Annotated in this window: 43 protein-coding genes; 21 read left to right on the top strand and 22 right to left on the bottom strand. The window is 74.5% G+C overall.

The window, feature by feature from the left end:
• A partial coding sequence (locus AR3_RS17185) for an SDR family NAD(P)-dependent oxidoreductase (RefSeq protein WP_083951621.1) occupies positions 1-954 on the top strand: 954 nt, incomplete at its 5' end.
• Positions 955-977: 23 nt separating this feature from the next.
• Positions 978-1,541, top strand: coding sequence for an inorganic diphosphatase (locus AR3_RS17180; RefSeq protein WP_106259339.1), 564 nt, complete (start codon positions 978-980; stop codon positions 1,539-1,541).
• Here AR3_RS17180 and AR3_RS17175 read toward each other — a convergent pair.
• The 6 genes from AR3_RS17175 to AR3_RS17150 all read right to left on the bottom strand — a co-directional run bounded on the left by AR3_RS17175 (position 1,525) and on the right by AR3_RS17150 (position 7,268).
• Positions 1,525-2,490 carry a PDR/VanB family oxidoreductase gene (locus tag AR3_RS17175; RefSeq protein WP_083951620.1) on the bottom strand — a complete coding sequence of 322 codons (966 nt, stop codon included), beginning with the start codon at positions 2,488-2,490 and terminating at the stop codon, positions 1,525-1,527. The genes AR3_RS17180 and AR3_RS17175 overlap by 17 nt on opposite strands.
• Positions 2,491-2,629: 139 nt before the next feature.
• Positions 2,630-3,217 (bottom strand): TIGR03086 family metal-binding protein, encoded by a 588-nt coding sequence (locus AR3_RS17170; protein ID WP_067915225.1) that lies wholly within the window; start codon positions 3,215-3,217, stop codon positions 2,630-2,632.
• Positions 3,218-3,316: 99 nt separating this feature from the next.
• Positions 3,317-4,558 (bottom strand): cation:proton antiporter, encoded by a 1,242-nt coding sequence (locus AR3_RS17165; protein ID WP_067915224.1) that lies wholly within the window; start codon positions 4,556-4,558, stop codon positions 3,317-3,319.
• 6 nt (positions 4,559-4,564) lie between these two features.
• Entirely contained in the window at positions 4,565-5,047 is a 483-nt protein-coding gene (locus AR3_RS17160; RefSeq protein WP_067915223.1) for a cation:proton antiporter regulatory subunit, read from the bottom strand.
• A gap of 256 nt (positions 5,048-5,303) precedes the next feature.
• Positions 5,304-6,626 carry a hypothetical protein gene (locus AR3_RS17155; RefSeq protein WP_083951619.1) on the bottom strand — a complete coding sequence of 441 codons (1,323 nt, stop codon included), beginning with the start codon at positions 6,624-6,626 and terminating at the stop codon, positions 5,304-5,306.
• Between the two features lie 96 nt (positions 6,627-6,722).
• Positions 6,723-7,268, bottom strand: a complete 546-nt coding sequence (locus AR3_RS17150; RefSeq protein ID WP_067915221.1) for a hypothetical protein — start codon at positions 7,266-7,268, stop codon at positions 6,723-6,725.
• Between the two features lie 144 nt (positions 7,269-7,412).
• On the opposite strand from AR3_RS17150, the gene AR3_RS17145 reads away from it, so the two are divergent.
• Complete coding sequence (locus AR3_RS17145; RefSeq protein ID WP_067915220.1) at positions 7,413-7,661, top strand: EF-hand domain-containing protein; 249 nt, start codon at positions 7,413-7,415, stop codon at positions 7,659-7,661.
• Between the two features lie 63 nt (positions 7,662-7,724).
• On the opposite strand, the gene pgi is transcribed toward AR3_RS17145, so the two are convergent.
• Positions 7,725-9,371 (bottom strand): glucose-6-phosphate isomerase, encoded by a 1,647-nt coding sequence (pgi, locus tag AR3_RS17140; protein WP_067915219.1) that lies wholly within the window; start codon positions 9,369-9,371, stop codon positions 7,725-7,727.
• Between the two features lie 720 nt (positions 9,372-10,091).
• Here pgi and AR3_RS17135 point away from each other — a divergent pair.
• From AR3_RS17135 to AR3_RS29790, 5 genes are all read left to right on the top strand, one after another.
• Entirely contained in the window at positions 10,092-10,469 is a 378-nt protein-coding gene (locus tag AR3_RS17135; protein ID WP_169803849.1) for a DUF11 domain-containing protein, read from the top strand.
• Between the two features lie 485 nt (positions 10,470-10,954).
• A complete protein-coding gene (locus AR3_RS17130; protein WP_067915217.1) occupies positions 10,955-12,367 on the top strand; it encodes an NADP-dependent succinic semialdehyde dehydrogenase in 1,413 nt (470 codons plus the stop codon).
• 22 nt (positions 12,368-12,389) lie between these two features.
• On the top strand, positions 12,390-13,418 hold the full coding sequence (locus AR3_RS17125) for a lactonase family protein (RefSeq protein WP_067915231.1): 1,029 nt from the start codon (positions 12,390-12,392) through the stop codon (positions 13,416-13,418).
• Between the two features lie 1,002 nt (positions 13,419-14,420).
• Complete coding sequence (locus AR3_RS17120) at positions 14,421-14,801, top strand: effector-associated constant component EACC1 (protein ID WP_067915216.1); 381 nt, start codon at positions 14,421-14,423, stop codon at positions 14,799-14,801.
• On the top strand, positions 14,788-16,638 hold the full coding sequence (locus AR3_RS29790; RefSeq protein WP_083951618.1) for a caspase, EACC1-associated type: 1,851 nt from the start codon (positions 14,788-14,790) through the stop codon (positions 16,636-16,638). Before AR3_RS17120 ends, AR3_RS29790 begins: the two co-directional genes overlap by 14 nt.
• Positions 16,639-16,691: 53 nt before the next feature.
• Here AR3_RS29790 and AR3_RS17110 read toward each other — a convergent pair whose 3' ends face one another.
• From AR3_RS17110 to AR3_RS17075, 8 genes are all read right to left on the bottom strand, one after another.
• Positions 16,692-18,116 carry an aldehyde dehydrogenase (NADP(+)) gene (locus tag AR3_RS17110; protein ID WP_067915215.1) on the bottom strand — a complete coding sequence of 475 codons (1,425 nt, stop codon included), beginning with the start codon at positions 18,114-18,116 and terminating at the stop codon, positions 16,692-16,694.
• Between the two features lie 14 nt (positions 18,117-18,130).
• Positions 18,131-19,597: an amino acid permease gene (locus tag AR3_RS17105; protein ID WP_083951617.1), complete on the bottom strand. Its 1,467-nt coding sequence runs from the start codon at positions 19,595-19,597 to the stop codon at positions 18,131-18,133.
• A 112-nt stretch (positions 19,598-19,709) separates the two neighbouring features.
• Positions 19,710-20,711 carry a proline racemase family protein gene (locus AR3_RS17100; RefSeq protein ID WP_067915214.1) on the bottom strand — a complete coding sequence of 334 codons (1,002 nt, stop codon included), beginning with the start codon at positions 20,709-20,711 and terminating at the stop codon, positions 19,710-19,712.
• Entirely contained in the window at positions 20,708-21,643 is a 936-nt protein-coding gene (locus AR3_RS17095) for a dihydrodipicolinate synthase family protein (RefSeq protein ID WP_067915213.1), read from the bottom strand. Before AR3_RS17095 ends, AR3_RS17100 begins: the two co-directional genes overlap by 4 nt.
• Positions 21,644-23,131, bottom strand: a complete 1,488-nt coding sequence (locus AR3_RS17090; RefSeq protein ID WP_067915212.1) for an FAD/NAD(P)-dependent oxidoreductase — start codon at positions 23,129-23,131, stop codon at positions 21,644-21,646.
• On the bottom strand, positions 23,128-23,439 hold the full coding sequence (locus tag AR3_RS17085) for a (2Fe-2S)-binding protein (protein ID WP_067915211.1): 312 nt from the start codon (positions 23,437-23,439) through the stop codon (positions 23,128-23,130). Before AR3_RS17085 ends, AR3_RS17090 begins: the two co-directional genes overlap by 4 nt.
• Positions 23,436-24,629 (bottom strand): NAD(P)/FAD-dependent oxidoreductase, encoded by a 1,194-nt coding sequence (locus tag AR3_RS17080; protein ID WP_067915210.1) that lies wholly within the window; start codon positions 24,627-24,629, stop codon positions 23,436-23,438. Before AR3_RS17080 ends, AR3_RS17085 begins: the two co-directional genes overlap by 4 nt.
• A 76-nt stretch (positions 24,630-24,705) precedes the next feature.
• On the bottom strand, positions 24,706-25,317 hold the full coding sequence (locus AR3_RS17075) for a helix-turn-helix domain-containing protein (RefSeq protein WP_067915209.1): 612 nt from the start codon (positions 25,315-25,317) through the stop codon (positions 24,706-24,708).
• A gap of 255 nt (positions 25,318-25,572) precedes the next feature.
• Here AR3_RS17075 and AR3_RS17070 point away from each other — a divergent pair, with 255 nt between their 5' ends.
• A complete protein-coding gene (locus AR3_RS17070) occupies positions 25,573-26,025 on the top strand; it encodes a YbhB/YbcL family Raf kinase inhibitor-like protein (protein ID WP_067915208.1) in 453 nt (150 codons plus the stop codon).
• A gap of 18 nt (positions 26,026-26,043) precedes the next feature.
• On the top strand, positions 26,044-26,295 hold the full coding sequence (locus tag AR3_RS17065) for a DUF6343 family protein (RefSeq protein WP_067915207.1): 252 nt from the start codon (positions 26,044-26,046) through the stop codon (positions 26,293-26,295).
• A gap of 55 nt (positions 26,296-26,350) precedes the next feature.
• Here the strand turns inward: AR3_RS17065 and AR3_RS17060 are convergent, their stop codons facing one another.
• Positions 26,351-28,192 (bottom strand): transketolase, encoded by a 1,842-nt coding sequence (locus tag AR3_RS17060; RefSeq protein WP_217998597.1) that lies wholly within the window; start codon positions 28,190-28,192, stop codon positions 26,351-26,353.
• Positions 28,193-28,268: 76 nt separating this feature from the next.
• On the bottom strand, positions 28,269-29,165 hold the full coding sequence (locus AR3_RS17055; RefSeq protein ID WP_067915206.1) for a helix-turn-helix transcriptional regulator: 897 nt from the start codon (positions 29,163-29,165) through the stop codon (positions 28,269-28,271).
• A gap of 117 nt (positions 29,166-29,282) precedes the next feature.
• Between AR3_RS17055 and AR3_RS17050 the strand changes: the two genes are divergently transcribed.
• A complete protein-coding gene (locus AR3_RS17050) occupies positions 29,283-30,731 on the top strand; it encodes an MFS transporter (protein ID WP_083951615.1) in 1,449 nt (482 codons plus the stop codon).
• Between the two features lie 25 nt (positions 30,732-30,756).
• Here AR3_RS17050 and AR3_RS17045 read toward each other — a convergent pair whose 3' ends face one another.
• From AR3_RS17045 to AR3_RS17035, 3 genes are all read right to left on the bottom strand, one after another.
• On the bottom strand, positions 30,757-31,947 hold the full coding sequence (locus AR3_RS17045) for a zinc-dependent alcohol dehydrogenase (RefSeq protein ID WP_067915205.1): 1,191 nt from the start codon (positions 31,945-31,947) through the stop codon (positions 30,757-30,759).
• Positions 31,948-32,142: 195 nt separating this feature from the next.
• Positions 32,143-32,970 (bottom strand): glycosyltransferase family 2 protein, encoded by an 828-nt coding sequence (locus AR3_RS17040; RefSeq protein WP_067915204.1) that lies wholly within the window; start codon positions 32,968-32,970, stop codon positions 32,143-32,145.
• A 28-nt stretch (positions 32,971-32,998) separates the two neighbouring features.
• A complete protein-coding gene (locus tag AR3_RS17035; protein WP_067915203.1) occupies positions 32,999-33,886 on the bottom strand; it encodes a glycosyltransferase family 2 protein in 888 nt (295 codons plus the stop codon).
• Positions 33,887-34,231: 345 nt separating this feature from the next.
• On the opposite strand from AR3_RS17035, the gene AR3_RS17030 reads away from it, so the two are divergent.
• From AR3_RS17030 to AR3_RS16985, 10 genes are read left to right on the top strand one after another with little or no spacing between them, the layout of a single operon-like run.
• Positions 34,232-35,872: a carbamoyltransferase family protein gene (locus tag AR3_RS17030; RefSeq protein WP_067915202.1), complete on the top strand. Its 1,641-nt coding sequence runs from the start codon at positions 34,232-34,234 to the stop codon at positions 35,870-35,872.
• The gene (locus AR3_RS17025) at positions 35,869-37,389 is read left to right on the top strand and encodes an HAD-IIIA family hydrolase (protein ID WP_067915201.1); all 1,521 of its coding nucleotides are present in this window, start codon (positions 35,869-35,871) and stop codon (positions 37,387-37,389) included. The genes AR3_RS17030 and AR3_RS17025 overlap by 4 nt, the downstream gene beginning before the upstream one ends.
• Positions 37,386-38,411, top strand: a complete 1,026-nt coding sequence (locus tag AR3_RS17020; RefSeq protein WP_067915200.1) for a glycosyltransferase family 9 protein — start codon at positions 37,386-37,388, stop codon at positions 38,409-38,411. The genes AR3_RS17025 and AR3_RS17020 overlap by 4 nt, the downstream gene beginning before the upstream one ends.
• On the top strand, positions 38,408-39,403 hold the full coding sequence (locus AR3_RS17015) for a glycosyltransferase (protein ID WP_067915199.1): 996 nt from the start codon (positions 38,408-38,410) through the stop codon (positions 39,401-39,403). Before AR3_RS17020 ends, AR3_RS17015 begins: the two co-directional genes overlap by 4 nt.
• The gene (locus tag AR3_RS17010; protein WP_067915198.1) at positions 39,400-40,617 is read left to right on the top strand and encodes a glycosyltransferase; all 1,218 of its coding nucleotides are present in this window, start codon (positions 39,400-39,402) and stop codon (positions 40,615-40,617) included. The genes AR3_RS17015 and AR3_RS17010 overlap by 4 nt, the downstream gene beginning before the upstream one ends.
• Complete coding sequence (locus AR3_RS17005; protein ID WP_067915197.1) at positions 40,614-41,210, top strand: D-sedoheptulose-7-phosphate isomerase; 597 nt, start codon at positions 40,614-40,616, stop codon at positions 41,208-41,210. Before AR3_RS17010 ends, AR3_RS17005 begins: the two co-directional genes overlap by 4 nt.
• A 43-nt stretch (positions 41,211-41,253) precedes the next feature.
• Positions 41,254-42,696 (top strand): D-glycero-beta-D-manno-heptose 1-phosphate adenylyltransferase, encoded by a 1,443-nt coding sequence (gene rfaE2 / locus AR3_RS17000; RefSeq protein ID WP_067915196.1) that lies wholly within the window; start codon positions 41,254-41,256, stop codon positions 42,694-42,696.
• Complete coding sequence (locus AR3_RS16995; protein ID WP_067915195.1) at positions 42,693-43,379, top strand: SDR family oxidoreductase; 687 nt, start codon at positions 42,693-42,695, stop codon at positions 43,377-43,379. Before rfaE2 ends, AR3_RS16995 begins: the two co-directional genes overlap by 4 nt.
• Positions 43,376-44,464 carry a glycosyltransferase family 9 protein gene (locus AR3_RS16990; RefSeq protein WP_217998593.1) on the top strand — a complete coding sequence of 363 codons (1,089 nt, stop codon included), beginning with the start codon at positions 43,376-43,378 and terminating at the stop codon, positions 44,462-44,464. Before AR3_RS16995 ends, AR3_RS16990 begins: the two co-directional genes overlap by 4 nt.
• The gene (locus AR3_RS16985; protein ID WP_067915194.1) at positions 44,364-45,320 is read left to right on the top strand and encodes an NAD-dependent epimerase/dehydratase family protein; all 957 of its coding nucleotides are present in this window, start codon (positions 44,364-44,366) and stop codon (positions 45,318-45,320) included. The genes AR3_RS16990 and AR3_RS16985 overlap by 101 nt, the downstream gene beginning before the upstream one ends.
• 237 nt (positions 45,321-45,557) lie before the next feature.
• Here AR3_RS16985 and AR3_RS16980 read toward each other — a convergent pair whose 3' ends face one another.
• Complete coding sequence (locus AR3_RS16980; protein ID WP_067915193.1) at positions 45,558-46,460, bottom strand: polysaccharide pyruvyl transferase family protein; 903 nt, start codon at positions 46,458-46,460, stop codon at positions 45,558-45,560.
• Positions 46,461-46,509: 49 nt separating this feature from the next.
• The gene (locus AR3_RS16975; protein WP_067915192.1) at positions 46,510-47,406 is read right to left on the bottom strand and encodes a S1 family peptidase; all 897 of its coding nucleotides are present in this window, start codon (positions 47,404-47,406) and stop codon (positions 46,510-46,512) included.
• Positions 47,407-47,662 lie beyond the last annotated feature (256 nt).

Here is a 47,662-nt window from a genome sequence, read left to right as displayed (position 1 = left end):
GCGTCGAGCGGCATCGGCCGCGCCACCGCACTGGCCTTCGCGGACAAGGGCGCCTCGGTGGTGCTCGCCGCGCGCCGTGCGCACGCGCTGGAGGAGGTCGCCGTCGAGTGCCGCGGACGGGGCGGGCGGGCGCTGGCCGTGCCGACGGACGTCACCGACCTGCACGCCGTCGAGGAGCTCGCGCGGCGGGCCGTGGACCGCTTCGGCCGCATCGACATGTGGGTGAACGCCGCGGCGGTGACGCTGTACGGGCCGTTCGAGGACGTGCCGCTGGAGGACTTCCGGCGCGTCCTGGACGTCAACGTGATGGGCTACGTGCACGGCGCGCGGGCCGCGCTGCCGCACCTGCGCCGGGCCCGGCGCGGCGTGCTGGTGAACGTGTCGTCGGTGGCGGCGATCGCGCCGCAGCCCTACAGCACCGCGTACTCGATGTCCAAGGCCGCCGTGTCGGCGTTGAGCGCCGGCCTCCGACAGGAGCTGCGGGTGCGGGGCGAGCGCACGGTGAAGGTCTGCACCGTGCTGCCCGCCACGATCGACACCCCGATCTTCCAGCACGCGGCCAACTACACCGGCCGCCGGGTGGTGGCGATGCCGCCGGTGTACGCGCCCGAGCGGGTGGCGCGGGCGATCGTCGCGCTGCTGCGCTCGCCGGTCCCCGAGGTCGTGGTCGGCCGCGCCGGCCGCCTGGTGCGCCTGCAGGCCCGGCTGAACCGGCGCATGCTGGAGCGCGGCATGGCCCGGCGCGTCGACCGCCACCACCTGTCGCGCAAGGACCGGGTCCCCGCCACGTCCGGCACCGTGCACGCCCCGACCGTCGACACCGGCTCGGTGCACGGCGGCTGGGACGGCGGCGGACGCCGCGCGCTGCGCCGCGCCGCCGCCGTGACCGCAGCCGGAGCCGCCGCCGTCGCCGCGGCGGGACGGCTCGGGCGGGAACGCGCGCGATCGCGGTAGAGCGGCGGATGCGAGGAGGCGGGGTGGAGTTCGACATCGTCGTCGAGATCCCCAGAGGGTCGCGGAACAAGTACGAGATGGACCACCGGCTGGGGCGCATCCGGCTGGACCGGCTGCTGTTCACCGCCACGCAGTACCCGGCCGACTACGGCTTCATCCCCGGCACGCGGGCCGAGGACGGCGACGCGCTGGACGCCCTGGCGCTGCTCGAGGAGCCGGCCTTCCCGGGGTGCCTGATCGCGGTCCGGCCGCTCGGGGTGTTCTGGATGCTGGACGAGCAGGGCCCGGACGCCAAGATCCTCACCGTTCCCGCCCGCGACCCCCGGTACGCGGATCTGCGGGACCTCTCCGACGTGCCCGCGCACATGCTGGCCGAGATCGGCCACTTCTTCGACATCTACAAGGAGCTGGAGCCCTGCAAGGAGGCCGACGTGCGGGGCTGGCAGGACCGGGCGGCGGCCGAACGCGAGGTCGCCGCGTCGTTCGACCGCGCCCGGGACGGGCTGCGCGGCCGCGCCGCGTCCGTTCCGCCGTCGCGGCCGGCGGGCGGCGCGGCGGCGGGCGGCGGCGTCACAGGTCGAGGATGAGGCGGGGCCCCAGGGAGCGCGAGACGCAGATCATCATGATCTCGTTGGAGGCCCGCTCGTCGTCGGTGAGCACCGTGTCGCGGTGGTCGGGCTCGCCGCCCAGCACCTCGGTCTCGCAGGTGCCGCACGTCCCCTCCCGGCAGGACGACAGCACGCTGATGCCCGCCTCCTCCACCACCCGCAGGATCGACTTGTCCGGTGGGACGGTCAGCGTCCTGCCCGAACGCGCCAGCTCCACCTCGAACGACGCGCGCGGGCCGGCGTCCTCCACGGGGGTGAAGCGCTCGACGTGCAGGGCGCCGCGCGGCCAGGCGCGGCAGCGCTCCTCCACGGCGGCCAGCAGCGGCTCGGGGCCGCAGCAGTAGATCTTCGTGCGGTCGTCGGGCGCGGCGAGCAGCGCGTCCAGGTCGAGCAGGCCCGTCTCGTCCTGCGGACGGACGCTGACGCGGCCGCCGTACGCCCCTTCCAGCTCGGGGAGGAAGGCCATCGCGGCGCGGGTGCGACCGCCGTAGACGAGCCTCCAGTCGGCGCCGGCCGCCTCGGCGGCGGCCAGCATCGGCACGATCGGCGTGATGCCGATGCCGCCCGCGATGAACAGGTAGCGTTCCGCCTCGACCAGCGGGAAGTGGTTGCGGGGGCCGCGGACGACCAGGTCGTCGCCCTCGGCCAGCCGTTCGTGCACATGCCGGGAGCCGCCGCGTCCGTCCCGCTCCCGCAGCACCGCGACCTGCAGCGCCGTCCGGTCGGACGGGTCGCCGCACAGGGAGTACTGCCGTACCAGGCCCGGCGCGAGCACCAGGTCCACGTGCGCGCCGGGCTCCCAGGACGGGAACGGCTCGCCGTCGGGGCGGCGCAGCGTCAGGCGCGCCACGTCCTCGGCGATCAGCTCCTTGCGTTCCACGACGACGTCCAGGCCCACCTCGGCACGGGGAAGATCCTGCACGGTCATGGCCTGCTCTCCTTCGGCGCCGCTCGGAACGCTCGGACGGTCATCCGGCAGCTTGGGGCACGGCCGCGAGGGCGCAGAAGACGCTTTTCCGGCGAATGGAAAAGCGGCGGGCGGGGCAGGGCGACGCGGTGCCCTCCGGTCAGGCGGGCGGGGGCGTCCAGGCGGGATCGCGCCCGGTGAGGGCGACGAGCCGGTCGAGCGGCGGGGCGTCGTCGGGCACGGCCACCGGCGGGCCGAACGGACTGGGGCCGCCCCGGGCTTGGACGCCCGCGACCAGGCCCAGGCAGGCGTCCACGTCGGCCTGCCCGGGCGTGTAGGGGCGGCCCATGGCGCGGGCGAGGTCCCACCCGTGCACGACCAGCTCGTTCAGCGCGAACAGGCCCGCCGCCCGTCCGGGAAGGTCGATCCCGCCGACCCGGGTCGCGCCCGTCCAGGCGGCCGGGTCGCGCCAGGCGTCGGCGAGCGCGGCCAGCCGCCGGGGGATGTCGGTGCGCCAGTCGTCGCCGAGCCGGGAGGCGTCTCCGGACGGGCCGCGGGCGGCGGTCTCCCCCGGGTCCTTCCTCGCCCCGGCGAGGAAGCCGAGGGCCAGCCCGCCGACGTGGTCGACGAGGTCGCCCAGCGTGTACGCGGCGCAGGGCGTGGGGGCGGCGAGCCGGTCGCCGGGGACGTCGGCGATCAGGGCGGCGACGCGGCCGGCCGCCGGTCCGAGGTCGGGTGCGTCGGTCATGGGATCGCTCCTTCGTCCGGTCTTCCGGTCGAGGGCCGCTCGGCGCGCGGCGGCCCTCAACCGGACAGACCGGGGGCGGTCCCGGAAATCATCGGCCGGTCAGCCCAGACTGCGGGCGGGGCTGGGATCGTCGTCGGGGTCGGACTGCTCGAGGACGGGCTCGTCGCGGGCGACGACCGGCTTGTCGTGCTTGGCTCGGCGCAGCCTGCGGCCCAGCGGCTCGGCGCAGCGCGCCAGCAGCGGCCCGGCGATCGCCAGGATGAGCACGTACGCGGCGGCCAGCGACCCGATCTGCGGGTTGATCCCGGCGGACACGGCCAGCCCGGCGATGACGATGTTGAACTCGCCGCGCGGCACCAGCGCGGCCCCGGCGCGCAGCCGCCCGGTGGGCGTGCCCGCGTCCCGGGCGGCCAGCCAGCCGGTGGCCAGCTTGGTCGCCACCCCGGCCACGGCGAGCAGCGCGGCCACGCCGAGCACGGGCGGCAGGTCGGACGGGTCGGTGTGCAGGCCGAAGAAGACGAAGAACACCGCGGAGAACAGGTCCCGCAGCGGCGTGAGCACCTCGCGGGCCGAATGCGCCAGCGGGCCCGACAGCGCGATGCCGACCAGGAACGCGCCGACGGCCGCCGACACCTGCAGCTGCTGGGCCAGCCCGGCCACCAGCACCGTCAGCCCGAGCACCTTCAGCAGCAGCACCTCGTCGGTGGGGCTCTCGACGAACCGCTCCACCAGCCGTCCCCAGCGCAGCGCCACGATCAGGATCACGGTGATGGTCGCGGCGGCGATCGCGAGGGTGGTGGCGCCGGCCACGAGCCCGGCCCCCGCCAGCAGCGTGGTGACGATCGGCAGGTAGGCGGCCATCGCCAGGTCCTCGAACACCAGGACCGACAGCACCCTCGGGGTCTCCCGGTTGCCCAGCCAGCCCAGGTCCCCCATGACCTTGGCGGTGATGCCGGACGAGGTGACGTAGGTGACCCCGCCCATCACCACGGCGGCGACGGGGCCCCAGCCCAGCAGCAGCGCCGCCACCACCCCGGGCGCGGAGTTCAAGACCAGGTCGGCCAGCCCCACCGGCGCCGAGGTGCGCAGGGTGCCGACCAGCTCGTCGGCCGTGTACTCCAAGCCGAGGGTGAACAGCAGCAGGATCACCCCGACCTCGGCGCCGATCGCGACGAACTCCTCGCTGGTGGTCAGGGGGAGCACGCCGCCGGTTCCGAACGCCAGGCCGGCCACCAGGTACAGCGGGATCGCCGAGATCGAGAACCGTACGGCCACCGCGCCGAGCACGCCCAGGGCCAGGATGATCGCGCCGAGTTCGATCAGTTGGAGAGCCGAGTGCATCCGCCCTCACCCGCTCGCCAGGATCTCGGCGACGGCATGAGTGCCCTCGGCGGTGCCGACCACGACGACGGTGTCCCCCTCGTGGAACACGAAGTCGGGGCGAGGGCTGGCGTGCACGCGGCCCGCGCGCACCACGGCCACGATGGAGGCGCCGGTGCGGGTGCGCACCCGGGCGTCGCCGAGCGGCCGCCCGTCATAGGGTGAATCCGCTGTTATCGGGACCTGTTCCGTGACCAGCCCCTCCACCTCGCGCTGCAGTTCGGCCAGGCGCTCCACGACCCGGCCCGAGCCCAGCAGCTCGGCGAGGGCGTTGGCCTCCTCGCCGGTCAGCGCGACCGAGACCACGCAGGAGTCGGGGTCCTCCTTGTCGTAGATGACCAGGTCGCGGCGGTCGGTGCGGTGCGTCACGACCCCGATCTGGCGGCCGCGGCTGGTGGTGAAGACGTGCCGCAGTCCGATCCCCGGCAGTGCCGTCCGTTCGACGTCCATGGCTTTCTCCCTCTGCGCCCGGCCACGTGTCCCCCGGCGGGCGGAATCAACACGACTTCTCCGCGGGGCGGCCCGGCCGAGGCCCGGTCCTGAGGGACGCCGTCGGCCTTGCGGACCTGCGGACTTGCGTCCGCAAAATGATCTTTTGCCCCAGCGTAGCCTAGTGCACGTCCGGCACCGTCTGTTACGGTCCGGCGCCCTCAGAGGATCCCGCGCACCTTCTGCCCGGAATGTCGGACGACGGGGGTGCGCGGCGTCACCGGGGCACGTAGAGGCGGATGTCGTCGACCCGGGCGCCGCCCTCGTAGAAGTTCATGTGCGGGTCGCCGATGATGAAGTGGTCGGGGTAGGCCGATCCGGCGGGCCAGGTGTCGCGGTCGACGAGGGTGCCGCCCGGCCCCGACCAGGTCCACTCGCCGTCGAAGCGGCCGTCGTACTCCTCCGGCCGCTGGTTGAAGTGCCAGATCGGCTCGCCGTCCTGCACGAATGCGCGAGTGTAGCGGAAGGTGGCCCGGCCGACGTGCGCGAACACGCCCGACATCTCCATGGTGTACGCGCCGTCGCGGCGTTCGATCGCGAAGCGGTAGCTCTCGTCCGGCAGCAGCTCGGGCCGCAGGTCCACCTGGGAGACGATGGCGCCGCCTTTGGCGACCCCGCACTCGCTGTGCATGAGGTACTCGGTTCCGGGCTGGTTGGCGTAGCGGCGGTCGTCGGTCATGAAGATGGCGTTGACGCCGTTGCCCGTGCCCGCCGAGTACGGCTCGTACTGCCGCGTGGCGGGGTTGCAGTACCGCAGCCCTGTCCCCGTGTACTTGTAGCGGTTGTAGGAGTCCATCGCGACTTTGCGGTGGACGTGGATGAAGACGTTGTTGTGCGGCGCCGGACGGTCGTAGTCCATGATGCCCAGGTAGTAGAAGCCGTTGGCGTCGCTGCGCACGTCCAGCCAGGAGCATTCGGGCCTGCTGAAATCGCCGCCCGACGCCCATGGGAAGTTGGTCTTGCAGCCGTCGGGCGAGTACCCGTTGACGCGTCCGTCCGGGTAGTCCCACGATCCTCCGCGCTGTCCCCCGAAGTCGATGCCGCGCAGCGTCATCTCCACCCGGTACTCGGCGGGCAGGGGGCGGGAGGAGCGGATGAGGACACCGCCCCGGTGGCTGGGTTCGTCGAGGTGCGCCACGCCGTCGCGCGCGGTGAGCGTGGGGGCGCCGTCGGGCCGCCCGTCGCCGTCGTCGTCGCGGGCGGCGAGTTCTGCGGTGAGCCAGCCGCGCTTACCGAAGGAGAACGACTTGCGGTAGGTGCGCACCTTCGCGAGCTGTTCGCGGAAGGCCGGTCCGCCCACGGCGTCGAAGAACGCGCCGTCGTTGTCGTACTCGTCGACGTCGTAGGGGCTGCCCGGGCCGTCGTCGTCCCGGAACCAGGGCGCGCGCCGGTCGTCGAGCGGACGGTCGAACGACTCCGCCGCCACCAGCCGCCAGCCGTCCCGCGCCGCCGGCCCCTCGGCCGCCGCGGGCTGCGTCATCGCCGCAGTCACCACGACGGGCAGCGTCACCGCCGCCGCCCTCCGCAGGACCGTTCGCATCGCCGCCCCCTCCCGCCTGTCCGCTCGGGACGCGCATCGCCAGGACGTGACGCTAGACCGGCATTCCGCGGGAGGCAACGGCAAGCGTCGCCGTCGTCACGGAACGGTTCCGCCGGGCAGTCCGACCCGGTCGGGGACGGCGCGGGGAAGGCCGCGCAGCCACCCGGCCGTGTCCTCCGGCCACCAGCGTCCGGCGGCCAGCCGGCCGAGCGCGTCGGCGACCCGGGCGGCGGACGACGGCGCGGGCACCACGCGGCTGGGCGCGGCGCCGGCGAGCACGCCCAGCCACCAGTGGCGGCGCGTGGCGGGCATCTCCTCGGGGTCGAGGACGATGTAGTAGTCGGGCAGTTCGAGCCGTCCGGCGCGCAGCGCGCCCACGGCCTCCTCGACGGCGACCTCCAGCCGCCCGGCGGGCGAGGACTCCTCGAAGAAGTCGACCCACGCGTCGGCGACGTCGGCCAGCGGGTCGTCGTCGTGCACGATGTAGGTCATGCCGCCCCGCCGCACCAGCTCGGCGAACTCTTCCGGGGTGCGGTCCTGCCGGGTGACGGCCCGCACGTTGTGCAGTCCGTCCAATCCGGACACCACCCGCCCGGCCTGCTCGCCCGCGACCACGACCACCGTGCTGCTCGAGCGCCGCATATCCCCCATCGTAGGCGGCGGCCCGTCGCAGCGGACCCCGCGCGGCCGCGGGAACCGGCGGCGGCCCGGCGGCGTTTCCTTCCGTGATACCGCCGCGCCCTGTGAGATCATGCGGGGCACATCAGACCGACGACGAGGAGCGAGATGACCGCCAAGCCGACCGAGGACGACCTTCAGGCCGTGTTCACGCGGGCGGACCTCGGCGGTGACGACAAGCTCGACCTGATGGAGTTCACCATGGGCCTCGACAGCCTCGGGCTGTCGTGGACGCGGGCCGAGGTCCAGGACAGGTTCGAGAGGGCCGACACCAACCGCGACGGCTTCATCTCCTACCCGGAGTTCCGCGGGCTGCTGGAGACGTGGGGCTGGATCGTGCGGAGGTCGCAGAACTGAACCGCCGAGTGCCGGGCCGCGCGGGCGGACCCCCGCGGCGCCCGGCACCCGCGGCGGCACGCGTCAGACGGCGCGGCCCCGCATGCGGCGGTACAGGCGGACCAGCTCGGCGGTGGACGCGTCCGGAGCGGTCTGCGGAGGCTCGGCGGAGGTCAGCGCGGGCGTCAGCTCGTTGGCCATCACCTTGCCCAGCTCCACGCCCCACTGGTCGAAGGAGTCGATCCCCCAGATCGTCCCCTCGACGAACACGATGTGCTCGTAGAGCGCGACGAGCTGGCCGAGCGTGGACGGGGTGAGCCGGGGCGCCAGGATCGTGTTGGTGGGCCGGTTGCCCGGCATGACCTTGTGCGGGACGATCGCGGCGGGCGTGCCCTCGGCGGCGATCTCCTCGGCGGTCCGGCCGAACGCCAGCGCCGAGGTCTGCGCCAGCATGTTGGCCACGAGCAGGTCGTGCATGCCCACGCCGTCCTCGGCCGGGACGTCCTCGTGCGGCTCGGCGAACCCGATGAAGTCGGCCGGGACGAGCCGGGTGCCCTGGTGCAGCAGCTGGTAGAAGGCGTGCTGCCCGTTGGTGCCGGGCTCCCCCCAGAAGATCTCGCCGGTCTGCGCCACCACCGGGGCGCCGTCGGCGCGCACCGACTTGCCGTTGGACTCCATGGTCAGCTGCTGCAGGTACGCGGGGAAGCGGGCCAGCCGCTGGCTGTAGGGCAGCACGGCCCGGGTCTGCGCGCCGAAGAAGTCGGTGTACCACACGCCCAGCAGACCCATGATCACCGGCATGTTGGCCTCGAACGGCGCGGTGCGGAAGTGCTCGTCGATGGCGTGGAACCCGGCGAGCATCTCCCGGAACCGGTCCGGCCCGATGGCGATCATCAAGGACAGGCCGATCGCCGAGTCCATCGAGTAGCGGCCGCCGACCCAGTCCCAGAACTCGAACATGTTGGCGGTGTCGATGCCGAACTCGGCGACCCGCTCGGCGTTGGTCGAGACCGCGACGAAGTGCCGCGCCACCGCCTCCTCGCCGCCGAGGCGCTCCACCAGCCAGCGCCGGGCGGCGCGGGCGTTGGTCAGCGTCTCCAGCGTGCCGAACGTCTTGGAGCTGACCACGAACAGGGTCCGCTCGGGGTCCAGGTCGGCCAGCGTCCCGGCGACGTCGGCCGGGTCCACGTTGGAGACGAACCGGCACGCGATGCCGGCGTCGGCGAAGTCGCGCAGGGCCTCGTAGGCCATGGCGGGCCCGAGGTCGGAACCGCCGATGCCGATGTTGACGACGTGCGTGATCGACTTGCCGGTGTGGCCGGTCCACTTGCCGGAGCGGACCCGCTCGGCGAAGTCGGCCATGCGGTCGAGCACGGCGTGCACGTCGGCCACCACGTCCTGCCCGTCGACGGTCAGGCGCGCGTCGCGCGGCAGGCGCAGCGCGGTGTGCAGGACGGCGCGGTCCTCGCTGACGTTGATGTGCTCGCCGGAGAACATCGCCTCGATCCGCTCGCGCAGCCCGGCCCGTTCGGCGAGCGCGACCAGCAGGCGGATCGTCTCGTCGGTGGCGCGGTGCTTGGAGTAGTCCAGGTGGAGGTCCCCCGCGGTCACCGTCATGCGGGTCGCGCGGTCCGGATCCTGCGCGAACAGCTCCCGCAGATGCCGTCCGGCGAGCGCGGTGTAGTGCTCGGTCAGCTCCCGCCACTCGGCCGTCTCGGTGATATCAGCCATCGTTCTCACTCATCTCCTCGGCAAATGCCGGGCGGGCGCCGGCGAACGCCCCGGACGCCGCTCCGCCCGACATGGCGATCATAGGTTGGGCCGTCGTCCCTCCACCGGAGTACGTCTGTACCCGCCGCGCCCGGCCCTACCTATCCACCGGCGGGGAAACCGCGGTCGTCGCCGTCTCGGCCGCCCGCTCCCGGCTCCCCCGATCCCCGTTCTCAATGATCAGTCCACGGTTCCAGTCGTATGAGAAGTTCGACGGCACGTATTGTCAGTCGCCCGTGACAGCATGGGAGGTTTACCTTGTCGACCGACGTACGAATTGCGCATCCGCAATCGACCGAGTGCGTCCGCGTAACGCGAGACCCGTTCAAGAGGACCGAGACCAGCGACATGGGCGCCCGCGCGACGACCACACCGCAGGACGGGCAGTTTCTCGGTGGTGTTCCGGCTCTCGACGCGAGACCACCGAGACACATTCCGCGACGGAAAGACACGAGAGCGTCTCCCTGTCCACTCATGGCCACTGCTCATTCACATCGGTCCAGAAGAAATATGTCGCCCCATATGCGCCCTCTGTTATGATCATTCGTCCGCAGTTTTCGAGAGGAACTCTTGATGAAACGAGTTGCGGTCGTCGCCGGCGTCGTCTCGGCGGCATCGGTCTTCTCCCCCGTCTCACCCGCGACGGCGCGGACCGCGGACGGTCCCGTCGCGGATCTCAGCGTGAGCGTCACCGGGCCGGCGGAGGTCACGCCGGGCGAGAGGGCCACCTACCAGCTGACGATTCGCAATGCCGGCCCGGACACCGTCAACGCATGGATGTCCGCGACGTGGTCGCGCACGTTGGCGGTCGGCAGCTATGACCTGACCGGGGTCGCAGGATTCTGCGCCTGGACCCTCGGTTCTCCCGGAATCGACTGCAACCTGGCCGGGGGTCCGATCGCTCCCGGCGACAGCAGGATCGTCACCGTCACCGGCACCGTCGACGCGCAGGCCGCCGGCTCGATCGACTTCACGGGCGAGGTGAAGTCGAGGTCCGCCGACCCGGCCACGGACGACAACACCGACACGACGACTTCCGTCGTTCGCCCGTCCGCATAAGGCGGCGACCGTTGTCAAGGACTCTCGGCACGCGCCGGCAGCGGAACGAGAACCGTCCCGTCGAGCGGCGTGATCGACGAGAGCCCGCCACCCGAGGGCGCAAGGGCGGGCTGACCTGAGCCGTGAGTTCGGTCAGCCCGCCGTCACATCAAGGTCACGAATCCAGCCGTCACTGGTGCGCTGGATCAGCCGAGTTCCTTGAGCCGCTCGCCGCACCGGAGGCGCCCGGCGTCGAGCATCGCCTCACCGAAGGCGGCGGCGCCCTATCCAATGGGCGCCCTATCCAATGGCGCCCTATCCGATGTGGTCGCGATCAACCGCTGACTGTGTCGTCCGCGGACACCGGCGGCGGCCTGCGCGGCCTCGTCTTGAACCCCGTAGGCGGGGCACCGCCGCCGCTGGCCTCCACTGGTTTTCCCCTTACACCGTCGGGCACGACGGGACGGTGGACCGCACGACGGCCGCCGGAGCAGGGGGCGACGCACATGACGATCGCGACGACCAACCCGGCGACCGGCGAGGTGGAGCGGACGTTCGACCCGCTGCCGGAGCCGGAGATCGACCGGCGCGTCGGACGCGCGGCGGACGCCTTCCGCTCGTACCGCCGGACGGGCATGGACGAACGCGCCCGCTGGATGAACGCGGCCGCCGACATCCTGGACGCCGAACGCGACCGGGCGGCGGCCCTGCTGACCCGCGAGATGGGCAAGACGATCACGGCGGCGCGCGCCGAGGCGGCCAAGTGCGCGGCGGCCTGCCGGTACTACGCCGAGCATGCCGCCGGGTTCCTGGCCGACCGGCCCGCCGACGCGGAGGCCGTCGGGGCTGCGCGCGCCTATGTGCGATACCAGCCGCTCGGTCCGGTGCTGGCGGTCATGCCGTGGAACTTCCCGCTGTGGCAGGTGATCCGGTTCGCCGCGCCCGGACTGATGGCCGGGAACGCGGGGCTGCTCAAGCATGCGTCCAACGTCCCGCAGACGGCGCTGTTCCTGGAGGAGCTGTTCCGCCGGGCCGGATTCCCCGAGGGCGTGTTCCAGACGCTGCTCATCGGGTCCGGGCAGGTGGAGCGGGTGCTGCGGGACCCGCGGGTGCGGGCGGTCACGCTCACCGGCGGCGAACCGGCCGGGCGGTCGGTGGCGTCGGTCGCGGCGGACGAGCTCAAGCCGAGCGTGCTCGAGCTGGGCGGCAGCGACCCGTTCGTGGTGACCGCCTCGGCCGACGTTCCGCGCGCCGCCGAGGCCGCGGCCACGTCGCGGTGCCTGAACAACGGGCAGAGCTGCATCTCCGCCAAGCGGTTCATCGTCGTCGAGGACGTGGCCGACGAGTTCGAGCAGGCGTTCGTGGAGCGGATGCGGGCGTTGACGGTGGGCGACCCCATGGACGAGTCCACCGACGTCGGGCCGCTGGTCAGCGAACAAGGGCGGTCCGACGTGGAGGACCTGGTGGCCGACGCCGTGAAGCAGGGCGCGACCGTGCTGTGCGGCGGGGCGCGGCCGCCCGGCAAGGGCTGGTACTACCCGCCGACCGTGGTCGCCGGGGTGACACCCGACATGCGGATGTACCACGAGGAGGTGTTCGGTCCGGTCGCGTCGCTGTTCCGCGTCCGCGACCTCGATGAGGCGATCGACCTGGCCAACGCCATCGGCTTCGGTCTCGGCTCCAACGCTTGGACGGACGACCCCCGCGAGCGCGAACGGCTCGTCGACGACATGGAGGCCGGGCAGGTGTTCATCAACGGCACGACGACCTCCTACCCGCAGCTTCCGTTCGGCGGCGTCAAACGGTCCGGCTACGGGCGCGAACTGTCGCGGGAGGGCGCCCGCGCGTTCTGCAACGTCAAGACGGTGTGGATCGGGCACGGGGCGGAGTCCGCCGAGTCGGACGCGCCGACCGAGTGATCATGCGGGTAGCGTGCGGACCGTGAGCGATCGACTGTTCTGGGTGGGGACGTACACCGGCGACCAGGGCTCGGGGCGCGGCGTCCACCGGGCGCTGCGCGCGTCCGGCAGCGGCGCGTTCGAGCGGATCGAATGCGCGGCCGAGATGGCCGATCCCTCGTACCTGGCGACGCATCCGCGGCTGCCGGTGCTGTACGCGGTCAGCGAGCTGGACGAGGGGGCGTCCGTCGCCGCGTTCGCGGTCGGCGCCGGCGGGGCGCTGCGTCCCCTCGGGTCGCGGCCGGTGCCCGCCGGCCCATGCCACGTCGCCGTCGCTCCGGGAGGCGACTGCCTGGCGGTCAGCTGCTATGTGGCCGGGGCGTTCGCCGTCGCGCCTCTCGCGGCGGACGGGTCGTTCGACGGCGACCCGTCGGTGCTGCCCGGTCAGGGAAGCGGCCCGCGCAAAAACCGGCAGGAGGGGCCGCACGCGCACTCCGCGGCGTTCGCCCCGGACGGCACGATCCTCGGCACGGACCTCGGCGCCGACCTGCTGCGCGCGTTCCGCGTGGAGGCGGGCGCGGCGCGGCTGGTCGCCGAGCTGCCGATGCCGTCCGGGTGCGGGCCCCGCCACCTGGCGGTCCACCCGTCCGGCACCGTGTTCGTGATCACCGAGCTGGCGAACACCGTCGTCGCGCTGAGCCCCCGCGACGGCTACGCGGACCTGGTCGTCACCGGGGAGTCGCCCGCCACGGCGGACCCGGCGCCCGGCGACGCGACGAGCGCGGCGATCAAGCTCTCTCCCGACGGCCGCCGCGCCTACACGTCCACCCGCGGCGCCGACGTGATCACCGTGCACGAGGTGGTCGGCGACGGCACGGGGCTGCGTCCCGTCGCCGACGTGCCCTGCGGCGGGCAGGGGCCGCGGGACCTGCACGTGGACGCGCAGTGGCTGCACACGGCCAACCAGTACTCCGGCGACATCTCCACGTTCAGCGTGACGGACGGGATACCGAAGCCGCAGGGGCGACCCCAACCCGCCCCGACACCCGTGTGCCTGATCCCGGCCGACTGATCGCAGCCTCCGGCGCGCGGAGGCGAACAGTGTGATCCCTCGCGCGCTGCCTTGGCGGCGACGACCGGCTCGGTGGCACCGGCCTCACGACGGGCGAATACGGCACGCGCCAGGGGTCGTCGCCGCCCACGTCAAACTCGCGCACGCCCGTCAGCCCTCGACGTTCGAGACCGCTCCGTAGGCAGACATGTGGGCGGTCGCGGCGACTCGCTTGCGACGGCGTCCTCAGGGCGGCGGTGACGCTCATCAGTACCGTGACCACGCCACGCGAGGATGGGCGGACCGCCTCCTCGACGGCGCAGACGACCACATGGTCGATCCTCTACTGCGTGTTGGTCCTAGTGGTGACACTCCCGTCGGCGAGCTGTCCGTCGCCCTGCAACCCCTGCCGCCCTATGGCCGGTCGCACGGGCTCGGCACCGGGCACGTGCATTCCCCCCACCGCCGTCAGCGTCTCGCTCCAATACGCACGTCCTCGCCGCTCGCATAGCGCGAGCCGGCGGTGGCCATGGAGGAGATCGCGGCAGTTGCCCGAAGGCTGCTGCGTGCCTCCCGCGCTGTCGTCGCCTGCGGGCGCCGCGTCGGGGAGGCGGGCACGACAGCCGGCAGACGGCTGATGAAACTGCAGCGGTCGCTGCCAGAGACTGCGAGAACACCAACACGTCCCGGCTACCCGACCTGTCTGCTGCGTCTCGCTCACCGAGTTCCACGGGCACCGCAGGACGAACGCACTCTGCGGTCCGATCACGGCCCTGCCCAATCTGACACCGAGCCGCCCGGCACGCGATCATCATTGCGGTCCTCAGCGGCCAGCGCGCCCGTTTCGCTTCCCCACACCATCTCACCGAGCCGATTCCGGGGACGGCGCCCCCATAGATCACCTAATTACGGTGGTACCGGAAATCAGATTATCGCTAAACCGTTCTCGAACGGTCCCGGAGCCGTGACAATATGCTAATTTTCATCTCTACCGTGGCGACATCGAAGCGACGGGGGGCAGGCATGCTTGACATTCGCATCAGCCTGGATGGTGACGAACAGACGCCAGACGCGGCGGCCTTGTACCAGTGGCTTTATGAGGACTTGGACGGCAGGCGTCCGGCACGACTGGCGCTCCGGCAGACGCCGCCGAAGCCCGGGCACATGGGAGCCGAGCAGTTCGTCCAAATCCTTCTGGACCATCCCGAGCTCATCGAGGTCGTGACGTCATCACTGATCAGGTGGTACGCGACACTGCGCCGCCGTCCCACCCTCCGACTGGAGCGCGCCGGGGACATCTACGTCATCGAGAACCTGACAGAAGCGGAATTGCGGAGAATACTCGGAACCGGCAAGGAGGGATCAGACCAGCAAGAAAAGGACGGTCCGAATGACGACCGGTGAGTCCCGCCTCGCCGACCCGGCGAAATCGCGCGCCGTTCTCATCGGCGCGCACCACTTCGACCAAGCCGACCAGCTGCCCGCGCTGCCTGCCGTCAACGCCAATCTCTCCGCACTGCAGCGCTACCTGACCGACCCCGCCGTATGGGGGCTCCCGCCGGAGAACTGCGTCGTCCTGCCGCAGCCGCGCTACCCGGCGGAGGTGGTGGATGCCGTTGAGCAGGCAGGGGCGCAGGCAGAGGAGGCGCTTCTGGTGTACTACGCCGGTCATGGCTTCCACGGCACCAAGCCGGGTGAACTGCTGCTGTCGCTGAAGACGACCCGGAAGGATCCGCACGGCACCGTCCGGAAAGCCACCACCCTCCCCTACGAGTGGCTGGCCGAGGAGATACGCCTCGCCCAGAGCGCCTGCAAGGTCGTGATCCTGGATTGCTGCTACAGCGGACGGGCCCTGTACACGCCCATGGGCCAGAACGACCTGGCCGGACAGACACTGATCAACGGCGCCTTCGTCATGGTGTCGTCGGCGGCCGACGCGGAGTCCCTCGCGGCCGGTCGTGACGGATATACCGCGTTCACCGGTGAACTGCTGCACGTGCTGAAAAACGGCATTCCCGACGCTCCGGCCGAGCTGACGATGTGGCGTGTCTTCCAGCAGGTCCACCAGGCGCTCAGCGCCGAGAAGACGGCGCCGGTGCCGACGCAGAGCAGCAAGGCGCTGGGCGCTGAGATCACCCTGTTCCGCAACCGCGCGCACAGGGACACGAGCCTGCCGCAGGCCGACATCGTTCCGGCCCCGCGGCGCCCGGCGACGGCACCCCGGGCCGCACCGGACCCGTACGAGGGCTGGCGGGTCAAGGACCCGACGGAGGGCTGGGCCTGGCGTGAAGACGCGTTCCGCTGGGGGCCGTTTCGCACACCGCTGGTCATTGTGGAGGGCGACGGCACCAACGTCATCACCGAGGACTCCGTCCGGATCATCGTCGACCACCAGGAGGTCGTGCTTCCCGAGGAGATCCGCGAGTGGAAGCGGGAGATCGAACGGGAGCAGGAGGACCGGCGACGGCGCGGCGACAACCACTTCTGGAACGGCAGCCAATACGCGATCGAGCAGGTCACCATCAGTCGCAAGGCCGACACGGAGGCTCCGATCATCTTTCTGCGGCTGCAACAGGCGGACTACTACACCTTCCTTGCCACGCAGCAGCTGGACCGGCCGTTCGCTGATGGGTCGACACCGCGCAGCCGCTACCTGGACGGCAACGACCCGTTCAGCGTGCCAGCGTTCATGTCCTGCAGCCTCGGCACCAACATCGCAGTGATCACCGCGGACAAGCAGCTGATCTTCTCCAGGCGCAGCCGCGCGGTGGGGTCGCACCCGGGCTTTTGGAACTCGTCAGCGAACGAGGCGCTGTCTCGCGACATCGACTCGGCGGGACGTAACGCACCGAATCTGTACAACGTCGCCAGGCGCGGCCTCCGGGAGGAGCTCGCCCTGGAGGAGAACGAGTACCGGCTGGACATGCTGGGCCTCTCGGTGGACCGCAAGAACCAGTGGGGCGTTCTGTTCGTGGCGCGACTCGACTCGTTGACCGGAGAGGAGTTCCTGGCTCGGCGCAGCCGCGGTGTGGCGGACAAGTTCGAGCACGCCAGCCACCACCTGGAGCCTTGCGAGACCTACGAAGTGGTCCGCTTCATGTTCGCCAGGGAGCGCCGTGACTGGTGGGCGCCGACCGCGCCCGCGTTGTTCTATCTCGCCTTGGTCTCCGAGTTCGGGCGCACCTCCGTCGAACTCGAGAGCAGGGAGGCGTTCTTCAGCCTCCGCCGGGAAGAGGAATGAGCCCCCGCGGGATGCTCGGCCGTGCCGTTCCGGCCGAGCATCCCGCACAGGATTCAGTTGATCCGCTGGGGGACGCCCCAGGGGTTGTCGTCGCGCAGCGGCGGGGGGAGGAGGTCCTGCGGCCACTGCTGGTAGGTGACGGGCCGCAGGAAGCGCTCGATCGCGGCCGTCCCGACCGACGTGGTCGACGGCGCGGTGGTGGCGGGGAACGGGCCGCCGTGCTGCATGGCGTGGGTGACGGCCACGCCCGTCGGCCACTGGTTCCACAGCACCCGGCCGCTGCGGTCGGCCAGCACCCGGGCCAGCTCCGCGAGCTCGCCGGCCTCGGCGTCCTCGGCGTGCAGGGACGCGGTGAGCTGGCCGGGCAGCGCGGCCACGGCGCCGGCGACGTCCGCCAGCCGCTCGTAGACGACCACCAGGCCGAGCGGGCCGAAGCACTCCTCGGCGGCGCCGGGGTCGGCGGCGAACGCGGCCAGGTCCATCGTGATCAGCCGGGGCGCGGCCGAGGAGTCGTCGGACGGCCACACCAGGCGCCGCACGCCCGGGCGTCCGGCCAGTGCGCGGGCCGTGTCCAGGAACCCGCCGCGGATCCTGTCGTTGAGCATCGGCGCCTCGCCGACCTCCCCGAGCTTCGCGGTGATCCTGTCGAGGAGGTCGCCGCCCGCCGGGACGAACATGAGGCCCGGGTTGGTGCAGAACTGGCCGGCGCCCAAGGTCAGCGACCCCACGTACCCCTGGGCGATCTCGTCGGCGCGCGCGGCCGCGGCCGCGGGCGTCACCACGACCGGGTTGACGCTGCCCAGCTCGCCGTAGAACGGGATGGGCACGGGGCGCTCGGCGGCGATGCGCGCCAGCGCGAGGCCGCCGCGCTGCGAACCGGTGAACGCGGCCGCCGCGATCCCCGGATGCCGCAGCGCCCGCACGCCCTCCTCCTCGCCCTCGATGAGCCCGAACACCCCGTCGGGCGCCCCCGCGCCGGCCAGCGCCGCCGCGACGATCTCGCCGGTGCGGCGCGACAGCCGCGGATGCCCCGGATGCGCCTTGACGACGACCGGGCAGCCCGCCGCCCACGCCGAGGCGGTGTCGCCGCCCGCGACGCTGAACGCGAAGGGGAAGTTGCTCGCCGCGAACACCAGCACCGGGCCCACCGCCGTGCGGTAACGGCGCAGATCGGGGCGCGGCCCCGGGGGCCAGTCGGGATCGGGGCGGTCGATGCGCACGTCGAAGTACTCCCCCGCCTGCGCCACCTCCGCGAACAGCCCGAGCTGGAAGGTAGTACGGGTCAGCTCGCCGTTGAGGCGGGCCGGGCCGAGGCGGGTCTCCTCGTCGGCGAGCGCCACCAGCTCCTCGCGCGCCGCTTCCAGGGCGTCGGCGACGGCGGTGAGCGCCGCGGCCCGCTCCTTGGGCGGTGCAGCGGCCCACGGCCCCGCGGCGGTCTGCGCTCTCGCCACGGCCTCATCGGGCGTCAACACGCTCATGCTCGCTCCAATCCTCAGCCTCGCGACTCTGCGTCGCCGGCGCGTTCGGCCGAATGACGGTACCCATAGCACCCGTACACCACCAGACCGAGCAGCATCCACCCCGCGAACCGCGCCCAGGTCACCCAGTCGAGGTTGGAGATCAGCCAGACCGAGAACCCGATGCCGAGCAGAGGCACGACCGGCACCCACGGGGTGCGGAACGAGCGGGGCAGGTCGGGACGGGTGCGGCGCATCACCATGACGGCGGCGGCGACCACGATGAACGCCATGAGGATGCCGATGTTGGTCAGGTCGGCCGCCTCCCGGATGGGCAGGAACCCCGCGATGAACGCCGAGCCGACGCCCACGAGCCAGATGACGCGGGTGGGCACGTGCCGCCGCGGGTGGTTGCGGGCGAACCAGGACGGCAGCAGTCCGTCGCGGCTCATCGCGAACCACACCCGGGTCACCGCGAGCATGTTGGCCAGCGCGGAGGTGGCGATGCCGAGCACCGCTCCGACGGCCACGACCGTGCCCAGCCAGGCCAGGCCCACCGCTGACAGCGCGCTGGAGAACGGGCTCTTGACGTCGATGTCGCGGTAGTCCTGCATGCCCAGCATCACCAGGCACACCAGCAGGTAGACGACGGCGGCGACGGCGAGGGAGATGACGATGGCCTTGGGCAGCACCCGTTTGGCCTCGGCGCTCTCCTCGGCCGCGGCGCTCATCGCGTCGTACCCGTAGACGGCGAAGAACACGGTGGCCGCGCCGGTGAAGGCGCCGCCGATCCCGTACGGGAGGAAGGGCGAGTAGTTGCCGGCGGAGACGTGGAACGCGCCCGCGACGATCACCAGCGCGACGATGCCGATCTTGAGGGCGACCAGGACCGTCTCGAACCGCGCCGACTCCTTGGTGCCGCGGGCGAGGACGAACGCCAGCAGCAGGCACAGCAGCGCGGCGAACAGGTCGATCTTGTGCCCGGGTCCGGTGCCGGGCGCGCCGAGGGCCCAGTCCGGCAGCTGCAGCCCGATCCGGTCGGTCAGGTAGGACAGGTAGCCGGAGATCGCGATCGCCACCACCGCGACGATCGCGGTGTACTCCAGCAGCAGGTCCCAGCCGATGGCCCAGCCGGCCAGCTCGCCGAGCGTGGCGTAGGCGTAGGTGTAGGCGGAGCCGGCCTTGGGGATCATGCCGGCGAACTCGGCGTAGCACAGCGCCGCGGCGCCGCTGGCCACGATGGCGATCAGGAACGAGATCATCACGCCGGGTCCGGCGTCCTCGTGGGCGACGACGCCGGCCAGGGAGAACACGCCCGCGCCGACGAGACCGCCCAGGCTGAGCGCGACCAGCTGCCACAGGCCCATGGTGCGGCGCAGCCCGCCGGCGGTCTCCTCCTCGGAGGAGTCGACGGGTTTGAGGCGGAAGACGCCCGCTCTGGTGAACAGCCCCGTCCCGGTGACGGCGGCTTGTGATCGGGTTCCTGGCGTGGCTTGGGACATGAGGGTCCCTCCCGACTGGATGCAGGGGTGATCGACGAGGGGCGCCGACGCGTCGTCGGCGGTGAAAGGCGCGCCGCGGAAGGGCGCGTCGAGAGCGGCCGGGGCCGTGCGGCTAGAGGACGAAGCCGTGCGGGAAGGGGTCGGCCGGATCGAGCATGTACGTGGCGGTCCCGGTGATCCAGGCCCGGCCGGAGAACTCGGGGACGACGGCGGGCACGCCGCCGACCTCCGCGGTGCCGACGAGCCGGCCGACGAACCGGGTGCCGATGAAGGACTCGTTGACGAAGTCGGTGTGCAGGTCCAGCTCGCCGCGCGCGTGCAGCTGGGCCATGCGCGCGCAGGTGCCGGTGCCGCACGGCGACCGGTCGAACCAGCCGGGGTGGATGGCCATCGCGTTGCGCGAGTGCCGGGCGTTCGAGCCGGGCGCCAGGAACTGCACGTGCTTGCAGCCGCCGATCAGCGGGTCGGCGGGGTGCCGGGGCGGGTTCCGCTCGTTGATCGCCGACATGATCGCCAGCCCGGCGCGCAGGATCTCGTCCTTGCGGGACCGGTCGAACGGCAGGCCGAGCGGCTCCAGCTCGGTGATCGCGTAGAAGTTGCCGCCGTAGGCCATGTCGTAGCGGACCTCGCCGAGCCCCGGGACGTCGACGACGGCGTCCCGCTCGAGGGCGAACGCGGGCACGTTGCGCAGGGTGACCCGCTCGGCCGCGCCGTCGCGCACCGCCACGCGGGCCTCGACCAGCCCGGCGGGGGTGTCGAGCCGCACGATCGTCTCCGGCTCGGTCACCTCGACCATGCCGGTCTCCACGAGCACGGTCGCCACCCCGATGGTGCCGTGGCCGCACATCGGCAGGAACCCGCTGACCTCGATGTAGAGCACGCCCCAGTCGGCGTCGGGGCGGGTGGGCGGCTGCAGGATCGCGCCGCTCATCGCCGAGTGGCCGCGCGGCTCGTCCATCAGGAAGCGGCGCAGCCCGTCGAGGTGCTCGATGGCGTGGCGGCGGCGTTCGGCCATGGTGGCGCCGGGGATGGGCGCCACGCCGCCGGTGACGACGCGCGTGGGCATCCCCTCGGTGTGCGAGTCGACGGCGGCGATGCTGCGCACCGACCTCATGCGGCGGACCTCCTCTCCCGCAGGGCCGTGATCGCCCGTTCCATGTCGGCGGCGGCCTGGGCGCGGTGCTCGTCGGTGAGCGGGCCGCGCGGCGGGCGGCAGGGGCCGCCGTACCTGCCGACCATGTCCATGCCGAGCTTGATGGCCTGGACGAACTCGGTGCGCGAGTCCCAGCGGAACGCCGCGACCAGCGGCTCGTACAGCGCCCGCGCCTCCCGCAGCCTGCCCTCCGTCGCGAGCGCGAACAGCTCGGCCGACTCGGCGGGGAACACGTTGGGGAACCCGGCGAACCAGCCCGTGGCGCCCATCAGCAGCGCCTCCAGGGTGCAGTCGTCGGCGCCGGCGACCACCTCCAGGCCGGGGGCCTTCTCGCGGATCTCCAGGACGCGCCGCACGTCCCCGGAGAACTCCTTGACCGCGACGACGTTGTCGATCTGCGCGATCTCGGCGAGCAGGTCGGGGGTCAGGTCGACCTTGGTGTCGATCGGGTTGTTGTAGACCATCACGGGCAGGCCGACGGACGCGACGGCTTCGAAGTGGGCGATGACCTCGCCGCGGTTCGCCCGGTACATGGTGGGCGGCAGGCACAGCACGCCGTCGGCGCCGTCCTCGGCGGCCAGCTCGGCCCAGTGCCTGGCCTGGTGGGAGCCGGGGCCGTGCACGCCGACGACCACCACGCCGTCGCCGCCGACGGCCTCCACGGCGGTGCGGGCGACGCGGCGGCGCTCGTCGTCGGTGAGCGAGGAGTACTCGCCCAGCGAGCCGTTGGGGCCCACGCCGCGGCAGCCGTTGTCGACCAGCCAGCGGCAGTGCTCGGCGTACCGGTCGTAGTCGACCGCCAGTCCGGCGGGCGCGGACGCGTCCTCCCGGTAGGGCAGCGCGGTCGCGACGATCACGCCGCCGAGTCCGTCGACCTTGGTGCCGGTGCTCATTCAGTGCTCTCTTTCCTGCTCGGTGTGGGGGCGGCGGGCCAGCTCGCCGAGCCGGACGGGCTGGGCGAGCGGCCGGTGGTGCGGGGTGGCGGAGGGCAGCCCTTCGGCCGCGGCCGCCTCGGGCGTTCCGCCCGCGGCGAGGAGCCGCGCGACCGTCGGGCCGCAGACGCGGGCCTGGCAGGGGCCGAGGCCGGCGCGGGTGGTCAGTTTGACGGCGCGGGCGGACGATCCGGCGGGCTCGCCGGCCGCCCGGCGCAGCGCGCCGTAGGCGGTCCCCTCGCAGCGGCAGACCACGGTGTCGGGGCGCAGCCATCCGTGCCAGGCGGCGCCGACGGGGTGCGCGGCGGCGAGGCGTTCGGCGAACGCGCGGTCCCGGTCGCGGCGGCGGCGCAGCGGGACCAGTTCCGGCGCGTCGGGCGCCCCTCCCCCGGCGGCCCATCCGGCGATGAGCCCTTCGGTGCGGGCCGCGGGGGCGCCGGCGATCCCGGTGATCTCGCCCGCGGCGTAGACGCCGGGGCTGGTGGTGCGCTGGTCGCCGTCGACCTCGACGAACGCCTCGGCCGGGGAGGCGGGGTCGGGACGGCGCAGCGCGCAGCCCGCCGCGACGGGCAGTTCCAGCTGGGGCGTGAAGCCGTGCGAGACGCACACGGCGTCGACGGGGACGGTGCGTTCGCTGCCGGGCACGACCGACCAGTCGGGACGCAGCCGGGCGGTGACGACCTCTTCCACCCGGCCGTCGCCGCGCGCCTCGACGACCGCGCGGCCGCAGCGGTAGGGGACGCGGTGCCGCGCCAGCAGCGCGGCGTACTCGGCCAGTTCGGCGAGCTTGCCCGTGTACGAGGCGAGCTCCCAGGGGCGGCGTCCCCAGCCGCGGAGCACGGTGCCCGCCGGGTTGGCCTCCAGTACCTCCACGACGCGCGACCCGGCCTCCAGGAGGGACTCCGCCACCGGAAGGAGGAACGGTCCGGAACCGGCGATCACGACCTGGTCGCCGACGACGAGGCGTTCGCCCTTGGCCAGCGCCTGCGCGGCTCCGGCGGTGTACACGCCCGGCAGGTCCCAGCCGGGGAACGGCAGCACGCGGTCGTGGGCGCCGGGCGCGAGGACGAGCGCGTCCGGGTCCAGGACGTGGCGGCGGCGTCCGGCGCCGTCGGCCGGTCCGCGCACGACGTGCACGCGCGGGGGGCGCTCCTCGCCGGGATCGGGTCGTTCCAGCGCCCATACGGCGCTCTCCGGCCACCAGGCGCAGCGCGGATGCGTCAGGACATGCCGCCGCACGCGGTCGAAGGTCCGCCATCCGCGGTGCAGCCGCTCGGGGTGCGCCGCGGCGAACTCCTCGGGCGGCGTCCGGTGGTACTGGCCGCCGGGGCGTTCCGCCGCGTCGAGGAGCGTGACCCGAGCCCCGGCCCGCAGCGCGGCGGACGCGGCCGCCAGCCCCGCCGGCCCGGCCCCGACCACGACGACGTGCCGTCGCGCGTCCGCGCTCATCGGCCCGCCTCCCGGGACTGGGTGGCGACGACGTCGCCGTCGCGGGCACGGCGGCGACAGGCGCGCACGTCGCGTTCGCCGTTCACCGTCACCACGCAGTCGAAGCACACGCCGATGCCGCAGAACACCCCGCGCGGCGCGCCGGACGGGCCGCGGCGCCACGCGCGGCGCCCGGCGGCCAGCAGCACTCCCGCGATCGTCTGGCCCGCCACGCCGGTGAGAGGCTCGCCGTCCACGGTGATGCGCAGCGGCGCGGCGCGGCGGCGGCCGATCGGGTCGTCCTCGGCGGGGACGAGTCTGGGGCTCATGCGGCACCTCCTGTCGGCGACGGGTCGCCCAGGGCGGCCGGGCGGTCGGCGCGGAACGGGGCCGGGTCCAGCGGCGGGGTGCGGCCCAGCAGCAGATCGGCCAGCAGGCGGGCGGTGCCGGGGGCCAGGCCGATGCCCGCGCCCTCGTGGCCGGTGGCGTGCCACAGGCCGGGCAGCCGCGGGTCCGGGCCGATGATCGGCAGATGGTCGGGCACGTACGGGCGGAAGCCGCCGTAGGCGCGCATCACCGGCACGCCGTCCAGGCACGGGAACAGCCGCAGCGCCTTGGCGGCGATCACCGACAGCACCTCGGGGCGCAGCCGGTCGTCGAAGCCGACGCGGCGCCGCGACGAGCCGATCAGCACCGTCCCGGCGCGGGTGGCCTCCACGACCGCCGACGCCCGCAGGTCCTCGGCGTCGCTGCCGACCGCGCCGACGTAGTCGGCGTCGTAGACCTTGTGGAAGACGGTCGGCGGCAGCGGCGCGGTCACCAGGACCTCGCCGCGCCGCGGCCGCACGTCCACGGGGGCGCCCAGCCGCGCCGCCAGGCCGCCCGACCAGGGACCCGCCGCGTTGACGAAGGCGTCGGCCTCCACCGTGCCCTGCGAGGTGCGGACGGCGGCCAGGCGGCCGCTCCTGGTGACGGGGCCGAGCACCTCGCAGCGCGTCCGCAGCTCGGCGCCCGCGTCGAGGGCGTCGGCGAGCAGGGCGGCGGCCGCGGCGGCGGGCTGCACCTGGGCGTCCTGGGGGTAGTGGACGGCGGCGGCGACGTCGCGGGTGAGATGGGGTTCGGCGTCGGCCAGGCCGGACGCGTCCAGCGGCTCGGCGGTGACGCCCGCGGCGCGCTGCCCGGCGGCGAAGCGCTCCAGCTCGCGGGCGCCTTCGTCGGTGGCGGCCACGACGATGCCGCCCTTGGGGTCCCACTCGACGGCCCGCGCCGTCTCGGGACGCCGCTCGGCGATCTCGTCCAGGATCCGCGGCCACAGCGCCAGCGACAGCCGCGCCAGGGCCAGCTCGGGGCCCGGGCCCTTGTCGGAGACGAGCACGTTGCCCTCGCCGTGCGCGGTGGTCGCCGCGGCGGGGCCGCCCCGCTCCAGGACGGTCACCGGAAGCCCGGCGCGGGCCAGCTCGCGGGCGCACGCCGCGCCGACGATCCCGGCGCCCAGCACCGCGACCCGCGGTCCCCGCATCGCACCCTCCCGGCCGTTCGGTAAATCGAACGCTGCTGAGGCTAAGCCCGTCGTTCGGGCGCTGTCAACGCCCCGTTCAGCCGTTGCCGCCCGGGCCGGGCGCGTGCGGGTCGGCGTGGCGGAGCCGCTGGTCGGAGCCGTACTGCAGGAGGAGCACCGACCGCACCGGACCGTCCAGCGCGACGTAGCCGTGCGGGCGCAGGGCGTCGAACCCGATGTAGTCGCCGGGCCCTAGCTCGACCTCCTGGTCGCCGACCCGGACGCCGAGCCGCCCCGCCTGGACGACGGTGTGCTCGATCCCGACGTGGCCGAGCGAGTCCTGCCGCGCGCCCGGCCGCACCCGCTGGTCGTAGACCTCGACGATCGCGCCGTCGACCTCGATGCCGTGCAGCGGCCGCAGGTCGACGGCGGCCCCGCGCAGCACCTCCACCTCGGCGCCGCGCACCACGGTCGGACCGAACGGCAGCTGGCGGTCCAGCAGGTCGGAGATGGGCACCTCCAGCGCCCGCGACAGGCTGAACACCGTCTCGATCGTGGGGTTGCCCGCGCCCGCCTCCAGCTGCGACAGCGTGGCCTTGCCGATCTTCGAGCGGCGCGACAGCTCCGACAGCGACAGCCCCCGCTCGATCCGGGCGCGCCGCAGGTTGGCCGCCAGCACGTCCCGTACCGACTCCCCCGGACCGCCCACGCGCGTCTCACCTCACCCTTTCCTCGCCCGACCCGGTCCTCGCCCGACCCGATCCTCGCCCGGAACCGGGCCCAGCGTACCGTCCGTTCGGTCTATCGAACGCCACGGCGGACATCGGCGGGCCGCGACCGGCCGCAGGCGGAGTCGTCGGGCCGCCGCCGCGGGTTCCGACGTCCTCCGAAACGCCGGGCCGCGCCTCGACCGGCGACGCCGATCCGGCGGAATCGGACCGGACGGAACGGGCAGGAGCCCGATATGGACTACATCACACTGCGCAGCCCCGCCTTCAGCGATCACACCCCGATCCCGGCGGAGTACGCGCACGCCCAAGGCGACGTGTCGCCGCCGCTGGTCTGGTCGCCCCCTCCCGGCGCAGTGGCCGAGCTCGCGCTGATCTGCGAGGACCCGGACGCGCCCGCCGGTACGTTCGTCCACTGGCTGCTGGCGGGCATCGACCCGGACGCCGGCGGCGTGGAGGCGGGCGGCGTCCCTGAGGGGGCGGCCGTGGGACGCAACGACTTCGGCTTCCGGGGCTACGGCGGCCCGCACCCTCCCGTGGGCGATGATCCGCACCGTTACGTCTTCCGGTTGTACGGGCTGTCGGGGGCGACCGGTCTCAAGGACGGGTTCACCGCCGACGACTTCCGCACGGCGGTCGAGGGGAAGACCGTGGCCTCCGGCGCCCTCGTGGGGACCTACGGACGGTAGACCTGCAGGCGGTGGACCATGGACGACCCGCGCCCTCCGCACCGGCAGCCGCCGGGCGATGAGCCCTCGACGGCGCGCAGCCCGCTGCGGCTGCGCGCCGTCCTGTCCGGCGTCGCGCTGGTCGCGGGAGCCGCCGCCGCGGTGCTGTTCGCCCTGTCGGGCGCCCGCGGGCGCGATCCCGGCCCGTGGGTCGCCGCCGCGATCTGCGCCGCCGTCGCGGTGATCGCGGCGATCGACCTGGTGGCCATCGCGCGCCGCGCCCGCACCTGACGCCCGCGCCGTGACGCCCGCGCCCGGTCCGCGGGGCGGCCCGACGCGGCGCGGCTCAGGCCACCAGGTCCCGCGCGGCGGCGACGATCGCGTCGGCGTCGATGCCGGCGACGCGCAGCTGCTCGGCGGGGGCGGCGGACGCGGGCATGGTCCGCACCGCGAGCCGCACCAGGCGCGGCACGGGACCGCCGTCGGCGAACGCCGCGGCCACCGCGTCGCCGATCCCGCCCTCCGGCCAGTGGTCCTCGACGGTGATCAGGCGGCCGGTCCGCTCGGCGGCGGCGCGCAGGGTGACGGCGTCCACCGGCTTGACCGAGTACAGGTCGATCACCCGCGCCGCGATCCCGTCGGCGGCCAGGCGGTCGGCGGCCGCGAGGGCCTCGTGCACCGTCACCCCGGCGGCCACGATGGCGACGCGGTCGTCGGCGGAGGACCGCAGCACCTTGCTGCCGCCGATCGGGAACTCCTCGTCCGGCGGGTAGATCACCGGGGTGGCGCCGCGCGTGGTGCGCAGGTAGCGGATGCCCGCGGCGTCGGCCATGGCCGCGACGAGCCGCGCGGTCTGGTTGGCGTCGCACGGGTACAGGACGGTGCTGCGGTGCACGGCCCGGAACGCCGCCAGATCCTCCAGCCCCATCTGCGACGGCCCGTCCTGCCCGATGGCGACGCCCGCGTGCGAGCCCACCAGGTTGATATTGGCGCGGCTCACGGCGGCCATGCGCACGAAGTCGTAGGCGCGGGTGAGGAACGCGGCGAAGGTCGAGGCGAACGGCACCCAGCCGCGCGTCTGCATGCCCACGGCGGCCGCCACCATCTGCTGCTCGGCGATGTAGCACTCGAAGAAGCGCTCCGGATGCGCCTTGGCGAAGAACTCCGACCGGGTGGAGTCGCTGACCTCGCCGTCCAGGGCGACCACGTCGCCCCGCGCGGTGCCCAGGGCGCTGAGCGCCTGCCCGTAGGCGTCGCGGGTGGCGACCTCGTCGCCCACGTCGAACCGGGGCAGTTCGACCGGCGCGTGATCCAGAGGCCGCGCCGACCGGACGCACTCGGGGTGGCGCGGCTCGACGCGGATGTGGCGGCGGCCGCCCAGTTCGACGATGGCGTCCTCGGCGTCCGGGAGCGGCTTGCCGTGGAGGCCCTCGCGGTCCTCGACGGCGCTCACGCCCTTGCCCTTCAGCGTCCGGGCGATGACGGCGGTGGGTCGGCCGGTGGTGCGCGCGGCCTCCACGTACGCGGCGTCGATCGCGGCGACGTCATGGCCGTCGATCTCGACGGTGTGCCAGCCGAACGCCCGCAGCCGCCGGGCGTAGGCGCCGGTGTCCCACTCGTGCCGGGTGGGTCCGCGCTGGCCCAGCCGGTTCACGTCGATGACGGCGGTCAGATTGTCCAGCTTCTCGTGGGAGGCGTGCTCGGCCGCCTCCCACACCGAGCCCTCGGCCATCTCGCTGTCGCCGCACAGCACCCACACCCGGGAGGGGACATGGTCGAGCCGCTTGGCGGCCAGCGCCGCCCCCACCCCGTACGGCAGGCCCTGGCCGAGCGAGCCGGTGGCCAGCCTCACCCACGGCAGCCGGGGGGTGGGGTGGCCCTCCAGCCTGCCGCCGAGCCTGCGGAACCTGAGCAGCTCCTCGTCCGGCACCGCGTCGGCGGCCGCGAACATCGCGTACAGCAGCGGCGACGCGTGCCCCTTGGAGAAGATGAACTGGTCGTTGCAGGGATTGGACGGCGCGTCGAAGTCGTACCGCAGGTGCCGCGCCAGCAGCACCGCCATCAGGTCGGCCGCCGACATCGACGAGGTGGGGTGGCCCGACCCCGCCGCGTCGGCCGCCCGCACCGCGTCCACCCTCAGCTGCTGGCCCAGCTCGCGCACCCGCTCCAGGTCCATGTCCTCGCGCATAGCTCTCCCTCCGGGCGTCGGCACAGGCACGGACCGTCCCTGCCTACCCGGACGAAAGGGAGGAATGCGGACTTGCTCAGTGCCGGTGGTCGGGCAGCGCGGCCGCCGCCTCCTCCGAACGGTCCAGCAGACGGGCGATCCGGTCGGCGGACTCCCGGTCGAGCGGGTTGTAGACGACCATCCGCAGCTCGGGCGCCGTCGTCACGTCGAGGCTCGTGGAGCGCATGGCGATCTCTCCGACCGCCGGGTGCCGGAACACCTTGTCGCAGGGGCGCGGCGGGGCCACGTCCTGCGTGGCCCACAGCCGCGCGAACTCGGGGCTGGCCGCGCACAGCCGCCGCACCAGTTCCTTCCAGCCCGGGTCGCCCATGTGCCGGCTGTAGCGGTAGCGGAAGACCGCGACGACCTCGTGGGCCTGCTCGGTGAAGTTGACGACGGGGTTGCAGCACCCCGGCAGCGTGAACAGCAGCCACATGGTGTTGCGCTCGCTCGGCGGGATCCGCTCCAGGCACCACATGACCGCCGCGTAGGCCCGGTTGCAGGCGACGATGTCCCCCCGCGCGGAGATCACCGCGGCGGGCATCGGGGCCAGGCGGTCCAGGATCGCGGGGATGTCCTCGGGCAGCCCTCCCGCGAGGTCGGCGGGAACGGGAGGCGGCATCCCGGCCAGCGCGTACAGATGCTCGCGTTCGGCGGGGTCGAGCCGCAGCGTGCGCGCCACCGCGTCCAGCACCTGCGGGCTGGCGTTGATGGGACGCCCCTGTTCCAGCCACGTGTACCAGGTGACCCCGACGCCCGCGAGCTGGGCGACCTCCTCGCGCCGCAGCCCTGGGGTGCGGCGACGCGGCCCGGGCGGCAGGCCCACGTCCTCGGGCCCGATGCGCTCGCGGCGGGAGCGCAGGAACGCGGCGAGCTCCGTGCGTCGCGCGCCGCGCCCAGGGGCGCGACCGCCCTGGTCGGGGGACGTCCTCATCTGTGTCATCGTCACGTTTCCAGCCTGCCCGGCGCCCGCCGCGCGTGCCAGGTAGCGCCAATACCAGTATCAGGCGGCTCTCGTTACTGGTATCGGCTCGCCAGCACGCTGATGCCCATGACGCAAACGACTCATCTGTCCGGGGTCGCTCCCGGGCCGGGGACCTTCCGGAAGAGGGCCGAACAGGGCGGTGCCGGCGGCTCGGCGTTGGCGCTGCTGCTGCTCGGGCAGTTCATGGCCATCCTGGACGTCAACATCGTCAACGTGGCCCTGCCCACCCTGCGGGCCGACTTGGGCGCGTCCGGGGCCGGCCTGCAGCTCGTGGCGGCGGGGTACGTCATCGCGTACGCGGTCACGCTGATCACGGGGGCGCGGCTGGGCGACCTGGCCGGGCACCGGCGCATGTTCCTGCTGGGCGTGGCGGCGTTCTCGGCGGCGTCGCTGGCGTGCGGGCTGGCGCCGTCGACCGGCTGGCTGGTGCCGTTCCGGTTCGCCCAGGGCGCGGCCGCGGCGCTGCTCACCCCGCAGGTGATGAGCATCATCCAGCGGAGCTTCACCGGACCGGCGCGGGCCCGCGCCCTCGGCTTCTACTCGGCGGTGATCGCGGGCGGCGTGGTCGCCGGGCAGGTCGCGGGCGGCCTGCTGGTCAGCGCCGACCTGTTCGGGTGGGGGTGGCGCTGGGTGTTCCTGGTGAACGCGCCGGTCGGGCTGGCGCTGCTGGCCTCCGGGCCGCGCGTGCTGCCCGCCGACGGGGAGCGGCGCGGCGGCGGTCTGGACCCGGCCGGCCTGGCCGTGCTGGCGCCGGCGGTGCTGCTGCTCGTCGTCCCGTTGATCCTCGGGCACGAACTGGGCTGGCCGGCGTGGGGCTGGGCCGCGCTGGCGGGCGGCGCGGCGCTGTTCGCCGCTTTCGCGGCGGTCGAGCGGCGGGTGGCGCGGCGCGGCGGACGCCCGCTGATCTCCGGGCGGGTGCTGCGGGCGCCGGGGCTGCTCCCGGGCATGCTGACCGTCCTGCTGGCGCCCGGCTCGTGGGGCGCGTTCCTGTTCACCACGACCCTGCACCTGCAGGGCGACCTCGCGCTCGGCCCGATGGGGTCGGGACTGGCGTTCGTGCCGGGCGTGGCCGCGTTCGCCCTGGTCGGGCTGACGTGGCAGCGGCTGCCCGCCCGCTGGCACCGGCCGCTGATCCCCGCCGGTTTCGCGCTGGCCGCGCTCGGCTACCTGTTCCTCGGGCCGCTCGCCGGCGGCGGCGCGCGGTACGAGGCGCTGACCGTGGTCATCGGGCTCGGCCTCGGCGTGCTGCCGATCGTGATGACGGCGACGCTCGAGGGCGTGCCGACCGAGGACGCCGCCGACGGCAGCGGCCTGCTGCTGACGGTCATGCAGCTCGGCCAGGTCGTCGGCGTCGCCACGGTGGGCACGCTGTTCCTCACCCTCGCCGAGCACGAGCACTCCACCCGGCAGGCCGAGTACGGCACCGGCTGGGCGCTGGCCGCGACCGCGCTGCTCGGGGCGGGCTCGGCGCTGGCGCTGCTGCGCCGCCGCGCCGCGCGGCGGCCCGCCGCGTGAGCCGCCGCGAGCGGTCGGGGCGGGGTCACGGGTGGAGGACGACCTTGACGGCCCCGTCCAGCTTCTTCTGGAAGATCTCGTAACCCGTGCGCGCCTCCTCCAGCGGCAGATGGTGGGTGGCCAGGTCCATGACGCCGAGCGGGTCGCTCTCGTCGGTCACCAGCGGCATCAGGTCGTCGATCCACCGCTTGACGTGGGCCTGGCCCATCCGCAGCGTGAGGCCCTTGTCGAACATCTGCAGCATGGGCATCGGGTCGGTCATGCCGCCGTACACGCCGACGACGGAGACGGTGCCGCCGCGCCGGACGATCTCGACGGCCTGGTGCAGCGCCGCCAGCCGGTCCAGGCCCACCCGGGTCATCAGCGGCGCGGCGGCCCGGTCCGGCATCCACCCGGTGAGCGTGTGGGCTATCTTGGCGACGGGCGACCCGTGGGCCTCCATGCCGACCGCCTCGATCACCGAGTCGGTGCCGCGGCCCTGGGTCTTGTCCCGGATCATCTCCACCACGTCGTGCGGCGTGTGCGGCGGCCCCGCGTCGACCACCTCGACGCCGTGTCGGCGGGCCATGGCCAGGCGCTCGGGCACCAGGTCCACGCCGATGACGCGGCGGCCGAGGTGGCGGGCGATGCGCCCGCACATCTGCCCGATCGGGCCGAGGCCCAGCACGGTGACGCTGCCGCCCTCGGGGATGTCGGCGAACGCCACCGCCTGCCAGGCGGTGGGCAGCACGTCCGACAGGTACAGGAACCGCTCGTCCGGCGGCCCCTCGGGCACCTTGATCGGCCCGAACTGGGCCTGCGGCACCCGCAGGTACTCGGCCTGCGCCCCCGGCACCTGCCCGTAGAGCCTGGTGTAGCCGAACATCGCCGCGCCGGTGCCGTACTCGCGCACCTGCGTGGTCTCGCACTGGGCGTACAGCTTCATGGCGCACATGGCGCAGTGGCCGCAGGAGATGCAGAACGGGATCACCACCCGGTCTCCGGGGCGCACGTGGTCGACGTCGGCGCCGACCTCCTCCACGACGCCGATCGGCTCGTGGCCCATGATGTCGCCCTCGGTCATGAACGGCCCCAGCACCTCGTACAGGTGCAGGTCCGATCCGCAGATCGCGGTGCTGGTGATCCGCACCACCGCGTCGGTCGGCTCCTTGATCACCGGATCGGGTACGGTCTCCACGCGCACGTCGCGCCGTCCGCGCCAGGTGATGGCCTTCATCGGTGCCTCCTGCACTGTCGTCCCTGGTCGCGCCCTACCCCGCCCACCGGCGTGAAACGCGGGGCGGTGCCGGGGCGCAGCGGCGACCGGGCGTCCGGGCGCCCGGACGGCGGCGTCCGCCCGCGCGCGGCCGGGGCCGGCGACCTCGGCACGGATCCGCGGTGCGTCGCGCCGGGCGGTCAGGCGGTCGCGGTGTCAGTAGTCCCCCAGGAGGGCGCGGGCGGCCTCGACCCGGCGCGGAACGGGGCGGCGGGAACGCGCCACGGCGGGCAGGGCGCGGACGGCGTCGGCGACGCCGCGCCGCCCGTGGGCGCTGGTCAGCGCGCCTGCGGCGGTGCGCAGCAGCACGGGCAGCGGGCGGCGCAGCCAGGCGGTGAGCAGCCGGTTGCGCACCTCGCGGCGGCGTCTTGCCGCCGGGTCGCGGCCGCGGGGCGACGGATGGTGGTGGACGACCAGTTCGGGCAGATACGCCATGCCCCAGCCGGCGGCGGCCAGGTCGAGGGCGAGCAGCTCCTCCTCGCCGCCGAAGTGCAGCAGCTCCGAGAAGCCGCCGGCGTCGAGGAACGCCTCGCGCCGCACGACGGCCGAGCAGGCCAGGAAGCCCATGATGGCGGGGCCGGGCAGGCCGTCGGGGCGCCCCAGCGGGGAGCGGGCCATGGCCTGCGACACCGGCTCCAGGCGGGCGTCCTCCCCCACCAGGACGCGGGCGGCGAGCAGGGCCGTGCGGGGGTGGGCGTCGAGGACGGCGGCCGCGCGCTCCAGCGAGCCCGGGGCCCACCAGGAGTCGTCGTCGGCGAACGCGACGTAGCGGGTGGCCGCCTCGCGGACGCCCGCATTGCGGGCCGCGGCGCCCAGATTGCGCGGCAGGCGGATGAGGCGCGCGCCCGCCTCCCGCGCCGCGGCGGGCGTGTCGTCGCGGGAGGCGTTGTCGACGACGATCACCGGGGCGCCGTGCCGGGCGAGGCTGCGGCGCAGCTCGGCGGCGCGGTCGCGGGTCGCCACCACGATCGTCACGTCGGACATGCGGCCCTCCGTCGGCGCGTCCCGTCCGTCAGCTCACGTACTTGCGCGCCCGGGACCGCCGCTGCGGCTCGTCGAGGGCGCGCAGGCGCGTCTCGACCTCCGGCGGCACGGGGCGCCGTTCGCGGACCACCCAGGGCAGCCCGGCGGCGGCCTCCGCCAGCGCGAGCGCGGTGACGCGGTCGCGCGGCAGCTCGATCAGCAGCGCCCGGGTGCGGCGCAGGGCGCTGAGGAGCGGACGGCGCAACCAGGTGCACCAGAGCGTGTTGCGGATGCCGTGGCGGCGGCGCAGGTGCGGGTCGCGCAGCCGCGACGGCGCGTGGTGGACGACCACGTCCTCGGCGTAGCACAGGTGGAGGCCGCGGCTCAGCAGATCGGCGCTGAGCAGTTCCTCCTCCCCGCCGAGCCACAGGCGGGGCGAGAAGCCTCCGGCCTCGCGGAACGCGTCGACGCGCAGCACGGACGCCCCGGCCAGGAACGAGCCGAGCGCGGGGCCGGGCAGCCCCGGGGGGCGCGGCAGCGGCGACTCGCGCAGCTCCCGCACGATGGGGTCCTCGCGGCCGTCCGGCTCCACCAGGATGCGCCCGGTGACGACGGCGAGCCGCGGATGGGCGTCCAGCAGCGCGACGGCCCGGGTCAGGGCGCCAGGGTCCCACCAGGTGTCGTCGTCGCAGAACGCCACGTACGGGGTGCGCACGTGGTCGACGGCGACGTTGCGCGCCACCGCGCCGAGGTTGGCGCGGGGACGCAGCAGGGTCGCCTCCGGATGCAGCACGGCGACGGCCTCGGCGGTGCCGTCCCGCGAGGCGTTGTCGACCACGATGACCGGCGGCCGCTCCGGCAGGTCGGCCAGGCGGCCCAGCGTGTGCAGCAGCGACGCGCGCCGGTCGCGGGTGATCACGACGACGGTGCAGCGCATGCGCGCCGCGTACCCGTCCCGAATCGAATCATGTGCGCATGTCCGGCAATGCGCGGTGAGGACCCATGGGACGGGACCGACGCCGACCGCCAAGAGTGACTTAGGGCACCGTAAACGTTCTGATGCCGTTGTTTGCGGCACGCGGTTCCGGATATGCCCGAAATCACCTATTGGTGATTTGCGTGCGCGATGACACCGGTCCTGGAAGGCCGGTGCCGACAGGGCGGCGGTGCGGGAACCCGGCACCGCCTCGGATCGATGTCTCTGCGACGCAGGCGTCCTCCGCCGGGCCAGGGCCGCCCCTGAGCCGACAGGGCCGAGGAAAGCCGTTTCGGAGGTCCCGCATTGCGCGTTCTCGGAATAAACGCCGTTTTCCATGACCCGTCGGCGGCGCTCGTGATCGACGGCAGGGTCGTCGCCGCAGCCGAAGAGGAGCGTTTCAGCCGCCGCAAGCACGGCAAGCGGCCCGTCCCGTTCTCCGCGTGGGAACCCCCGGAGAAGGCGGCACGCTGGTGCCTCCAGGCGGCGGGCCTGGAGCCGGGCGACCTGGACGCGGTCGCCTACTCCTACGACCCCCGGCTCGTCGAGCCTGGGATGAAAGGGCACGACGCCCAGTGGGAGCATCTGCGCACCCTGTACGCGCAGCGCGCGCCGTTCTTCCTCGCCGCCGCGCTGCCCGGGCTCGACCCGGGCATCGTGCGGTTCGTGCCGCACCATGTGGCGCACGCCGCGTCGGCCGCGCTCGCCGCGCCCGACCCCGGCGAGGGCGACGTCCTGGTGCTGGACGGACGCGGCGAGATCCACTCGCACCTGGCGGGCACCTACAGCGGCGGCAACCTCAGCCCGCTGTACGCGCAGCGGCTGCCGCACTCGCTCGGCCTGATGTACGAGGAGCTGACCGAGCACCTGGGGTTCCTGCGTTCCAGCGACGAGTACAAGGTGATGGCGCTCGCCGCCCACGGCCGGCCGCGCTTCCTGGACGAGGTCCGCGTGCACGTCCGCGCGACCGGGGACGGCGGCTTCGCCGTCGACCGCATCGACTGGGGCGCGCTCGTCAAGGCCCGCCGGCCCGGCGAGGAGTGGACCGACGACCACGCCGACCTGGCCGCGAGCGTGCAGGTCCGCCTGGAGGAGGTCCTGCTCGACCTGGCCGGATGGCTGCACCGGCGCACCGGGTCCCGGCGGCTCGCCCTCGCCGGCGGCGTCGCGCTGAACTGCGTGGCCAACTCGCGGCTCGCCGAGAGCGGCCCGTACGAGGAGGTCTGGGTGCAGCCCGCCGCCGGAGACGCGGGCACCGCGCTCGGCGCCGCCCTGCACGTGGCGCGGCGCGCCGGGGACCGGATCGAGCCGATGCCCGGCGCCGACCTGGGCCGCCGGTGGGACGAGGCGGAGCTGGCCGCCTGGCTGGACGCCGCCCGGATCCCCTACCAGCGGCCCGACGACCTGGTCGCGACGGTGGCCGACGCGCTGGCCCGCGACCAGCTCGCGGCGTGGTTCCAGGGCCGCGGCGAGTGGGGGCCGCGGGCGCTCGGCCACCGGTCGCTGCTGGCGCACCCCGGCTACGCCGACAACGTGGAGCGGCTCAACGCCGTCAAGGGCCGCGAGCAGTTCCGGCCGGTCGCGCCGATGGTCTCGGCGGAGCACGCGGCCGACGTCTTCGAAGGCCCGCTGCCCAGCCCCTACATGACGTTCGTGCACCGGGTCAGACCCGGATGGCGCGACCGCATCCCGGCCGTGGTGCACGTGGACGGCACGGCGCGCGTCCAGACGGTCTCCCGCGCCGACGAGCCGCTCCTGGCCGACCTGCTGGACGCGTTCCGGGCCCGCACCGGCCTGCCGGTGCTCGTCAACACCAGCCTCAACACCGCCGGGCGCCCGATAGTGGACGACCCCCGCGACGCCCTGGAGTGCTTCGGCTCCGCGCCCATCGACCTGCTGGCCATCGGTCCGTTCGTGGTGCGGCGCCGGGAGGTGTTCGCCCGATGAGGCGGGCGGACTACACCGTCGTCATCCCGACCGTGGGACGCGCGAGCCTGCGCACCCTCCTGGACGCGCTGCTGGACGCCGCCGCCGCGGACCCGGGCGGCGCCCCGGCCGAGATCCTCGTCGTGGACGACCGGGCGCGGCCGGGCGCGCCGCTGCCGCTGCCGTCCGCGGCGGGACGCGACCTCAGGGTGCTGCGGTCCGGCGGCCGGGGCCCCGCCGCCGCCCGCAACGTCGGATGGCGCGCCGCCGCGACCGAATGGGCGGCGTTCCTGGACGACGACGTGGTTCCCGCGCCCGACTGGACCGCCAAGGCCGCCGCCGACCTCGCCGACCAGCCCGGCGACGTCGGCGGCTCGCAGGGCGCGGTCGCCGTGCCGCCGCCGGAGGGCCGCCGCCCCACCGACTGGGAGCGCGGCACCGCCGGGCTGGCCGACGCGTCGTGGATCACCGCCGACATGGCGTACCGGCGGCGCGTGCTGGCCGAGGTCGGGGGGTTCGACGAGCGGTTCCGCCGCGCCTACCGCGAAGACGCCGACCTGGCGCTGCGGGTCATGGCGGCCGGGCACCGCCTGGTGCGCGGCGCCCGCACCGTGACGCACCCGGTGCGGCCCGCGGGCTTCTGGACGTCGGTGAGGGCGCAGGCGGGCAACGCCGACGACGTGCTCATGCGGCGGCTGCACGGCCGCGACTGGCGGCGCCGCGCGGGCGAGACGCCGGGACGGTTCCGCCGCCACCTGCTGACGACCGCCTCCGGCCTGCTCGCGGCCGCCGCGTACGCGGCGGGCGGGCGGCGGGTCGCGCTCCCCGCCGCCGTCGCCTGGGCCGGGCTGACGGCCGAATTCGCCGCCGCCCGCATCCTGCCCGGACCGCGCACGCCCGGCGAGACGGCGCGCATGGTCGTCACCAGCGCCGTCATCCCGCCCGCGGCGGTCTGGCACCGGCTGCGCGGGCTGCTGGCGCACGCGCGCGCCGGCCCCTGGTGCGGCGACCGCGCGGTGCTGTTCGACCGCGACGACACGCTCGTGCGCGACGTGCCGTACAACGGGGACCCGGAGCGCGTCCGGCCGGTCCCGGGCGCGCGCGAGGCGCTGGACCGGCTGCGCCGCCGCGGCGTGCGCATCGGCGTGGTGTCCAACCAGTCCGGCGTGGCGCGCGGGCTCATCACCCGCGCGGACGTGCGGCGCGTGAACGAACGCATCGAGGAGCTGCTCGGCCCCGTCGACGTGTGGGAGATCTGCCCGCACCGGCCGGACGACCGCTGCGCGTGCCGCAAACCGCGGCCCGGACTGATCGAACGGGCCGCGCGCCGGCTGGACGTCGCCCCGTCCCGCTGCGTGGTGATCGGGGACATCGGCGCCGACATGCGCGCCGCGCAGGCCGCCGGCGCCCGCGGCGTGCTGGTGCCCACCGCGCGCACCCGTCCGGAGGAGATCCGCGACGCCCCCGAGGTGGCGCCGGACCTGCGCGCCGCCGTCGACCGGGCGCTGGCCCTCCTGGCGGAAGGGCGGCCGCGATGAGAGTGCTGGTGGCCCGCATGGACAACCTGGGCGACGTGCTGCTCGCCGGGCCCGCCGTCCGGGCCGTGGCCGCACGCGCCGACGAGGTGGCGCTGCTGTGCGGGCCGCGCGGACGCGCGGCCGCGGACCTGCTGCCCGGCGTCGACCGGGTGCTGGAGTGGTGCGCGCCGTGGATCGACCCGGACCCCGGGCCGGTGGACCCCGCCGAGATCGCCCGGCTGACGCGGATGGTCCGGGGCTTCGACCGGGCGCTGATCTTCACCTCGTTCCACCAGTCGCCGCTGCCGCTGGCGCTGGTGCTGCGCCTGGCGGGCGTGGGGTGGATCGGCGGCATCAGCGAGGACTACCCCGGCTCGCTGCTGGACCTGCGGCTGCGGCTCGACGGGCCGGGTCGGGGCGACATCCCGGAGACCGAGCGGATGCTGGCCCTGGCCGCCGAGGCCGGGTTCCCCTCCCCCGACGGCACGCGGCTGCGCGTGCGCGAGCCGCTGCCGGACGTCTCCCGGCTCACCGGGACGCCCCCTGGCGAACGCGGCCACGTCGTCGTGCATCCGGGGACGTCGGTCCCGGCGCGGGCCTGGCCCGCGGAACGCTGCGCCGAGGCCGTGCGGCTGCTGGCGGCGGCCGGGCACCGCGTGGTGGTCACCGGGCACCGCGAGGAGAAGGACATGACGGCGCGCGTCGCCGGCGACGTCGGCGTCGACCTCGGCGGCCGCACCTCCCTGGCCGAGCTGGCGGCGGTGCTGGCGGGCGCCCGCGTCGCCGTCGTCGCGAACACCGGCCCCGCCCACCTGGCCGCCGCCGTCGACACCCCGGTCGTGTCGTTGTTCGCCCCGACGGTGCCCGCCGCGCGGTGGGCGCCCTACGGCGTGCCGACCGTGCTGCTGGGCAACCAGAACGCCCCTTGCAAGGACACCCGCGCACGCGTGTGCCCCGTCCCGGGGCACCCGTGTCTCTCCTCCGTCACCGGACGGCACGTCGTGACGGCCGTCCAGCACCTGATGGAGGTGGCCCCCCGATGAGAGTCCTCCTTTGGCACGTGCACGGCTCCTGGGCGACATCGTTCGTGCAGGGGGCGCACACCACGCTCGTGCCCGTCACCCCTGACCGGGGACCTGACGGCAGGGGACGCCCGAGGACCTTCACCTGGCCGGACCGCGCCGTCGAGGTGCCCTGGGACCGGCTGCGGGACGAGCACGTCGACGTGGTCGTCCTCCAGCGCCCGCACGAGCTGCGGCTGGCCGAGGAGTGGCTGGGCCGCCGTCCCGGGCGGGACGTGCCCGCCGTGTACGTCGAACACGACACCCCCCGGCGCACCCCCGCCGACGCGGGTCTGCCGGAAGAGGTCGTGCCCAACAGCCGGCACTTCCTGCACGACCGGTCCGACATACCCGTCGTCCACGTCACGCACTTCAACCAGCTGTTCTGGAACTGCGGCAGGGCGCCCACCACGGTCATCGAGCACGGGATCGCCGATCCCGGCTACCGCTACCAGGGCGACGTCCCGCGCGCCGGGGTCGTCATCAACGATCCGCTGCGCCGCGGCCGCGTCGCGGGCACGGACCTGCTCCCGCGCCTCGCCGAGGCCGTTCCGATCGACCTGTTCGGCATGAACGTCGCGGACGCGCCGCGGCGGCTGGGCGTCGCGCCCGAGTCGCTGTGGACGTTCGAGGACCTGCCGCAGCGGGCGATGCACGCCCAGCTGGCGCGGCGCCGCGTCTACGTCCACCCCTACCGGTGGACGTCGCTGGGCCTGGCGCTGATCGAGGCCATGATGCTCGGCCTGCCGGTGGTGGCCCTGGCCGCCACCGAGGCGGTGGAGGCGGTGCCGCCGGAGGCGGGCGTGCTGTCGACCCGCGTCGACGTCCTCGCCGCCGCGGCCCGGGACCTTGCCCGCGATCCGGCCCGCGCGCGGCAGGCCGGCGAGCACGCCCGCGCGGCCGCCGCGGACCGCTACGGGCTGCCGCGCTTCCTGCGCGACTGGGAACGGCTGCTCCAGGAGGTGACCCCGTGAAGATCGCCCTGGTCTCCGAACACGCCAGCCCCTTGGCCGCCCGCAACGGACTGGGCACCGCCGACGCGGGCGGGCAGAACGTCTTCGTCGCCGACCTGGCGGCCCGGCTGGGCGCCCTGGGGCACCACGTCACCGTCTACACCCGCCGCGACGACCCGCGCCCGCCCGACCGGGTCCGCCTGGCGCCCGGCGTGACCGTCGAGCACGTGCCCGCCGGGCCCGCCGAGGCGATCCCCAAGGACGAGCTGCTGCCGCTGATGCCGGACTTCGGCCGGCACCTGGAGCGGAGCTGGGCCGAGGACCCGCCGGACGTGGCGCACGCGCACTTCTGGATGAGCGGCCTGGCCACCGCGCAGGCCGTCGAGAACGTCGGACGCCGCCGCATCCCGATGGTGCAGACCTACCACGCGCTCGGCACCGTCAAGCGGCGCCACCAGCGCGAGAAGGACACCAGCCCGCCCGGCCGCCCCCAGCTGGAGCGCGCGCTCGGGCATACCGCCGAGGCCGTCATCGCCACCTGCGCGGACGAGACCGAGGAGCTGGTGCGCATGGGGGTGCCGCGCGACCGCATCACCGTGGTCCCGTGCGGGGTGGACCTGGCGGTGTTCCGCCCGGACGGGCCGCGCATCGCCAAGGGGAGGCGGCCGCGCCTGGTGGCGCTGTCGCGGCTGGTGGAACGCAAGGGCGTGGACACCGCGATCCGCGCGCTCGCGCGCGTGCCCGGCGCCGAGCTGCTGGTGGCGGGCGGGCCGCGCCGCGAGGACCTGGACGGCGACCCCGAGGTGCGGCGGCTGCGCGCCGTCGCCGCCGAGTGCGGCGTCGCCGACCGGGTCCGCTTCCTCGGCCGCGTCGGCCGCGCGCAGGCGCCCCGGCTGCTGCGGTCGGCGGACCTGGTGGTGGCCCTGCCCTGGTACGAGCCGTTCGGCATGGTCCCGCTGGAGGCGATGGCCTGCGGCGTGCCCGTCGTCGCCACCGCCGTCGGCGGCCACCTGGACACCATCATCGACGGCGTCACCGGCGTCCACGTCGCGCCCCGCACGCCCGAGCAGACCGCCCGCGTCATCCGCGCCCTGCTCGCCGACCCGACCCGCCGCGCCGCCATGGGATTCGCCGGCAGCGACCGCGCCCGCTCCCGCTACTCCTGGGACCGCATCGCCCAGGAGACCCTCACGGTCTACCGGCGGGCCATGACGCGCAGCGAGGTGCTCGCATGACCGCCCCCGCCGTGCGCCGGGAGACCAGGCGGCAGGACCTCTGCCTGGAGGCGCTGGCCGACGCGGCGCTGCGGTTCCGCAGCCGCACCCCGACCATCGTCGCGTGGGGCCGCCGCCTCGCCCGCGTGCTCGACGCCGGCGGCCGGCTGCTGGCCTGCGGCAACGGCGGCAGCGCCGCCGAGGCGCAGCACCTGACCGCCGAACTGGTCGGCAGGTTCGCCGGCGACCGGCGCCCGTTCGCGGCGATCCCCCTGCACGGCGACACCTCCGCGGTCACCGCGATCGGCAACGACTACGGGGCGGTCCACGTGTTCGCCCGCCAGGTGCAGGCGCACGGCCGCCCCGGCGACGTGCTCATCTGCCTGTCCACCAGCGGCCGCAGCCCCAACGTGGTCGCCGCCGCCGAACACGCGCGGCGGCTGGGGCTGACCGCGTGGGCGATCACCGGCCCGGGGCCGAACCCGCTGGCCGCGGCCTGCGACGACGCCGTCACCGTCGACGCGGTGTCCGCCGCGACCGTCCAGGAGATCCACCTGGCCGCGATCCACCTGCTGTGCGGCGTGGTCGACGAGACCCTGGGGGTCCCCGGATGACCGGCGCGTCCGCACCGGCCGCCGCCCGTCCGGGAGGAGCGTCATGACGGCACCGCTGGTCGTCATCGGCGACGCGCTGCTCGACGTCGACATCATGGGCGTCAGCAGGCGGCTGTGCCCCGACGCCCCCGTGCCCGTCATCGAGCAGCCGCAGGAGCGGCCGCGTCCCGGCGGCGCGGGCCTGGCCGCGCTGCTGGCCGCCGCCGACGGCCGGGAGGTCGTGCTCGTCACAGCGCTGGCCGACGACGACCCCGGCCGCCGGCTGCGCGCGATGCTCGCCGCCCACATGGAGGTCGCGGCGTTCCGGCTGCACGGCGCCACGCCGTGCAAGATGCGCATCCAGTCCGACGGGCAGCCGGTGGCGCGGTTGGACGTCGGCGAGGGCCGGGCGGTCGACGGCCCGGTCGGCCCGAGCGTCGCGCGGGCCGTCGCGGACGCGGGCGCCGTGCTGGTGTCCGACTACGGCCGCGGCGTCACCGGCCACGCCGCCGTCCGCGCCATGCTCGAGGAGCTGGGCGGACGCGTGCCGATCGTGTGGGACCCGCATCCGCTCGGCGAGGCTCCGGTGCCCGGCACGCGGCTGCTCACGCCCAACTCGGACGAGGCGGCGCGGCTCGCCGCCGAACACGGCGCGGACGTCGACGGCACGGGCCTGTCGGCGGCGGCCCGGCGGGCCCGGTTCCTCGCCGAGACCTGGGGGCTGGGCGGCGTGGCCGTCACCCTGGGCCCGGACGGGGCGCTGCTGGTGGAGGGCGGTTCCGACCCGCAGGCCGCCCCGTTCCTCGCCCCGGCCGAACCGGCCCGGGGCGACGCGTGCGGGGCGGGCGACAGCTTCGCCGCGCGCGCGGCGCAGGTGCTCGCCGACGGCGGGCGCCTGACCGACGCGGTCGCCGCGGGGGTGCGCCGGGCCGCCGAGTTCGTCGGCGCGGGCGCCGCGTCCGCCGTCGCCGCGCAGCTGGCCGCGACCGGCTCCCCGCGCGTCGCCCCGGGACGCGACGCCGACGCCTGGGACGTGGTGGAGCGCACCCGCCGCGCGGGCGGCACCGTCGTGGCCACCGGCGGCTGCTTCGACCTGCTGCACGCCGGGCACGTCAGCCTGCTGCAGCAGGCCCGCCGCCTCGGCGACTGCCTGATCGTGTGCGTCAACTCCGACGCCTCGGTGCGGCGCCGCAAGGGCCCCTCCCGACCGGTGACGACCGCCGCCGACCGGGTGCGGGTGCTGCAGGCGCTGTCGGACGTCGACGCGGCCCTGGTGTTCGACGAGGACACCCCGGAGCGGCTGCTGGAGCGCCTCCGCCCCGACATCTGGGTGAAGGGCGCCGACTACGCCGGGGCCGCGCTGCCGGAGGCCGACACCGTGCGCGGCTACGGCGGCGAGGTCGTGCTGCTGCCGTTCCTGGAGGGGCGCTCGACCACCCGCCTGCTGTCGCACCTGCCCTCCGGCCTGCCCACGCCGCCATCCACGTCGAAGGGAATGCCGACATGAACATCCTGGTCACCGGCGGAGCATCGGGTCTCGGCGCGGCGGTCGCCGAACGGGTCGCCAAGGAAGGGCACCGGCCGCTGGTCATCGACCGGCGCCCGCCCGGCCCGGAGGGCGCCGGGTGGCAGTACTGCCTGGCCGACCTGGCCGACCGCCACGCCGCCGAACGCGCGGTGCACTGCCTGGCCCGCGGCGCCGGCGGTCTCGACGCGGTCGTCGCCGCGGCGGGCACCGACGCGTGCGGCAAGCTGTGCGACGTGCCCGCCCGGGACTGGGACCGGGTCGTCCAGGTCAACCTGCTGGGCACCGCCGCCGTCGTCCGGGCCGCGCTGCCGTATCTCAAGGCGGCGCACGACGGGCGGATCGTCACCGTCGCCTCGACGCTGGGGCTGCGGGCGCTCAGCGACGCCACCGCGTACTGCGCGTCCAAGTTCGGCGTGGTCGGGTTCACGCGGGCGCTGGCCGCGGAGCTGGCCGGCAAGGTCGCGGTGACGCTGCTGCTGCCGGGCGGCATGGACACCGCGTTCTTCGACGGCCGCGACGAGCAGTACAAGCCGCCCCCGGACGCGCAGCTCAACCGGCCGGAGGACGTGGCCGCCGCCGTGATGTTCGCGCTGTCCCAGCCGCCCGGGTGCGAGGTGCGGGAACTGCTGGTGTGCCCGTCCCGGGAACCGTCGTGGCCGTGACGGAGCCGCGCGTGCTGGTGCTGCGGGCGCTGGGCCTGGGCGACCTGCTGACCGCCGTCCCGGCGCTGCGCGCGGTGCGGCGCGCGCTCCCCGGACGGCGGATCACCCTGGCCGCCCCGGCCGCGCTGGCGCCGCTGGCCGGGCTGACGGGCGCCGTGGACGACGTCCTGCCGGCGCGCGGGCTGCGTCCGCTGCCGCCGACGGGCCCGCTGGATCTGGCGGTCAACCTGCACGGGCGCGGCCCCCGGAGCCACCGCGTGCTGCGCGCCCTGCGCCCGCGGCGGCTGCTGGCGTTCGCGCATCCGCGGGTCCCCGACGTCGCGGGGCCGCCGTTCGACCCGCCGCACGGCGGCGAGGAGCACGAGGTCGCGCGCTGGTGCCGGATGCTGGCGGCCTACGGGTTCGACCCGGATCCCGACGACCTCGACCTGCCCGTGCCGGACCGGTCGTCGACGTCCGCTCCACCGACCGGACCCGACCGGCCTGCGCGCGCTCCGGGCGCCGTGGTGGTGCATCCGGGCGCCGGCTCCCCCGCCCGCCGCTGGCCGCCGGAGCGGTTCGCCCGGGTCGCCGCGGCGCTGCGCGCCGACGGCGCACGGGTGGTGGTGACCGGCGGCCCCGACGAGACCGCCGCGGCCGCGCGGGTGACCGCGCTGGCCGGTCTGGACCCGCGCGACGACCTGTCCGGCCGCACCGACCCGCTGGACCTCGCGGCGCTCGTCGCGCACGCCCGGCTGGTGATCTGCGGCGACACCGGGATCGGACACCTGGCCACCGCGTACCGGACCCCGTCGGTGCTGCTGTTCGGCCCGACGCCGCCCGCCGTCTGGGGGCCGCCGCCCGGCCGCGCCGCGCACCGCGTCCTGTGGGCGGGCCGCCGCGGCGACCCCCACGGACGCGAACCCGATCCGGGACTGCTGGAGATCTCCGCCGCCGACGTCCTCGACGCGGCGCGCGCGGCGCTGGACAGCGAAGGAGGACACGATGAGACATCGGCGCGCCGTCGTGACCGGGGGCGCGGGCTTTCTCGGCTCGCACCTGTGCGAGGCGCTGCTCGCCCGGGGCATCTCGGTCGTCTGCGTTGACAACCTGCTGACCGGCGCCGCCGGCAACATCGCCCACCTGACCGCGCGGCGCGACTTCCAGTTCCTCAAACGCGACCTGACCGAGCCGGTCGACGTGCTCGGCCCGGTCGGCTACGTCTTCCACCTGGCGTCGGCGGCCTCGCCCGCCGACTACCTGCGGCTGCCGCTGCAGACCCTGGAGGTCGGCAGCCGGGGCACCCGCAACGCGCTGGAGCTCGCCGAGCGCAAGCAGGCCCGGTTCGTGCTCGCCTCCACCTCGGAGGTCTACGGGGACCCGCTGGAGCACCCGCAGCCGGAGTCGTACTGGGGCAACGTCAACCCGGTGGGGCCGCGCAGCGTGTACGACGAGGCCAAGCGGTTCGGCGAGGCGCTGACCTCGGCGTTCCGCCACGCGCGCGGCCTGGACACCGCGATCGTGCGGATCTTCAACACCTACGGCCCGCGGATGCGGCCCGACGACGGCCGGGCCATCCCCACGTTCCTGCGGCAGGCGCTCACCGGCGAGCCGCTGACGGTCACCGGGGACGGGTCGCAGACCCGCTCCATCTGCTACGTGGACGACACCGTGCGCGGCATCGTCGCCCTGGCGCTGTCGGACCACCCGGGGCCGATGAACATCGGCAGCCCGTACGAGACCTCGATGCTGGCGCTGGCCCGGCTGATCATCGAGCTGACGGGCTCGCGGTCGCGGATCCGGTTCATCGAGCGTCCCCCCGACGATCCGGCGGTCCGGCGGCCGGACACCACGCTGGCGTACAAGACTCTCGGCTGGGAGCCGCGCGTGCCGGTGAGGGAGGGCCTGCTCCGCACGATCGAATGGTTCACGCGAGAACTGCCCGCGTCCCGCAGCGCGTGAGCTCCCCTGCGGAGGCGGCGGGGAGAGCGGCTCGAGGTCGGCTCGACGGGCGGGCCGACGGCGCCGCCGCAGTCAGCGGGCGGACGTCAACGCCCCTCGCGCCGGGGTCGCCGTCAAGGGCGACGGCGGTCAACCGCAGCCCTCGTCGTCGGCGCGGCCGGTGCGGACCCGCCGTCGCGAGGCCGGAGGGCACGACCCCGGCCAGGAGTCCGGCGCCCTCCCAGCCGCGCAGCGTCGCTACCGGTGTCGCGTCATGTCCAATGCGTCGATCAGGTCGGCGGTGAGCGGCACCGGCTCGGGACGCGCCCGGTTCCGTGCCGTGCCCGCCTCCGACAGGCACCAGCGCCACCAGTGCTCCAGTTCCGCGGGGTCGAGCAGGTCCGGCCCCGGAGCGTGCTCGGGCACGGTGACGACGGCGGGCCACGACCACGCGCGCGCCTGTGCCGTCACCTTGGCGCCTCCCGCGACGGGATCGACGGCCAGCGCGGGCACCTGATTCTTCAGCGCGAGCACCAACCCGTGCATCCGGGTGGTGACCACCAGGTCCAGCCGCCGCAGCACGCTCTCCAGTTCGGCGGCGGTGGCGGCGAGCCGCCAGTCGCGGGCGTCCAGCCGGGTCTCCACGGGGACCCGGGCGCACTCGCGTCCGGCCAGCCACCCGGTCAGCTCCTCCCGCACGCGTCGGTGCCGACCGCGCGGGCCGTACTCGCGCTGGCGCCCGGCCAACACCACGCCGACCACGGGCACCTGCGGAGTTCCGACGGACGCGGCCAGGTCGCATCGGGCGGGCGCGCCGGGCGCGTCCCGGGGGATCACCGCGTGGAACCCCGCGACCGCCGGATCCGCGTAGTCGATCACCGAGACGCCGACGGCGACGCGGCGGCACCGCGCGTACCGGCGGTGCAGCCCTTCGACCTGCTCGCCGTGCAGCGGGCCGCATGCGAACACCACGTGGGTGTAGCCGTCGGGCCGGGCCTGCTCGAGGGTGAGCGCGCCTGGACGGAACACCGGGCTCCAGGCGGTGTCGCAGGGCAGCCCGGCGTCGGTCAGCCGCCGCCGCACCGCCTCGAGCGCCAGCACGTCCCCCGCCGTGGCCTCGCCGTGGACGAAACTGGGCCAGCCGACCAGCAGCACCCGCATGCGGGCGTTCGTTCCCCCGGGCCGCCGGGGAAACGCCGGCCGGGCCCGGTCAGCGGGCGGGCGGCCTGGGAAGCGTGCAGCCCTTGGCGGTCAGGACGACGTCGTTGCCGCGGCCGAGGCAGCGGGCCAGCTGGTAGGTCTGCTGGCCGTAGTCGGCTCCGGGACGCACCGTCACCCGGCCGTCGACGATCTCGCAGGGGTTGTTGAGCGTGCAGCGCTCGCCGTTCTCGTTGCCGGTGTTGTTGATCCCGACGACCCGGCCGGTGGCGGCGTCCACGATCGGCGAGCCGGACGTGCCGCCGATCGTGTCGCAGGAGGAGGTGTAGCGGATCGAGTCCCGCCAGGTCCACTGGGCCTCGCGGAGCCGGTCGACGATCCCGTCGATCTTGCAGGAGTAGATCCTCCGCCAGTAGCCGGAGACGACGCGGATGTCGGTCCCGACCCGCGGCCGCGACGGCGACAGCCTCAGCGCCCGGGTCCCGTACCGTTCGGCGAGCCGGGCGTAGCTGGTGTCGAGCCGGTACAGCGCCACGTCGGTGTCCGTCATGGTCGCGTATTCGATGCGCGTGGCGCGCAGCGTGCCCAGCGTGCGCTGCCCGGACGAGTCGAGCAGGGTGAACGTGCGCGTGGACGGCCGGTCGACGAGCACCTCCCCGGCCTGCGGCATCCCCGTCTCCAGGCAGTGCCCGTTGGTGAGCACCAGCGCGGCGTCGGTGTCGGCGGTGCGGGGCCCGCGCACCAGGGACCCCGAGCAGTTGTCGAGCGCGACGATGCCGGTGAAGTCGACCTGCGCCGCCCGCTCGGCGGCCGGCGCGGTCCGGTCGGCGGGGAGGGACTGCGGCGACGCGGTCTGGGCGTGCGACGCGGGCGCGACGCCGCTCAGGGCGGCGAGGGCGACGCCGACGGCGGCGAAGACTTGTGCGGCTCCGGCGAAACGACTGGTCATGCGGGCTCCTTTCAGGCGGGACGGCACAGACAAGATCATCACTGTGTCTGCTGGGAAAACCAAGGACGTGCGTTAATGGTGTGGCGCGAGAGTCACCGCTTTCCTCCCCCGCCGTCCGCTATTCCACGTCGATCCAGCCGAAGGTGCGCTGCACGGCCTTCTTCCAGCCCGCGTAGGCCCGCTCCCGTCTCTCCTCGTCCCATTGCGGCAGCCAGCGCTTGTCCTCGTTCCAGTTCTGGCGGAGCTCGTCGGTGCT

This window comes from Actinomadura rubrobrunea NBRC 15275 (genome assembly GCF_001552235.1).
Classification (GTDB): Bacteria; Actinomycetota; Actinomycetes; order Streptosporangiales; family Streptosporangiaceae; genus Spirillospora; species Spirillospora viridilutea.
This window is presented reverse-complemented; position numbering and strand designations above follow the sequence as displayed.

Coding starts and splice junctions, on each gene's coding strand:
- AR3_RS17175 (WP_083951620.1), bottom strand. CDS start 2,490: ATGACCGTGCAGGATCTTCCCCGTGCCGAGGTGGGCCTGGACGTCGTC.
- AR3_RS17170 (WP_067915225.1), bottom strand. CDS start 3,217: ATGACCGACGCACCCGACCTCGGACCGGCGGCCGGCCGCGTCGCCGCC.
- AR3_RS17165 (WP_067915224.1), bottom strand. CDS start 4,558: ATGCACTCGGCTCTCCAACTGATCGAACTCGGCGCGATCATCCTGGCC.
- AR3_RS17160 (WP_067915223.1), bottom strand. CDS start 5,047: ATGGACGTCGAACGGACGGCACTGCCGGGGATCGGACTGCGGCACGTC.
- AR3_RS17155 (WP_083951619.1), bottom strand. CDS start 6,626: ATGCGAACGGTCCTGCGGAGGGCGGCGGCGGTGACGCTGCCCGTCGTG.
- AR3_RS17150 (WP_067915221.1), bottom strand. CDS start 7,268: ATGCGGCGCTCGAGCAGCACGGTGGTCGTGGTCGCGGGCGAGCAGGCC.
- AR3_RS17145 (WP_067915220.1), top strand. CDS start 7,413: ATGACCGCCAAGCCGACCGAGGACGACCTTCAGGCCGTGTTCACGCGG.
- pgi (WP_067915219.1), bottom strand. CDS start 9,371: ATGGCTGATATCACCGAGACGGCCGAGTGGCGGGAGCTGACCGAGCAC.
- AR3_RS17130 (WP_067915217.1), top strand. CDS start 10,955: ATGACGATCGCGACGACCAACCCGGCGACCGGCGAGGTGGAGCGGACG.
- AR3_RS17120 (WP_067915216.1), top strand. CDS start 14,421: ATGCTTGACATTCGCATCAGCCTGGATGGTGACGAACAGACGCCAGAC.
- AR3_RS29790 (WP_083951618.1), top strand. CDS start 14,788: ATGACGACCGGTGAGTCCCGCCTCGCCGACCCGGCGAAATCGCGCGCC.
- AR3_RS17110 (WP_067915215.1), bottom strand. CDS start 18,116: ATGAGCGTGTTGACGCCCGATGAGGCCGTGGCGAGAGCGCAGACCGCC.
- AR3_RS17105 (WP_083951617.1), bottom strand. CDS start 19,597: ATGTCCCAAGCCACGCCAGGAACCCGATCACAAGCCGCCGTCACCGGG.
- AR3_RS17100 (WP_067915214.1), bottom strand. CDS start 20,711: ATGAGGTCGGTGCGCAGCATCGCCGCCGTCGACTCGCACACCGAGGGG.
- AR3_RS17095 (WP_067915213.1), bottom strand. CDS start 21,643: ATGAGCACCGGCACCAAGGTCGACGGACTCGGCGGCGTGATCGTCGCG.
- AR3_RS17090 (WP_067915212.1), bottom strand. CDS start 23,131: ATGAGCGCGGACGCGCGACGGCACGTCGTCGTGGTCGGGGCCGGGCCG.
- AR3_RS17085 (WP_067915211.1), bottom strand. CDS start 23,439: ATGAGCCCCAGACTCGTCCCCGCCGAGGACGACCCGATCGGCCGCCGC.
- AR3_RS17080 (WP_067915210.1), bottom strand. CDS start 24,629: ATGCGGGGACCGCGGGTCGCGGTGCTGGGCGCCGGGATCGTCGGCGCG.
- AR3_RS17070 (WP_067915208.1), top strand. CDS start 25,573: ATGGACTACATCACACTGCGCAGCCCCGCCTTCAGCGATCACACCCCG.
- AR3_RS17065 (WP_067915207.1), top strand. CDS start 26,044: ATGGACGACCCGCGCCCTCCGCACCGGCAGCCGCCGGGCGATGAGCCC.
- AR3_RS17060 (WP_217998597.1), bottom strand. CDS start 28,192: ATGCGCGAGGACATGGACCTGGAGCGGGTGCGCGAGCTGGGCCAGCAG.
- AR3_RS17055 (WP_067915206.1), bottom strand. CDS start 29,165: ATGAGGACGTCCCCCGACCAGGGCGGTCGCGCCCCTGGGCGCGGCGCG.
- AR3_RS17050 (WP_083951615.1), top strand. CDS start 29,283: ATGACGCAAACGACTCATCTGTCCGGGGTCGCTCCCGGGCCGGGGACC.
- AR3_RS17045 (WP_067915205.1), bottom strand. CDS start 31,947: ATGAAGGCCATCACCTGGCGCGGACGGCGCGACGTGCGCGTGGAGACC.
- AR3_RS17040 (WP_067915204.1), bottom strand. CDS start 32,970: ATGTCCGACGTGACGATCGTGGTGGCGACCCGCGACCGCGCCGCCGAG.
- AR3_RS17035 (WP_067915203.1), bottom strand. CDS start 33,886: ATGCGCTGCACCGTCGTCGTGATCACCCGCGACCGGCGCGCGTCGCTG.
- AR3_RS17025 (WP_067915201.1), top strand. CDS start 35,869: ATGAGGCGGGCGGACTACACCGTCGTCATCCCGACCGTGGGACGCGCG.
- AR3_RS17020 (WP_067915200.1), top strand. CDS start 37,386: ATGAGAGTGCTGGTGGCCCGCATGGACAACCTGGGCGACGTGCTGCTC.
- AR3_RS17015 (WP_067915199.1), top strand. CDS start 38,408: ATGAGAGTCCTCCTTTGGCACGTGCACGGCTCCTGGGCGACATCGTTC.
- AR3_RS17005 (WP_067915197.1), top strand. CDS start 40,614: ATGACCGCCCCCGCCGTGCGCCGGGAGACCAGGCGGCAGGACCTCTGC.
- rfaE2 (WP_067915196.1), top strand. CDS start 41,254: ATGACGGCACCGCTGGTCGTCATCGGCGACGCGCTGCTCGACGTCGAC.
- AR3_RS16995 (WP_067915195.1), top strand. CDS start 42,693: ATGAACATCCTGGTCACCGGCGGAGCATCGGGTCTCGGCGCGGCGGTC.
- AR3_RS16985 (WP_067915194.1), top strand. CDS start 44,364: ATGAGACATCGGCGCGCCGTCGTGACCGGGGGCGCGGGCTTTCTCGGC.
- AR3_RS16980 (WP_067915193.1), bottom strand. CDS start 46,460: ATGCGGGTGCTGCTGGTCGGCTGGCCCAGTTTCGTCCACGGCGAGGCC.
- AR3_RS16975 (WP_067915192.1), bottom strand. CDS start 47,406: ATGACCAGTCGTTTCGCCGGAGCCGCACAAGTCTTCGCCGCCGTCGGC.